At 69.7% G+C, this 56,088-nt stretch carries 54 protein-coding genes and 1 tRNA gene (1 of these 55 only partly in view); 33 read left to right on the plus strand and 22 right to left on the minus strand.

From position 1 onward, the window contains the following. Nucleotides 1-18 precede the first annotated feature (18 nt). The 5 genes from LVY72_RS20170 to pgm all read right to left on the minus strand — a co-directional run bounded on the left by LVY72_RS20170 (nt 19) and on the right by pgm (nt 4,790). Nucleotides 19-483: a pyridoxamine 5'-phosphate oxidase family protein gene (locus LVY72_RS20170; RefSeq protein WP_237825862.1), complete on the minus strand. Its 465-nt coding sequence runs from the start codon at nt 481-483 to the stop codon at nt 19-21. A gap of 105 nt (nt 484-588) precedes the next feature. Further along, nucleotides 589-1,194 (minus strand): hypothetical protein, encoded by a 606-nt coding sequence (locus LVY72_RS20175; RefSeq protein WP_237825863.1) that lies wholly within the window; start codon nt 1,192-1,194, stop codon nt 589-591. A gap of 84 nt (nt 1,195-1,278) precedes the next feature. Then, nucleotides 1,279-1,827, minus strand: a complete 549-nt coding sequence (locus tag LVY72_RS20180; RefSeq protein ID WP_237825864.1) for a hypothetical protein — start codon at nt 1,825-1,827, stop codon at nt 1,279-1,281. Then, nucleotides 1,824-2,921: a serine/threonine-protein kinase gene (locus LVY72_RS20185; RefSeq protein WP_237825866.1), complete on the minus strand. Its 1,098-nt coding sequence runs from the start codon at nt 2,919-2,921 to the stop codon at nt 1,824-1,826. The genes LVY72_RS20180 and LVY72_RS20185 overlap by 4 nt, the downstream gene beginning before the upstream one ends. Before the next feature lie 234 nt (nt 2,922-3,155). Next, nucleotides 3,156-4,790, minus strand: coding sequence for a phosphoglucomutase (alpha-D-glucose-1,6-bisphosphate-dependent) (pgm, locus tag LVY72_RS20190; RefSeq protein ID WP_237825869.1), 1,635 nt, complete (start codon nt 4,788-4,790; stop codon nt 3,156-3,158). A gap of 256 nt (nt 4,791-5,046) precedes the next feature. Between pgm and LVY72_RS20195 the strand changes: the two genes are divergently transcribed. After that, a complete protein-coding gene (locus LVY72_RS20195; RefSeq protein WP_237825870.1) occupies nt 5,047-5,556 on the plus strand; it encodes a DUF4190 domain-containing protein in 510 nt (169 codons plus the stop codon). Nucleotides 5,557-5,621: 65 nt separating this feature from the next. Here the strand turns inward: LVY72_RS20195 and LVY72_RS20200 are convergent, their stop codons facing one another. From LVY72_RS20200 to LVY72_RS20215, 4 genes are all read right to left on the minus strand, one after another. Continuing rightward, a complete protein-coding gene (locus LVY72_RS20200) occupies nt 5,622-7,106 on the minus strand; it encodes a peptide MFS transporter (RefSeq protein ID WP_237825872.1) in 1,485 nt (494 codons plus the stop codon). 136 nt (nt 7,107-7,242) lie between these two features. Further along, nucleotides 7,243-8,625, minus strand: a complete 1,383-nt coding sequence (locus LVY72_RS20205; RefSeq protein WP_237825874.1) for an amidase — start codon at nt 8,623-8,625, stop codon at nt 7,243-7,245. 150 nt (nt 8,626-8,775) lie between these two features. Next, on the minus strand, nt 8,776-10,122 hold the full coding sequence (locus LVY72_RS20210; protein ID WP_237825875.1) for an MFS transporter: 1,347 nt from the start codon (nt 10,120-10,122) through the stop codon (nt 8,776-8,778). 10 nt (nt 10,123-10,132) lie between these two features. Next, complete coding sequence (locus LVY72_RS20215) at nt 10,133-11,839, minus strand: amidohydrolase (RefSeq protein WP_237825876.1); 1,707 nt, start codon at nt 11,837-11,839, stop codon at nt 10,133-10,135. A gap of 260 nt (nt 11,840-12,099) precedes the next feature. On the opposite strand from LVY72_RS20215, the gene LVY72_RS20220 reads away from it, so the two are divergent. Continuing rightward, on the plus strand, nt 12,100-12,999 hold the full coding sequence (locus tag LVY72_RS20220; protein ID WP_237825877.1) for an Lrp/AsnC family transcriptional regulator: 900 nt from the start codon (nt 12,100-12,102) through the stop codon (nt 12,997-12,999). A gap of 15 nt (nt 13,000-13,014) precedes the next feature. Here the strand turns inward: LVY72_RS20220 and LVY72_RS20225 are convergent, their stop codons facing one another. Next, on the minus strand, nt 13,015-13,758 hold the full coding sequence (locus tag LVY72_RS20225) for a Type 1 glutamine amidotransferase-like domain-containing protein (protein WP_237825878.1): 744 nt from the start codon (nt 13,756-13,758) through the stop codon (nt 13,015-13,017). A gap of 120 nt (nt 13,759-13,878) precedes the next feature. Between LVY72_RS20225 and LVY72_RS20230 the strand changes: the two genes are divergently transcribed. The 3 genes from LVY72_RS20230 (at nt 13,879) to LVY72_RS20240 (ending at nt 15,729) form a co-directional block, all read left to right on the plus strand. Then, nucleotides 13,879-14,205 (plus strand): rhodanese-like domain-containing protein, encoded by a 327-nt coding sequence (locus LVY72_RS20230; protein ID WP_237825879.1) that lies wholly within the window; start codon nt 13,879-13,881, stop codon nt 14,203-14,205. A gap of 3 nt (nt 14,206-14,208) precedes the next feature. Continuing rightward, on the plus strand, nt 14,209-15,135 hold the full coding sequence (pheA, locus tag LVY72_RS20235) for a prephenate dehydratase (protein WP_237825882.1): 927 nt from the start codon (nt 14,209-14,211) through the stop codon (nt 15,133-15,135). Between the two features lie 240 nt (nt 15,136-15,375). Further along, on the plus strand, nt 15,376-15,729 hold the full coding sequence (locus LVY72_RS20240) for a hypothetical protein (RefSeq protein WP_237825883.1): 354 nt from the start codon (nt 15,376-15,378) through the stop codon (nt 15,727-15,729). A 29-nt stretch (nt 15,730-15,758) separates the two neighbouring features. Here LVY72_RS20240 and LVY72_RS20245 read toward each other — a convergent pair whose 3' ends face one another. Then, nucleotides 15,759-16,850, minus strand: coding sequence for a diacylglycerol/lipid kinase family protein (locus LVY72_RS20245; RefSeq protein WP_237825884.1), 1,092 nt, complete (start codon nt 16,848-16,850; stop codon nt 15,759-15,761). 137 nt (nt 16,851-16,987) lie between these two features. Here LVY72_RS20245 and serS point away from each other — a divergent pair, with 137 nt between their 5' ends. Then, on the plus strand, nt 16,988-18,274 hold the full coding sequence (serS, locus tag LVY72_RS20250; RefSeq protein WP_237825886.1) for a serine--tRNA ligase: 1,287 nt from the start codon (nt 16,988-16,990) through the stop codon (nt 18,272-18,274). Between the two features lie 164 nt (nt 18,275-18,438). Next, entirely contained in the window at nt 18,439-19,323 is an 885-nt protein-coding gene (locus LVY72_RS20255; protein ID WP_237825888.1) for an HAD family hydrolase, read from the plus strand. A gap of 18 nt (nt 19,324-19,341) precedes the next feature. Here LVY72_RS20255 and LVY72_RS20260 read toward each other — a convergent pair whose 3' ends face one another. The 3 genes from LVY72_RS20260 to LVY72_RS20270 form a co-directional block, all read right to left on the minus strand. Continuing rightward, complete coding sequence (locus tag LVY72_RS20260) at nt 19,342-19,938, minus strand: hypothetical protein (protein WP_237825889.1); 597 nt, start codon at nt 19,936-19,938, stop codon at nt 19,342-19,344. A gap of 36 nt (nt 19,939-19,974) precedes the next feature. Continuing rightward, a complete protein-coding gene (locus LVY72_RS20265; RefSeq protein WP_237825891.1) occupies nt 19,975-20,673 on the minus strand; it encodes a DsbA family protein in 699 nt (232 codons plus the stop codon). Between the two features lie 110 nt (nt 20,674-20,783). Beyond that, nucleotides 20,784-21,275, minus strand: a complete 492-nt coding sequence (locus tag LVY72_RS20270) for an inorganic diphosphatase (protein ID WP_237825893.1) — start codon at nt 21,273-21,275, stop codon at nt 20,784-20,786. Between the two features lie 173 nt (nt 21,276-21,448). Here LVY72_RS20270 and dacB point away from each other — a divergent pair, with 173 nt between their 5' ends. The 19 genes from dacB (at nt 21,449) to LVY72_RS20365 (ending at nt 42,456) form a co-directional block, all read left to right on the plus strand. Next, the gene (gene dacB / locus LVY72_RS20275) at nt 21,449-22,873 is read left to right on the plus strand and encodes a D-alanyl-D-alanine carboxypeptidase/D-alanyl-D-alanine endopeptidase (RefSeq protein WP_237825895.1); all 1,425 of its coding nucleotides are present in this window, start codon (nt 21,449-21,451) and stop codon (nt 22,871-22,873) included. 182 nt (nt 22,874-23,055) lie between these two features. Continuing rightward, a complete protein-coding gene (locus LVY72_RS20280; RefSeq protein ID WP_237825897.1) occupies nt 23,056-24,204 on the plus strand; it encodes an Rv3626c family coenzyme F420 biosynthesis-associated protein in 1,149 nt (382 codons plus the stop codon). Then, on the plus strand, nt 24,201-25,370 hold the full coding sequence (tilS, locus tag LVY72_RS20285) for a tRNA lysidine(34) synthetase TilS (RefSeq protein ID WP_237825902.1): 1,170 nt from the start codon (nt 24,201-24,203) through the stop codon (nt 25,368-25,370). Before LVY72_RS20280 ends, tilS begins: the two co-directional genes overlap by 4 nt. Nucleotides 25,371-25,383: 13 nt before the next feature. Continuing rightward, nucleotides 25,384-25,935, plus strand: coding sequence for a hypoxanthine phosphoribosyltransferase (gene hpt, locus LVY72_RS20290; protein WP_237825903.1), 552 nt, complete (start codon nt 25,384-25,386; stop codon nt 25,933-25,935). A 147-nt stretch (nt 25,936-26,082) separates the two neighbouring features. Continuing rightward, entirely contained in the window at nt 26,083-28,116 is a 2,034-nt protein-coding gene (ftsH, locus tag LVY72_RS20295) for an ATP-dependent zinc metalloprotease FtsH (protein WP_237825911.1), read from the plus strand. 6 nt (nt 28,117-28,122) lie between these two features. Next, a complete protein-coding gene (gene folE / locus LVY72_RS20300) occupies nt 28,123-28,734 on the plus strand; it encodes a GTP cyclohydrolase I FolE (RefSeq protein ID WP_237825913.1) in 612 nt (203 codons plus the stop codon). A gap of 68 nt (nt 28,735-28,802) precedes the next feature. Then, entirely contained in the window at nt 28,803-29,708 is a 906-nt protein-coding gene (gene folP / locus LVY72_RS20305; RefSeq protein ID WP_237825915.1) for a dihydropteroate synthase, read from the plus strand. A gap of 10 nt (nt 29,709-29,718) precedes the next feature. After that, nucleotides 29,719-30,105: a dihydroneopterin aldolase gene (gene folB, locus LVY72_RS20310; protein ID WP_237825919.1), complete on the plus strand. Its 387-nt coding sequence runs from the start codon at nt 29,719-29,721 to the stop codon at nt 30,103-30,105. Beyond that, nucleotides 30,102-30,596 carry a 2-amino-4-hydroxy-6-hydroxymethyldihydropteridine diphosphokinase gene (folK, locus tag LVY72_RS20315; protein WP_237825921.1) on the plus strand — a complete coding sequence of 165 codons (495 nt, stop codon included), beginning with the start codon at nt 30,102-30,104 and terminating at the stop codon, nt 30,594-30,596. The genes folB and folK overlap by 4 nt, the downstream gene beginning before the upstream one ends. Nucleotides 30,597-30,619: 23 nt before the next feature. Continuing rightward, the gene (locus tag LVY72_RS20320; protein ID WP_237825922.1) at nt 30,620-31,126 is read left to right on the plus strand and encodes a DUF3180 domain-containing protein; all 507 of its coding nucleotides are present in this window, start codon (nt 30,620-30,622) and stop codon (nt 31,124-31,126) included. After that, nucleotides 31,119-31,631, plus strand: coding sequence for a PH domain-containing protein (locus tag LVY72_RS20325; protein WP_237825925.1), 513 nt, complete (start codon nt 31,119-31,121; stop codon nt 31,629-31,631). Before LVY72_RS20320 ends, LVY72_RS20325 begins: the two co-directional genes overlap by 8 nt. Before the next feature lie 2 nt (nt 31,632-31,633). After that, nucleotides 31,634-33,190, plus strand: coding sequence for a PH domain-containing protein (locus LVY72_RS20330; RefSeq protein WP_372463741.1), 1,557 nt, complete (start codon nt 31,634-31,636; stop codon nt 33,188-33,190). Next, nucleotides 33,177-34,106 carry a Rossmann-like and DUF2520 domain-containing protein gene (locus LVY72_RS20335; RefSeq protein WP_237825926.1) on the plus strand — a complete coding sequence of 310 codons (930 nt, stop codon included), beginning with the start codon at nt 33,177-33,179 and terminating at the stop codon, nt 34,104-34,106. Before LVY72_RS20330 ends, LVY72_RS20335 begins: the two co-directional genes overlap by 14 nt. Beyond that, on the plus strand, nt 34,103-35,038 hold the full coding sequence (panC, locus tag LVY72_RS20340) for a pantoate--beta-alanine ligase (RefSeq protein ID WP_372463739.1): 936 nt from the start codon (nt 34,103-34,105) through the stop codon (nt 35,036-35,038). The genes LVY72_RS20335 and panC overlap by 4 nt, the downstream gene beginning before the upstream one ends. A 35-nt stretch (nt 35,039-35,073) precedes the next feature. Further along, a complete protein-coding gene (lysS, locus tag LVY72_RS20345) occupies nt 35,074-36,591 on the plus strand; it encodes a lysine--tRNA ligase (RefSeq protein ID WP_308190852.1) in 1,518 nt (505 codons plus the stop codon). Between the two features lie 3 nt (nt 36,592-36,594). Then, on the plus strand, nt 36,595-36,762 hold the full coding sequence (locus LVY72_RS20350) for a hypothetical protein (protein WP_237825928.1): 168 nt from the start codon (nt 36,595-36,597) through the stop codon (nt 36,760-36,762). Nucleotides 36,763-37,081: 319 nt separating this feature from the next. Further along, nucleotides 37,082-37,429 (plus strand): histone-like nucleoid-structuring protein Lsr2, encoded by a 348-nt coding sequence (locus LVY72_RS20355; protein ID WP_237825930.1) that lies wholly within the window; start codon nt 37,082-37,084, stop codon nt 37,427-37,429. A gap of 146 nt (nt 37,430-37,575) precedes the next feature. Then, complete coding sequence (locus tag LVY72_RS20360; protein ID WP_237825932.1) at nt 37,576-40,077, plus strand: ATP-dependent Clp protease ATP-binding subunit; 2,502 nt, start codon at nt 37,576-37,578, stop codon at nt 40,075-40,077. Between the two features lie 174 nt (nt 40,078-40,251). Continuing rightward, complete coding sequence (locus tag LVY72_RS20365; protein WP_237825938.1) at nt 40,252-42,456, plus strand: prolyl oligopeptidase family serine peptidase; 2,205 nt, start codon at nt 40,252-40,254, stop codon at nt 42,454-42,456. A 37-nt stretch (nt 42,457-42,493) separates the two neighbouring features. Here LVY72_RS20365 and LVY72_RS20370 read toward each other — a convergent pair whose 3' ends face one another. Together LVY72_RS20370 and LVY72_RS20375 are read right to left on the minus strand one after the other, a co-directional pair. After that, entirely contained in the window at nt 42,494-43,048 is a 555-nt protein-coding gene (locus tag LVY72_RS20370) for a hypothetical protein (protein ID WP_237825940.1), read from the minus strand. Nucleotides 43,049-43,088: 40 nt separating this feature from the next. After that, nucleotides 43,089-44,084 (minus strand): iron-sulfur binding domain-containing protein, encoded by a 996-nt coding sequence (locus tag LVY72_RS20375; RefSeq protein ID WP_237825942.1) that lies wholly within the window; start codon nt 44,082-44,084, stop codon nt 43,089-43,091. An 85-nt stretch (nt 44,085-44,169) separates the two neighbouring features. On the opposite strand from LVY72_RS20375, the gene LVY72_RS20380 reads away from it, so the two are divergent. Further along, nucleotides 44,170-44,850 carry a hypothetical protein gene (locus tag LVY72_RS20380; protein ID WP_237825944.1) on the plus strand — a complete coding sequence of 227 codons (681 nt, stop codon included), beginning with the start codon at nt 44,170-44,172 and terminating at the stop codon, nt 44,848-44,850. A gap of 9 nt (nt 44,851-44,859) precedes the next feature. On the opposite strand, the gene disA is transcribed toward LVY72_RS20380, so the two are convergent. The 3 genes from disA to LVY72_RS20395 form a co-directional block, all read right to left on the minus strand. Then, the gene (disA, locus tag LVY72_RS20385; RefSeq protein WP_237825952.1) at nt 44,860-45,933 is read right to left on the minus strand and encodes a DNA integrity scanning diadenylate cyclase DisA; all 1,074 of its coding nucleotides are present in this window, start codon (nt 45,931-45,933) and stop codon (nt 44,860-44,862) included. 115 nt (nt 45,934-46,048) lie between these two features. Further along, nucleotides 46,049-47,461, minus strand: coding sequence for a DNA repair protein RadA (radA, locus tag LVY72_RS20390; protein WP_237825954.1), 1,413 nt, complete (start codon nt 47,459-47,461; stop codon nt 46,049-46,051). A gap of 39 nt (nt 47,462-47,500) precedes the next feature. Further along, nucleotides 47,501-48,628, minus strand: a complete 1,128-nt coding sequence (locus LVY72_RS20395; RefSeq protein ID WP_237825957.1) for an FUSC family protein — start codon at nt 48,626-48,628, stop codon at nt 47,501-47,503. A 253-nt stretch (nt 48,629-48,881) separates the two neighbouring features. Between LVY72_RS20395 and pstS the strand changes: the two genes are divergently transcribed. The 4 genes from pstS (at nt 48,882) to pstB (ending at nt 53,013) form a co-directional block, all read left to right on the plus strand. Beyond that, a complete protein-coding gene (gene pstS, locus LVY72_RS20400; protein ID WP_237825959.1) occupies nt 48,882-49,994 on the plus strand; it encodes a phosphate ABC transporter substrate-binding protein PstS in 1,113 nt (370 codons plus the stop codon). Between the two features lie 162 nt (nt 49,995-50,156). After that, on the plus strand, nt 50,157-51,086 hold the full coding sequence (pstC, locus tag LVY72_RS20405) for a phosphate ABC transporter permease subunit PstC (RefSeq protein ID WP_237825961.1): 930 nt from the start codon (nt 50,157-50,159) through the stop codon (nt 51,084-51,086). After that, the gene (gene pstA, locus LVY72_RS20410) at nt 51,086-52,201 is read left to right on the plus strand and encodes a phosphate ABC transporter permease PstA (RefSeq protein WP_237825965.1); all 1,116 of its coding nucleotides are present in this window, start codon (nt 51,086-51,088) and stop codon (nt 52,199-52,201) included. The genes pstC and pstA overlap by 1 nt, the downstream gene beginning before the upstream one ends. A gap of 32 nt (nt 52,202-52,233) precedes the next feature. Further along, nucleotides 52,234-53,013, plus strand: coding sequence for a phosphate ABC transporter ATP-binding protein PstB (gene pstB / locus LVY72_RS20415; protein ID WP_237825967.1), 780 nt, complete (start codon nt 52,234-52,236; stop codon nt 53,011-53,013). Between the two features lie 106 nt (nt 53,014-53,119). Here the strand turns inward: pstB and LVY72_RS20420 are convergent, their stop codons facing one another. From LVY72_RS20420 to LVY72_RS20430, 3 genes are all read right to left on the minus strand, one after another. Then, a complete protein-coding gene (locus tag LVY72_RS20420) occupies nt 53,120-54,133 on the minus strand; it encodes an inorganic phosphate transporter (RefSeq protein WP_237825969.1) in 1,014 nt (337 codons plus the stop codon). Beyond that, the gene (locus LVY72_RS20425; RefSeq protein WP_237825971.1) at nt 54,134-54,751 is read right to left on the minus strand and encodes a DUF47 domain-containing protein; all 618 of its coding nucleotides are present in this window, start codon (nt 54,749-54,751) and stop codon (nt 54,134-54,136) included. 283 nt (nt 54,752-55,034) lie between these two features. Beyond that, a complete protein-coding gene (locus LVY72_RS20430; RefSeq protein ID WP_237825973.1) occupies nt 55,035-55,682 on the minus strand; it encodes a hypothetical protein in 648 nt (215 codons plus the stop codon). A 134-nt stretch (nt 55,683-55,816) separates the two neighbouring features. Here LVY72_RS20430 and LVY72_RS20435 point away from each other — a divergent pair. Beyond that, nucleotides 55,817-55,889 (plus strand) — tRNA-Lys (locus LVY72_RS20435). 191 nt (nt 55,890-56,080) lie between these two features. Further along, nucleotides 56,081-56,088, plus strand: the start of a protein-coding gene (locus tag LVY72_RS20440) for a bifunctional proline dehydrogenase/L-glutamate gamma-semialdehyde dehydrogenase (protein ID WP_237825976.1). It continues 3,442 nt past the right edge of the window; only the first 8 of its 3,450 coding nucleotides appear in the window; the start codon lies at nt 56,081-56,083; its stop codon lies beyond the right edge, outside the window.

Genomic DNA, 56,088 nt, shown 5'->3' on the forward strand with positions numbered 1-56,088 from the left:
AAGACCCCGGCCCCGGGGCTACTCGGTCCGCGGGATCTCGCTGATGGACGGGCTGCGCCGGGCTCCGGGTTGCACGTGGAACCGCCGGCCGGTGACCTCCGCGGGGACGATGGTCACGTAGTGCGTCTTGTCGCCCGCCTGCCACGGGAAAATGGGCAGCTCCACGGTTTCAAGAATGTCTTCAACCGTCCGCGGCCGGTCCGTCGTGCCTTTGGCCACGGCGCTCCATGCCCGATTGGTGTCCGGATCGAACCCGTCCACTTCGAAAACCACCCGGCCGGCCGACAGCGCACCGTCGAGTTTGGTGCCTTCAGCGGTACGGAACACGATGGTTCCGCTGTTCACCGCGTAGTTGACGGGAAAGATTTCGGGATCCCCATCGATGAGCACGCCAAGCCTGCCCACCTCGGCGCTGCGGAATGCCTCCCAGCATTCGTCCGGGGAAAGGTGCTGGATTCCATACCGTGTGTCGTCGGCCGTCATGGGCCCAGTGTAGGCATACAGTGCGCCGGCCGGGCAGGGGCAAGTTGGGAAAACCGTGGAAGACGGCCAACCTTGGCCGGACCTCCCGCAGTTTCAGGTTGTTTCCTAGCGGCAGAAAGTGCGGCTCCACCTCGACCGCAGGCCGGCCAACGTCACCGGGCCGGCAGCCTGTTGCTGCTTCGCCACGCCCAGGACCACATTCTCCACCCGCTGAAGCTCGCCTTCCTTGGCTCCCAGCACGATGACCCATCCGGCAAAGAATGGGATGGCCCACTGCAGCATCTTCAGCTGTTTTTGCGCCTTCGCCAGTTCCTCCGATGATTCCGGCCCTGGCTCGGTGGCACCCGCTGCGCCTTCCTGGGACAACTTGTCGACTTTCTGCCCGACCAGCCCCGCGTACAGGGTCACCGCCGCTCCAATGACGGTGACGATGCTCTTGTACACGGTCAGCCGCATGACACCGTGCTGTTTCCCCAAGCGGTCCGCGTTGCCCAAGGTGAGCGGTACCCCGGACGCGAGGTGGGCCGCGAAGGCCGCAGTCTGCACGGGGGCCCATTTCTTCCAGCCGAGGCTGGACAGGCGGGTCCGTTCCTTCGGGTCGTGGGCCTGTGCGGTGGCGCCGTTGAGGCCCACGACACCCATCAGGCCGCTGCCAAACCATGCCCCGGCAGTCAGATCGTGGACGGATCGTGCGATGAGATTTCCTGACATTGTCATCTCCTGCATGTTGGGACTGTCCAACCTAGTCCCACCGGCGGCATTACGGAAGGCGTCGGGAGCAATCGCGGGGCCGGATCAGCGGCGGTGCTGTTTGGCCCCGGATTTGCCCTTTCCCCGGCCTGGTTTTGCCGCTTTGCCCCTGCCGTTATTGCCTTGCTGGCCCGCTTTGCTCTTGCGGTCCGCCTTTTCGGCTTTGCCCTCCTTGCTTTTCGGCTCGGCCGGGGCAGGCATCGCCGGCTGCACCGGTGCCACCGGCGGATTCTGGGTTGCCGGCACCACCGGGGCGGCCGGTACCGGCGACGCCACAGGGGAGGGGGAAGCAGCCTGCAGGGACGCGTTCAGGTCGGCCCGCAGCCGGTCCACCGCTGTGTCGATGCTCTGATAGCGCGGAAACGATACCTCGCCCTGCCCGGCCGCGCGGTCCAGCTCCTCAGCGAGCCCGTCCAAGGCCTTGAGCGCGGCCCGGTAGTCGCCGCCGGCGGCGGCCGTGCGGATCGCCGCGGCGCGGGACTGCAGGGCGGCGGCAGCGGAATCGGCCAGCTCGGGCTGCGGCACCGAACAGGCGGTCAGGAGGCCGAGCATGAGCATGGCCGCAGCGGCGCGCTGCCCGCCAGGTCTGGTCACGGGACGAGGCTCCGTTCGAGATCGCGCAGGTGGACTTCCAGATCTCCGGTCAGGGCCGGCGACGGCTGCGGCACGGACGGCTCGCCCCGTCCGGTTCCCGGCAGGAGCAGGAGGATAAGCAACGCTGCGGCGGCGGGCAGCAGCAGCGCGGGGACCAGCCACCGGGCATATCTGCGGAAGGGCCCCGGCCGGCCGGGCGGCGCGGGCACGGCCATGGTGTCCGTCGTCGGTTCGCACGTTGCCTCCCGGGCCAGGTCGCGGAGGCTGGCCAGCGCGGCTGCCGCTTCGGCGGCAGCGGGCCGGTCCGCCGGTTCCATCCGGGTCATGGCCTGGATCAGTCCCACCCACTGTGGGCCGAAGGCCGGCGGTACCGTCGGGGACCGATGCAGCCGGGCCACGGCGGACTCGACCGAGCTGCCGGGGAATTCGACCCGTCCGGTGAGGCACTCGAGCAGGACCAGGCCGAGTGAATAGACGTCGCTGGCGGTTCCCAAGGCCTCGCCCTTGGCTTGCTCGGGGCTCAAGTAGGTGGCGGTGCCGATGGTCTTGCCGGTGGCCGTCAGCCGGGTTCCTTCGATCACCCGGGCAATGCCGAAGTCCATGAGCTTGGCCGCCGGCTCACCGGCGCGGTCGGCCGTCAGCGCGATATTCGCGGGTTTGATGTCGCGGTGGATTACGCCGTGCTGGTGGACGTACGCCAGCGCCTCGGCCAGCTGGTTTCCGATCCGGGCCACGTCGGCGGCCGGCAGCGGCCCCTGGCGCAGCCGGCGGCGCAGGTCCGATCCGCCGGCCAGCTCCATCACCGCGAAGGTGCGGGACTCCCCGGCCGGCGAGACGTCCGCCCCGGCGTCGTAAAGGGCCACCAGGCCCGGGTGGTCGAAGGCGGCCAGCAGCTGGATCTCGGCCTGCTGCCGCCGCAGCTCATCGGGCTCGGTAATCTCCGGATGGAAGATCTTGACGGCAACGTCCCGGCCCAGTACTTCGTCCTGGCCTTGGTAGACGGCGGCCGAACCGCCGCGGCCGATCAGCTCCTGGAGCCGGTAACGGCCGCCGATGAGCGTGGGTAGCGCCAGTGCCGAAAATCCTTCTCCCACGGCCACGCTCCTTCCTCGGAAGGAGCCTCCCCCTCCGGCCAGCTCCCAATAATGAAGCACCCTTATGAAAAGATATACAGCAAATCCGCCGGCGGAACCGTCACCCTGCGGCCCGCGGTCTGCTGCCGGCCAGCCGGCCGGTGGTCGGGCGGTACACGCCACGGCCCCGCGCAGCCGGGTGGCTGCGCGGGGCCGCGGCGGGAATGTTTCCCGTGGAACCTGTTGCTGGCAGGGTTACGCGATGACTCCGTCCACCAGCGCCTTCGCCTCGGCCTGGACCTGCTTGAGGTGCTCCTCGCCGCGGAAGGACTCGGCGTAGATCTTGTACACGTCCTCGGTGCCGGACGGACGGGCGGCGAACCAGGCGTTTTCCGTGGTCACCTTCAGCCCGCCGATCGGCGCGCCGTTGCCCGGGGCCTCGGTGAGCTTGGCGGTGATCGGCTCGCCGGCCAGTTCGGTGGCGGTGACATCCGCGGCGGATAGCTTGCCGAGGGCGGCCTTCTGCTCGCGCGTGGCCGCGGCGTCGATCCGGGCGTACGACGGCGCACCGAACTTCGCGGTCAGCTCGCCGTAGAGCTCCGACGGCGACTTGCCGGTGACGGCCTTGATCTCCGAGGCCAGCAGCGCCAGCAGGATGCCGTCCTTGTCCGTGGACCAGGGCTTGCCGTCGCGCCGGACGAAGGATGCGCCGGCGGATTCCTCGCCGCCGAAGACGCCCTCGCCGGAGAGCAGGCCCGGCACGAACCATTTGAAGCCCACCGGGACCTCCACCAGCTGCCGGCCCAGGTCCGCGGCCACCCGGTCGATGATCGAGGAGGAGACCAGCGTCTTGCCCACGGAGGCATTGCCCGGCCACTGCGGGCGGTGGGTGTAGAGGTACTGGATCGCCACGGCCAGGTAGTGGTTGGGGTTCATCAGCCCAGCATCCGGTGTGACGATCCCGTGCCGGTCCGCGTCGGCGTCGTTCCCGGTGGCGATTTCGAACTCGGCCGAGCGGCCGATCAGCGAGGCCATGGCGTAGGGCGAGGAGCAGTCCATCCGGATCTTCTCATCCCAGTCCAGCGTCATGAAGGCCCACTGCGGGTCCACCGTGGAATTGACCACCGTCAGGTCCAGGTTGTGCCGGTCCGCGATCGCGCTCCAGTAGTCCACCGAGGCCCCGCCCATCGGGTCGGCGCCGATCCGCACGTTCGCGTTGCGGATGGCGTCCAGGTCCAGCACCAGCGGCAGGTCGTCCACGTAGTTGCTCAAAAAGTCGTAGGAGCCGATGGCGTCGGAGAACTGGGCCTGCGCCAGGGGCATGCGCCTGACCCCGCGCAGTCCGTTCTCGAGCAGCTCGTTGGCGCGGTTGGCGATCCAGCCGGTCGCGTCCGAATCCGCCGGACCGCCATGCGGCGGGTTGTACTTGAAGCCGCCATCCTGCGGCGGATTGTGGGACGGGGTGACCACAATGCCGTCGCCCTGGGCGTCCGGGTGCGCGGCATTGTGCTTGAGGATGGCATGGCTGACCCCCGGCGTCGGCGTCCAGCCGGTGCGGGCATCCACCCAGACGGTCACGCCGTTGGCCGCAAGCACCTCCAGCGCGGTGTTCTGCGCCGGATCGGAGAGGGCGTGGGTGTCCTTGCCGAGGAAGAGCGGCCCGGCGATGCCCTGGCCGGCCCGGTACTCCACGATGGCCTGGGTGATCGCGGCGATATGGTCCTCGTTGAACGAACCGTTCAGGCTGGTGCCGCGGTGGCCGGAGGTGCCGAAGGCTACCCGCTGGGCGGGGTCGGACAGGTCCGGCTTGACGTCGAAGTACGCGTCCAGTAGGGCCGTCAGGTTAACAAGGTCGCTCGGAAGGGCCAGGGTGCCCGCACGGTTTGCCATGGCTCCAGCATGCCAAAGTTGCCGCCGGTCCGGGGATGATTACCGGGAATTTCCTTCCGGTTACGACGACGGCGTCGGCCGACCGGGCTGCCACGACGGGACACGGGTGCCGGCCGGAGACGCGGCGTGTGCCCGCCGACATTAACGTTTCATCACAGGTGGTCCGCCAGGGGTCCTGCGGGCGGCGCCGTGGACCGGGCCGCGGCCTAGACTGAAGGCAGGCACTCAGCCGGAAAATCAGCGAAGGGAGCAGCAGATGGCAGGCACGGAGCAGGGGAACACCCCGCCGTTCAACGACCCGAAGAATCCGGGCTGGTACACGGATCCGTACGCGAAGAAGCCGGAGCAGCCGGTGCCGCCGTCGAATCCGGACATTCCGCCGGCTCCCTACGGCCAGCAGCCGGGCCCCTTTGGCCAGCAGCCGGGCCCCTTTGGTCAGCAGCCGGGCGTACAGCAGGCCCCGGGCTACGGAAGCTACGGCGGCCCCGGCTACGCCCAGCCCTACTTCGCCCCCGTCCCGCCGGCGCCGAAGGGCCTGAGCATCACCGCGCTGGTCTGCGGCATTGTCTCGGTGCTGACGGCCGGGCTGTTCTTCATCCCGCAGGTCCTGGCCATTGTCTTTGGCCATCTGGCCCTGCGCCGCGAGCCGGGAGGGCGGACCATGGCAATGGCCGGCCTGATCATGGGCTACATCGTGGCCGGGATCTGGATGGTGCTGTTGTTCTTCGTTTCCGTCGGCGCGATGGTGGGCGGCACTGCGCCCTGACGGGAGGGCTTAACCGGCGGCGCCGGGCAGGAAAGACACCTGCCCGGCGCCGCCGTCGTCACGGGTCAGCGGATGCCGCCCATCAGCTTCTTCAGCGACGGCACGGTGGCAGCCAGCGCCGCGCCCAGCACAATCGCGGTGATGCCGATGAAGCCGAAGTACGGGACCTCGTTCTCGGGACTGTAGTACCCGGCGAGGATGCCGGCCAGGGTGGTGCCCAGCGAGATGGACAGCAGGTACAGCGCCACCATCTGGGTCTGGAAGGCCTTCGGCGCCAGCTTGGTGGAGACCGAGCTGCCGGTGGGGGAGAGGAACAGTTCCGCCATGGTGAACAGGAACAGGATGCCGACCATGGCCAGCAGCGGGGTGCTGGCCGGGCCGCCGCCGGAGAGCGGGATGAAGGCCAGGAACGCCAGACCCATCACGGCCAGGCCGAGGGCGAACTTCAGCGGCGAGCTGGGCTGCTTCGGCCCGAGCTTGGTCCACAGCGCGGCGAAGACGCCGGCGAAAACGATGATGAACACCGGATTGATGGACTGGACCCAGCTCGGCGGCATTTCCCAGCCGAGGAAGTGCCGGTCCAGCTGGTGGTCCGAGTACAGCGCGACCACGGTGAACTGCTGCTGGAACAGGGCCCAGAAGGCGGCCGAGGCGATGAACAGCGGGATGAACGCGAACACCCGCTTGCGCTCAAGGCCGGTGACCCGCCGGCTGGAGAGGATGACGGCGAAGTACGCGACGGCCGCGATGATGGCCAGCCAGGCCATGATCGGGGCCAGGTTCTCGGCGGTGACCAGGCCGAACGCGACGGCCAGCACGATGACGACGAGGGCGGCGATGGCCACGGCGGCCACCGTGCGGTACCGGTGGCGCGGCAGCGGGTTGGCCACGTGGTGCGCGGTGTCGGGTAGGTTCCTGCGGGTCAGCGCGTACTGGACCAGGCCGATGGCCATGCCGATGGCGGCCAGGCCGAAGCCATAGTGGAAGCCGAGCTTGACCTGGGCCAGGCCGGTGAGCAGCGGGCCGAACAGGGCGCCGATGTTCACGCCCATGTAGAAGATGGAGAAGCCGGCGTCGCGGCGGTCGTCCTTTTCCCCGTAGAGGGAGCCGACCAGCGAGCTGGCGGTGGCCTTGAGCCCGCCCGAGCCCAGCGCGATCAGGACCAGCCCGATGGCCAGGCCCGCCGCGCCCGGGATCACGGCCAGGGCGATGTGGCCGCACATGATCATGATGGCGGTGTAGAAGAGGACCTTCTCGGCGCCGAGCAGCCGGTCGGCGACCCAGGCACCCAGGATGCTGGAAAGGTACACCCCGCCGCCGTAGGCGCCTACCAGTCCGGTGGCGACGGCCTCGCTGATGCCGAGGCCGCCCTCGGTAGCGGTGTAGTACATGTAGTAGAGCAGGATGCCCTGCATGCCGTAGAAGGAGAAGCGCTCCCAGAGTTCTACGGAGAAGAGGTTGGCCAGCATCCGGGGGTGGCCGAAGAAGGTTTTTTGCGCCTGCTGTGCGCCGGTGGGCGGCTTCAGCACGGGTTCTGAGGATTGGCTCATTCGTTCAATTTTGCCACCGTGATACATGTCATGTCATATTCTTGGTTGCCCGGGGCAATGCATGGTAGGGGTTTCGCCTAGTCAGTGCCGGGTTTCCAAGGCGGTGTCCGCCCGGCCGAAACCGGCCCCCGGCGGGTCAGCGCACGGCCTCCAGCTGGGCGGCCACGGCCAGCAGCTGTGCCTCGGCGCGCGGCCGGCCGATCAGCTGGATGCCCATGGACAGCCCCGCCGCGGTGGTGTGCACCGGCACCACCACGGCGGGCAGCCCGCAGACATTGACCATCGAGCTGTACGGCGAGTACTGGCACTGGCGCATGTAGTCCACCTCGGGGTCCTGCGCGGTGTACCAGCCCACCGGGCGCGGGGTCTGGGCCAGGGCCGGGGTGAGGACCAAATCGTAGCCGGAGTACTGGGCACGGGTGTCCTCGGCGAACCTCGCCAGCACCGCCAGGGCCCCGGCCACGGCGGCGGCCGGCCGCTGCTGGGCCCGGCGGCGCAGCGCGCGGGTGAGCGGCATCAGCTGCGCCTCCCGGCCGGCGGGAATCCGCAGGTTCGCCAGGGCGGACGTCCAGGCCGTGCCGAAGGCCTGCGCGTAGCGGTTGTCGTAGCGGAAGGCCGTGTCGACGACGTCGTGCCCCAATCCGGTAAGCAGCCGGATGCCCTCATCCAGGGCGGTCTGCGCCTCCGGGTCCAGCCGCAGCGGATAGGCGGCGGCGAACGGCGAGACGGTGCTGACGCCGATCCGGAACCTGCCCGCGGCCTGCAGGGCGGCGGCGAGGAAGCCGGGTTCGCCGGGAAAGGCGGCCCGGGCCAGCGGCTCGTCCACCATCGCATCCAGCAGCAGCCCGGCGTCCGCGGCGGTCCGGGCGAGCGGCCCGGCGACCACCAAGGCGGCGGCGTCCTCCCGCGCCGTGCCGGCAGGAACCCGGCCCCGGCCCGGTTTCAGGCCCAGGAGCCCGGTGGCCGCCGCCGGGATCCGGATCGAGCCGCCGCCGTCGGTCCCGGGGGCGAACGGCAGCATCCCGGCCGCCACGGCGGCGGCACTGCCGCCGGAGGAGCCCCCGGGGCTGAGTGCGGTATCCAGTGGGTTGCGCGCCGGGGCGGCGACGCGGTTCTCGCTGTAGGAGGTCAGGCCGAACTCGGGCACCTGGGTCTTGCCGAGGCTGACCGCCCCGGCGTCCTGCAGGACCTGAACCAGCGTGTGGCTGAAGCGGGCCGGGATATGGTCCAGCGCCAGGCTGCCGTGCGTGGTTGCCACCCCGGCGACGTCGGTCAGGTCCTTGAACGCCAGCGGCAGCCCGTGCAGCCGGGGCAGCGCGCGCCCGTGGGCCTGACGGTCGTCGGCCACGCGGGCCTGCGCCAGGGCCAGCTCGGCGGTCACGGCCACGAAGGCGCCGAGCCGGGGATTGAGCTGCTCGATCCGGGCCAAGTAGTGCTCGGTGAGCTCGAGCGCGCCCACCTCGCCGCGGCGGAGCGCATCGCGCTGCTGCAGCGCGGTCAGTTCGTGCGGTTCGGTCATTGCCAGCCATGGCCTCCGGTTATTTTCGGACTTTCCATGCTACGGCGATATCGCAGGTATGGATGCGTGCCCGTCCGTACCTGCACCGCCGGCACAAAAGCGGCTCCGGAACCCTGCCACGGGTTCCGGAGCCGCCGTGCCTGAGCCGCGTCAGACGGTCTGCGGCCTCATGCCGTTCGTGGACTCGGACCCGTCCTCCGGCCGGTCCCCGGGCGGTTCCTCGTCCGTGTACTGCGGGACGAGCGCCAGGCAGATCAGGCTGAGCACGCACATGCCGATCAGCAGCAGGACCGCGGACCAGATGGTGCCGGTGGCCTGGAAGAGCAGCGTGGAGACCAGCGGCGAGAGCCCGCCGAACACGGCGCCGGCCACCTGATAGGACAGCGAGATGCTGGTGTAGCGGGCCTGCGGGCGGAACATCTGCGACAGGACGGCGGCGATCGGCCCGTAGGTGGCGGCCATGGCCAGGCGCATCAGCCCGAAGATCAGGAAGATCGCCAGCCCGGATCCGCTGGAGAGCAGGAAGAACTGCGGTGCGGCCAGCAGCGCCACCAGCACGAGCCCGGCGGCCACCACGGCGCGCCGCCCCACCTTGTCCCCGAGCCAGGCAATGGCCAGGGTCGCGATCAGTTCGACGATCGCGGCCACGCTCAGCGCGTTCAGCACCGTCGTCTCCGACAGGCCCACCGACGGGTCGGTGGCATAGGCGGTGGCGAAGGTGGTCACCAGGTAGTAGCCGCCGACGGCGACCGGCAGCACCCCGATGCCCAGCAGGATCGTCTTCCAGTTCCTCGTGATGGCGTAGCCGATCGGGACCTGCGTGGCGGGTCCCTGCCGGGTGGATTCCTGCTGGAAGACCGGTGATTCCTCGACCTTGAGCCGGACGACGAGTCCGACGATGATCAGGATCGCGGAGGCGAGGAACGGCACCCGCCAGGCCCAGGCTTCCAGGGCGCCTGCACCGAAGGTGGACAGCCAGGCGAACAGCGCGGTGGCCAGCAGTGCCCCGGCGGAGTTGCCCAGTTGGGCAAAGCCGCCGTAGAAGGTCTTGCGGTCCGCCGGCGCGCTCTCGACGGCCATCAGGACCGCGCCGCCCCACTCACCGCCCACGGCGATGCCCTGGATGAACCGCAGCAGGACGAGCATCACCGGCGCCCAGGCGCCGATCTGGGCGTAGCTGGGGAGCAGGCCGATCACGAAGGTCGCCCCGCCCATCATCAGCAGGGTGATCACCAGTGCGGAGCGGCGTCCGAAGCGGTCCCCCACGTGCCCGAAGATGATCCCGCCCACCGGCCGGGCGAAGAAGCCGACGGCGTAGGTGGCAAACGCCGCGGCGATACCGGTGAGTCGGTCCTCGCTGGCGGGGAAGAACACGGTGCCGAACACCAGGCTGGCCGCCGTGGCATAGACATAGAAGTCGTACCACTCGATGGTGGTGCCCACAAAGGCGGCAAGGCCGGCCTTGCGGGCCTTCTTGAGCTGCATTTCTTGTGTCATGACGGGTTCCTTAGTGTACGGCGTTCACGGCAGCCGGGACGGAGGCATTGAGGTACTGGCGCGCGCCGTCCACCCAAGTCTGCAGCACCGGGATTCCGGCGATGGCCTCGGGGTCGACGCCGAGCGGGTCCGCGCCAAGGACCACGAAGTCCGCGCGCTTGCCCTCGCTGATACTGCCCAGCTCATCTTCGAGCCCCAGCACCCGTGCCCCGTTGAGGGTGTGCGCGGCGAGGGCTTCTTCGGCGGTGATGCGCAGGGTGTCAGCCCCGAGCCGGTGCCCGCGCCGGGTGATCCGGGTGACGGCGGCCTGGATGGCCTCCAGCGGTTTCGGGTCGGCCACCGGTGCATCCGAACTGATGGTAACCGCAAGCCCGGTGTCGCGGAATTCGCCCAGCGGGTTGAAGCGCTCCCCGGGGGTGCCGATCGCGTCGGTGACTCCCTCGCCCCAGTTGTAATAGTGCTGCGGCTGGTTCACCGGGTAGACGCCGAGGCGGGCCATGCGGGCGATCTGCTCCGGGGTGGGCAGGCCGCAGTGCTCGATCCGGTGCCGGGCATCCGCATCCGGATGCTGCTTCTGGGCGGCCTCGATGGCGTCCAGCACCATTTCGATGGCGTCCGGGGACTGGGCATGGGTGGCCGTCTGCAGCCCGGCGGCGTGCGCCTTGGCGATCAACGCCGCGTAGTCGGCCGGCTCGTGGTAGAGCTGCCCGGTGCGGCAGGGATCGCCCACGTAGCCGTCCGGGAAGTAGGCGGTCCAGCCGCCCAGGGTCCCGTCCGCGTAGAACTTGAAGCCGGCGAAGCTCAGGTGGGCGTTGCCGAACTGACCGTGCAGGCCCATCACCAGGGCCTCGTCCAGCAGGTGCGAGAGCAGGTACATGCTCACCCGGGTCTTCAGCTCGTCCCGCTCGGCCAGGCGCAGGTACATGTCGAACTCGCGCTTGGAGACCTGGCAGTCGCCGATCGTGGTCACCCCGCCCTCGAGAAACTTCTGCTGTGCGGTGCGCAGCTGGCGCAGGTGCTCCTCCGGCTCGTCCGCCAGGTGGAAGTTCGGCCCGTGGTGGCCCACCTTGACGCCGTCGACCCCGGTGAGGATGTTGCAGGCGGCGTCCGAGAGTTCGCCGGTCAGTTCGCCGTCGGCGTCGCGGAAGAACTCCCCGCCGGCCGGGTTCGGGGTGTCCCGGGTGACCCCGTGCAGTTCGAACGTGTAGGAGTTGACCACGCCGCCGTGGCCGGAGGCGTTCATCAGGTACACCTCGCGGTCGGTGGCCACCTGGTCCAGCTCCTCCTTGCGCGGGTGCCGGGCCTCGGCCAGGTTGCGCTGCTCGTAGCCGAAGCCACGCACCGGCTGGCCCGCCGGCGTCGTCTCCGCCGCGGCGCGGAGCAGTTCGATGATTTCCGGGATGCTGCCGGCCTTGTCCGGACCGCAGTCCACCCAGCTCATCATCTGCCCGTACATCAGCGGGTGCGCGTGCGGGTCGATGAACCCGGGCACGACGACGGCGCCGTCGAGGTCCACGACGTCGCAGGGTCTGCTGCTCAGCTCCGCGGCCCGGGCGCGGCAGTGCTCGAGCGTGCCGACCGAGGCAATCCGGGAGCCGTAGGTGAGGAACGCTTCGGCCGTCGGGCGGCCGGCCTCGACGGTGTGCAGCGTGGCGCCGACGAAGAGCGTCGGGGTGGCGTCCAGGACGGACGCTTCGAGATGGTTCAGCTTGCGCACGGTGATGCTCTATTCCTGTCATCCGTTGGTGGGTGACCTGAGTCACCAGGGAACGATGTGACGACAGTAGGTCCGGCCGGAGCTGGAATCAAACAGAAAAGTCGCCAAATAGTATCCTTGGATGATGTTTTGCGTAGTTATGTACGCATTATGGAACCAAGGAGCGCATGACCGACAAATTTGGCGACTTATCTGACTATTGCCATGCGCCGAAAATTTTTCGTAACGAATCCGCGGAAGAGGCGGAAAGGGAGCCGTGAATGACGCGCATCGACGACAGGATCTACAGCCTGCTCCAAGAGGATGGGCGCCTGAGCTACAGCGAACTCGCCCAGTGCGCCGGAGCTTCCCGCGCCGCCGTCACGGCCAGGCTTGACGGCCTGCTGGCCAGCGGCGACCTGCGCGTCGTCGCCGCGGCCCATCCCCAGTTCCTGGGGCTGCACGCGTTCGCGCACCTGTCCATCCAGACGGCAGGACCCGCCGAACCCGTCATCGGCCAGCTGTGCCGGATGCAGGGAATCGTCTTCGTCTCGGCCACCAGCGGTGCCCACGACATCGTTGTCGAAGCCCGCCTGCCGAACCAGGCCGAGCTCTACGCAGTGGTCGCCAAGGTGCGGGACCTGCCCGATGTGCTGACCGTGAACACGCTCAGCTACGTCGACGTGGTCCGCGGCATCTTTATGCCCCGCCAGGCACTGCCCGAGGGGCTGCGCATCGACCAGTCCGACCTGAAGCTCATGCGGCTGCTGCAGGAGGACGGACGCATGAGCTACCGCGAATTGGCTGGCCGCGTCGGCCTGTCACCCAGCGCCGCGCGGACCCGAGTCAACGCCCTTGTCGCCCAGTCGGTGATCCGCATCGGAGCCGCGCGCAGGCGCCAGGGCGGCGACGGAGCCGTCGCCGCCGGCGTCGGAATCAATGTCGCGGGCGAGGGCACCGAGGTGATCGGCCGGTTCGGGCAGTTGGCCGGCATCGAGTTCCTCGCCCGCACCATCGGACGCTTCGATTTCGTCGCCACCGTGGCCGCGGACTCTGGGGCGGGCCTGCGCCGCGCCATCGAGCACATCAAGGGTTCGGCGGACGTCCGCAAGGTTGAAAGCTGGGTGCACCTGGAGGTTTTCCGGGAACACTACGAATGGCCGATGCCGGAGGTCCGGTAGGAAGGCGGCAGCCCGCTAGCCGAGGAAGCGGGCTTCGATCGGCTCCTCCAGGGCCACCGCCTCCGGGCCGTCCCCGGCATGGACCGTCACGCGCCAGGCCTGCTTGCCCTCCACCTCGGTGACCGCCTCGACCAGGTCGGTGCCCCGGTAGACCAGGCCGACGCCGTCGTCGGTGCAGTGCGTTTCGCCCAGGGTGCCGGCCGCCACCAGTTTCTGCACCAGCGGCCGGCGCTGCGGCTCCGAATCGTAGTGCACGCCGTTGTCGTACGGCAGCAGGGCCAGGCCGTTGGTGACCGCGTGCAGCTCCGGCCCGAAGGAGTCGGTAGTGCCGCCGCGGAACCAGCAGATGGAGCCGGCCGAGACCCCGGCCAGCACCACGCCTGCCTCCCAGACGCGGCGGAAGATGGCATCCAGCCCGTGCACCCGCCACACCGCCAGCAGGTTCGCCACCGAGCCGCCGTTGACCCACACCACGTCCTGCTCCAGCAGGTGCCCCTCCATATTGGCGATGTTGGGCATGCTGAACAGGTTCAGGTGCGCCAGGTCGAATCCGGCCACCCGGGCGGCATCGCTGAGGTCGCTGTTGGCGGCCCGCTGGTCCCCGCCGGCGGTGCCCAGATGGGTGATCCGCGGGGCCCGGCCGGTGACGCCGGAGAGTTCGACGGCGTGGTGGACCAGATGGTTGAATTCCAGCCTGGTCCGGCGGCCTGGCTTGTAGCCACCGGAGGTGGCCAGGATGGTGGGCTGATCGGCGGCCATGGATGTCCTCGGTCATTCATTAAGGTGCACGGGTGATCCCACTATAGGCTGGAGTTGGCGGCGCGGTGCCAGTGGTGCCGGCCGCCCCAGTTGATTGCGCAGTTGCTATTCGGAGGTTCCATGAGCGGCATCGAGAACGTGGGCGTGGACAGGATCGGCCCCGGGGCCACGGTCCTGGATGTCCGCGAGGATTATGAATGGGAGGCCGGGCACATCGACGGTGCCGTGCACATTCCCCTGGACCAGCTGCCCGACCGGCTCGAGGAGCTGGATCCGGACGAGGACCTGTACGTGATCTGCCGGACCGGCGGACGCTCCTACCGGGCCACGGCCTGGCTGGTGGGCCACGGCTACTCGGCGATGAATGTCGCCGGCGGCATGGATGCCTGGCAGGAAGCCGGCCGGGACATGGTTGCCGACAGCGGCAAGCAGCCGACGGTGCTGTAGCCGATGGCTACCATCTATACCTATCTGGGCCCGGAGGGGACCTTCACTGAGGCCGCCCTGCTGCAGGTGGCGGATGCCGTCCAGTCCGTGCGGATTCCGGCCGCCAATGTGAACATCGCGCTGGAGAAGGTCCGCACCGGCGAGGCGGATGCGGCCATGGTGCCGATCGAGAATTCGGTCGAAGGCGGGGTCAGCGCCACGCTGGACGCCATTGCCACCGGCGAGCCGCTGGGCATCATCGGCGAGAAGCTGGTGCCGATCCGCTTCGTGCTGGTCGCCAAGCTGGGGCTGTTGCTGGAGGACATCAAGTCGGTGTCCACCCACTCGCACGCCTGGGCGCAGTGCAAGCAGTGGAGCGACAGGAATATTCCGCACGCGGAATACCTGCCCGGCTCCTCGACGGCCGCCGCGGCGGTGGGCCTGCTGGCCGACAACTGCCCGTACGATGCGGCCATTTGCTCCCCGCTGGTGGCCGAGCAGCGCGGGCTGACCGTGCTGGCAGACGACATCGGCGACGTTGCCGACGCCGTGACGCGCTTTATCCTGGTCAGCAAGCCCGGAGCGTTGCCGGCGCCGACCGGATCGGACAAGACCACCCTGGTGGTCCCGCTGCCGGAGGACCACCCGGGCGCCCTGATGGAGATCCTGGAGCAGTTTGCCACCCGCGGAGTGAACCTGAGCCGGATCGAGTCCCGGCCCACCGGCCAGTACCTGGGTGACTACTTCTTCAGCATCGACGTCGACGGCCACCTGGCCGAGGAGCGGGTGGCGGACGCGGTGCGCGGGCTGCACCGGATCAGCCCGCAACTGCGTTTCCTGGGGTCGTACCCGCGGGCGGACCGCCGTGGCTATTCGGTGCCGCGGCACCATCAGGACAAAGCATTCCGCGAGGCGTATACGTGGGTCGAGGGGATCCTGAAGGGCACCTGATGCCGCGACTGCGCCGCAGCGACTGTACTGGCCCGGGCTACACCCGCGCGCCGTCGACAGGTTCATGGACGGGGAGACCGTGCCGCCAGGCTCCGGCGGAGTGTCCGAATCCGCGGTCCGGTAGTTCCTTGCCGCGTGAGCGGAAGGTGGCCGGCCGGTTTCCGCAGCGGCAGGTGATAAGTAAGCTGATGGTTGTCCATGATGCGAAGCTCACCGAAAGCTTTAAGGAAAGGCGGGGCCATGACTGAAAAGATCGATCCGGACGCAGGCGAGGGATCGGGCCGCTACGGGGACGACAGCAGGCACGACGACGCCTTCGAGGAGGCTCTGACCCAGACCGCCCGGGAGGAGCGCGTCGGGGATGCCGGAGACCTGGCCAACGACCTGCGCCTGGCCGAGGAGCAGGAGCTGATCCAGGAGCAGTCCCACGGCAGGTTTCCCACCGACGAGGGCGGCCGCTACCGCGAGGAAGGCGCCGAGACCATCGGCCTGGCCGGGGCTGCCGCCTCCCTCGACGTCGCGGACGAGGAACTGGCCGGCACTGTCGAGGCGGACGCCAGCGACGACCAGTACCACGCCGGCGACGAGCAGTAAGGCAGCGCGGGCACGGGAGGATCCTGCGCTCAGTCGCTGAACGAGTTGGCGCCGGGGTTGTCCCGCAGGGCCAGCGGGTCCACACGGACGGACAGCGACGCCGGCTGCACCTGCACGGTCAACGCGGTGACCAGCCCGGACAGGTCCCCGTCCAGTTGGGTGTTCATGGGCTCCGGTGCGGTGATCCGGATCTTCCGGGCCCGGATGTAGTCGATCACCGGGATCGGGGCGCGGTGCTTGAGCACGGTCTTCGCACCGATCCAGAGCCAGCCGAAAACGCTGCGCGGGCTGAGCACCACGATGTCCAGTTCGCCGTCGTCCACCAGGGCGTCGGGCACGAAATGGATGCCGGCGGGCATCCGCCCGCAGTTGGCGAACAGGACGCTGCGGATCCGGCGGTGCTCGGCCGGGCCGTCGTCCAGGCTGATCACGACCCGCTGGCGCTTGCCCGGCAGGTGCCGGACCCCGGCCTCGGAATAGGCCATCCAGCCGATCCGCTTCTTCAGCTCGTCCCGGGTGGCCGCGAGCACTTCGGCGTCCAGGCCGATGCCTGCCATGACCAGGAAGGTGTCGTGCGTGACCGTGCCGGTGTGCCGGTTCTCCAGTGTGATGGTCGCCGTGTCGATGCGCCGGGCCTCGCCGTGGAGCGCGGTGTGGATGCTGGTGTCCAGATCGTTCGGGTCCATGCCCAGGTTCCGGGCCAGCAGGTTTCCGGTGCCCAGCGGCACCAGCCCCACGGGCACCTCCCCGCCGGCCAGTTCCGAGGCCACCACCCGCAAGGTGCCGTCCCCGCCGCCGGCGAGCACGACGTCGGCCCCGGCGGCCAGGGCACGCCGGGTCTGCGAGTGGCCCGGGTCCTCCAGTGTGGTTTCCAGCACCAGCAGGTCGTCCCAGCCCGCCTCGGCACAGGCGGCGGCAATCTTGCGCCGCGCGGTTTCGGCGTCGTTCTTGATCGGGTTGAGCACCAGGGCCACGCGCTGGATGCCGGCACTGCGCGGCGGCGGCAGGGTCCCGGTCTGCTCCGGGCGCGGTCGGGGAATACGGCGGACACTGAGCCAGCTCAAGAGCACCGCCGCCGCCACGATTGCGACAGCCAGGCCAACCACCCACTGAGTGTCCATAATGGTCCTTAGAATATCCGCACTCCGTCCGGCCCCCGGCCGAACCCGTTTGCCGTTGCGATTTTTGTATAGCGTCCAACGGCCTCCCGTCTGCTCGCTCCGCTCGCAGCGGGTCCCTCGGCCGTTAGACTTGGCTGGTGATCGATGTAAATGAACTCCGCGCCAATCCCGAGATTTTCCGTGCGTCCCAGCGGTCCCGGGGGGCGGACGAGTCCCTGATCGACTCGGTGGTTGCCGCGGACACCGCCCGCCGCGACGCGATCAACCGCTACGAATCCCTGCGCGCCGAACAGAACGCCTTCGGCAAGAAGGTGGCCCAGGCCAAGGGCGACGAGAAGCAGGCGCTGCTGGCCGAGGTCAAGGAGCTTGCCGTCAAGGTCAAGGCCGCGCAGGCCGCCTCCGACGCGGCCCAGGCGGAGCAGGACGCGCTGCTGCGCAGCATCCCGAACCTGATCGTGGAGGGCGTGCCGGCGGGCGGCGAGGAGGACTTCTCCGTCGTCAAGACCGTGGGCAAGCCGCGGGACTTCGGCCCGGACGGATTCGAGCCGCGCGACCACCTGGCCATAGGCGAGCTGATCGGCGCCGTGGACATGGAGCGCGGTGCCAAGGTCTCCGGCTCCCGCTTCTACTTCCTCAAGGGGGTTGGGGCCCGGCTGGAGATCGCGCTGATGAACATGGCGCTGGACCAGGCCGTGGCCAACGGCTTCGTGCCGATGATCACCCCCACGCTGGTGCGGCCGGAGACCATGCAGGGCACCGGCTTCGACGTGGCGCACGACGACGAGATCTACCGGCTCGAGCGGGACAACCTGTACCTGACCGGCACCTCGGAGGTGGCGCTGGCCGGCTATCACGCGGACGAGATCCTGGACCTGTCCGGCGGCCCGATGCGTTACGCCGGCTGGAGCTCCTGCTACCGCCGCGAGGCCGGGGCGGCGGGCAAGGACACCCGCGGCATTATCCGGGTGCACCAGTTCAACAAGCTGGAAATGTTCATCTACTGCTCTGTGGAGGAAGCCGCCGCCGAACACGAGCGGCTGCTGTCCTGGGAAGAGGAGATGCTGGCCAAGGTCGAGCTGCCCTACCGGGTGATCGACACCGCGGCCGGGGATCTAGGCATGAGCGCGGCCCGCAAGTTCGACTGCGAGGCCTGGGTGCCCACGCAGAACGCCTACCGCGAGCTGACTTCGACGTCGAACTGCACCACGTTCCAGGCCCGCCGGCTCAATATCCGCGAACGCCAGTTCGGCCCGGAGGGAGAGAAGCAGGGCACCCGGGCGGTGGCCACGCTGAACGGGACGCTGGCCACCACGCGCTGGATCGTGGCCATCCTGGAGCACCACCAGAATGCCGACGGCTCGGTCACCGTCCCCGCGGCGCTGCGCCCGTACCTAGGCGGCCTGGAAGTCCTCCCCGTCCTCTAACCCACCCCACCCCACCCTTCCGATCGACTCGACAGATAGCGCCCTGAAAAGGGCGCTAAGTGGCAAGTCGATCGGGAGGGGGGTGGGGCGGGTTCACCGTGAGTTCACGCAGGTTTGTGACCGGAATCCTACCGCGCCGTCCGGCGGTCTGGTTCACTGGTGAAATGACAACCACAGCTGAAAATGCAGCCGCTGGCACCGAGGACCAGCGCAAGATGACGATGACAGACCGTGCTTCCCTGAACGGTTCGCGCAAACTGCGCAAGCTGGTCGCGCTGGATGTCGACGGAACCCTGGTCAATCATGACGGCCATATGAGCCCCGCGGTGCGCGAGGCCGCCCGCGCGGTGGTGGAGGCCGGGCACCAGGTCGTGGTCGCCACCGGCCGCTCCCTGAACGCGACCCTGCCGGTGATCGAACTGATCGGCCTGACCAGCGGCTATGCCGTCTGTTCCAATGGCGGGGTGACGCTGCGGATCGACGCGACGTTGGCGGACGGCTATGAGGTGGTGGACCGGGTGACCTTCAGCCCCGGCCCGGCGCTGCGCGCGCTGCGCACCAAACTGCCCACGGCCAAGTTCGCCCTCGAGGACGAGGAAGGCAGGTTCCTGTCCACCGAGCGCTTCCAGGACGGGACTTTCGGCATCGAGGCCGAAGGCGTGGACTTCGAGACGTTGGCGGACGCCACCGCGGTCCGCGTGGTGGTCTCCAGCGCGGACAACACCCCGGACGAATTCGCCCACGCGATCGACAGCGCCGGGCTGCACGGGGTGACCTACTCGGTGGGCTGGAGCGCCTGGCTGGACATTGCCGCCAACGGCGTGACCAAGGCCAGCGCACTGGAACTGCTGCGCCGCGAACTGGGCGTGGACCCTGCCGACACCGTGGCGATGGGGGACGGGCGCAACGACATCGAGATGCTGGACTGGGCCGCCCGCGGCGTCGCCATGGGACAGGCGCCGGCGGAGGTCGCCGCCGTCGCCCAGGAGATCACCGGCACCGTGGAGCAGGACGGCGCGGCCGCCGTACTGCGCAGCCTGCTGCCCTGACCGCTCCGGCGGCCGGGCTCAGGCGCCGGACGCCAGGGCCAGCAGCCGGGCGGCCGCCGGCCGGCAGGCCCACTCCTCGTTCCAGCGCGAGCGGACGACCGCCTTGCTGACCGCCTGGGCGCTGATACCCAGTTCCTGCGCCACCAGTTTCTGCTGCCCGCGGGCGCCGGGCGTGAGCAGATCCAGGACCTTCCACTCCGCCGGGCTGCGGCCGGCCACAATGCCGCCGAGCAGCCGCAGCACGGCCTCGGCCTCGGCGGCCGGCCCGCGGTCCGCTCCCTCCACCGCCAGCGGCACCCGCCCGGCGGCCGTGCGGGCCCGGTCCACGGCCCGGCGCGCATACACCAGGCCCGGCCCGCCGGCAGCGCCCACGGCCTCCGGCAGCGGCGGATGCACCGCGCCGGCGCCGATCCCCACATTCCAGCGGCGGCTGCGGAGCGCACCCAGCGCGGCCTGCACGGCGGTGTCCGGATCGGGGACGACGCCGATGACTTCGTCCGCGACCGAGCGTTGGAAGCCGATCAGCGCCGGCAGATGGCGCAGTGTCCTGACCAGCCCGGGCACCTGGTCCGCGGCCGGCCGGGGGCCGCGCCCGTTGATGGTGAGCACATACATGCACCCAGTATTGCCGCTCCGGTTCCGCCGGAGCGGCTACTTCGCGTGGGACCGGACGGCGGCCTGCTCGACAAGGTCGTGGAATTGCTCCAGCGAGTCCGCCACCAGCGGCTTGCCGTCGAGGAAGAACGTCGGGGCACCGGTGATCCCCAGGGCCAGGCCGTCGGCCTTGTCCGCCTCGATGCGCGCGGCGGTGGCCGGGTCCGCGACGGCGCGGTCGAACGCGGCCAGGTCCAGGCCCAGCTCCTTGGCGTAGCCGCGGAAGACGCCGCTCTTGTCCTCGGCGGAGCCGGCCCAGTCCTCCTGGGCGCCGAACATCTTCCGGTACATGGGTTTGTAGGCGCCCTGCTGGGCCGCGGCCTCCACGGCCAGCGCGGCGTTCATCGAATTGCGGTGGGCCGTCAGCGGGAAGTAGCGCTCGATGATGGTCAGGTGGTCCCCATGATCCTTGCGCAGCTGCTCGACGTAGGGCTGCACGGCGAGGCAGGCCGCGCATTCGAAGTCCACGAACTCGACCAGCTGCGCCTTCTCGTCCGGCGCCTGCCAGAGGACGCGGCTGTTGGCGCGGACCAGCTGGCCTGCATCCTGCGGGGTGCCGGCCACGGCGTTGCGGGCGGCGGCGAAACCCAGGATGCCGGCCAGGACCACCAGCCCCAGCAGGATCCAGACGGCGGCGCGTGCCTTGCTGGGTTGTTTGGTCGGTACGGGCGGTTCGCTGGTGGTGCTGGGGTTCAAAAGTCCTACTAACGGGGTGGATCAGGTGGCGCTAAGGCAGTCCGCGGGCCGGGCAGGATGGCCTGCCCGGCCCGCGGCGGGAGGAGGAGCAGTCGGCTGGCGACGCGGTGCTATGCCCCGCCCTCGGCCGCGAAGCGCTTGATCGAGGCTTCCAGTTCCGCCTCGGCCGCGGCGCGGTCCGACCAGCCTTCGGCCTTGACCCACTTGCCCGGCTCCAGGTCCTTGTACCGGGTGAAGAAGTGCTCGATCTCCTTGACCAGGAACTCCGGGACGTCGGCAAGTTCCTGGATGTTGTCGAAGCGCTTGTCCGTAGGCACGCACAGCACCTTGGCGTCGCCGCCGCCGTCGTCGGTCATGTTGAAGACCGCAATCGGACGGGCCTCGACCAGCACACCCGGCAGCAGGTCGAAATCCTGCAGCAGCAGCATGGCGTCCAGCGGATCCCCGTCCTCGCCCAAGGTGTCCTCGAAGTAGCCGTAGTGCGTGGGGTACTGCATGGACGTGAACAGGACACGGTCCAGGCGCAGGCGGTGCGTTTCATGGTCGATTTCGTATTTGACGCGCGATCCCCGGGGGATTTCGATGGTCACATCGTGCTTCATGGCATGCTCCTAGACGGCGGTGGCAGTTCCTGGCGCGGCCGGGAGGCCGTAATGGATCGGGCCCACACCCCGCGCCGGTTTACCCTTAACGATATAGGCCCTGCGTCCCCGGCCCGGCATCCACGCCCGCCCGGGCGTTCATGATCGGGGCGCATCATCAACGGGAGGACAGCATGAACCGTGGCTTCCGCGCGCTCACTTCCGTGTTGCTCGCCGCCGTCTATGCCGCCGTCGCCGTGCCCGTGGGCGTGAACCTGGCCCAGGCGGACTGGAGCCCGGCCGCCAAGCCCGCCGCGGCGCACCCGGCACAGCAGGTGCCCACCCGGCTTTCCGGGCCCGAGGGCATTGGCATCCTGAAGGATTCGGCGCCGATGCCGGAACCAAAGATCCTGGCCGGCGTGCTGGACAACGCGCTGGCGTTCGACGGCGCCGGGAGCTTCACGGGCACGGTCGCCGATGCGGCCACCGGCCAGATGCTCTACAACCGGTCCGGTCAGGAACCGCGCATCCCGGCGTCGAACATGAAGCTGCTCACGGCGGCCGCGGCCCTGTCCGTGCTGGGGCCGGAGGAGACTTTCACCACATCGGTGCTGCGCGGCAGCAAGCCGGGCATCCTGGTGCTGCGCGGCGGCGGGGACAGCCTGCTCACTGCCGGGAAATCGGGCACCCAGGCCACGCCGTCGGGCGGCTTCGCCCACGCCGGGCTGGCCACCCTCGCAGCCGCGGCGGCCAAGCAGCTGAAGGCGGAGGATTTCCGCGGCCCGCTCACGGTCGTGGTGGACGATACCGCCTATGCCGGACCGGTGATCAGCCCGGGCTGGGATCCTGCCGACGTGGCCTCCGGCCAGGTCGGTCCGGTCTATCCGCTGGCCATGTATGCCGGGCGCACCTCGGCCGGCGGCAGCGTGTATGCGGCGGACCCGGCGCTGGCGGCCGGCCAGGCCTTCCGGAACGCGCTGGCCAAGGAAACGGCGGGCAGCGGCATCACTGTGACCGGCGGCGTCGCGCGCGGCACCGCCCCGGCCAAGGCGTCCGAAGTGGCCCGGGTACAGTCCGCGCCGGTGGCGGACCAGATCGACTACATGCTGCAGGAATCGGACAACTACGTGGCCGAGGTGCTGGCCCGCAACACCGCGCTGGCCAGCGGCAAGCCCGGCTCGTTCGGCGGTGGTACCGAGGCCGTCCGGGAAGCGGTGGCCCGGCTCGGCGTGCCTACCGGCGGGATGCTGATCACCGATGCCAGCGGGCTGTCCATGCGCAACCAGGTCTCCACCGTGCAGTTGGCCGCCGTCGTCGCCTCGATCACCAACGGGGCCAATACCTCCCTGCGCGCCGGGCTGGCCGGCCTGCCCATCGCCGGGCTGAGCGGCACCCTGGACGGCCGGTACACGGTGGAAAACCAGGCCGGGGCCGGGCTGGTCCGGGCCAAGACGGGCACACTCAACGAGGTCACCTCGCTGACCGGCTACGTGGTGACCGCGGAGAACCGGCTGCTGGTGTTCTCGTTCGTCGCCAACGGCCTGGACAATTCGACGGCGCAGGCCCGCGCCGCCGCGGACCGCGCGGCGACCGCGCTGGCCGGCTGCGGCTGCCGCTGACCGGCGGGCCGGACATGCCCGCCCGCTTTTGCCCGGTCCCAAGCGGGCAGCTTGCGAACCTGCACACTGCAGGATGCGCCTGGCTGGACAGATTCATCCCGGCCCGACGGCGGGAAAGTGCTATGCGCGCTGAGCGAACGGCCCGTGACCGCAGGCACCGACATGTGATCTGATGTGAACTGATGGACACTACAAACAGCCCAGCAAACGGTCCAGCCACCCCGCCCCCGCTGATCAACTGGGAACTGGCGGCCACCACCGCAGCCCGGCTGACTCCGGCCGGCCCCAAGCTCTCCGGCGCCCAGATCCAGGCCGCCGTCGACAACCTGCGCCGGCTCGCAGACGTCTCGGTGGAGCACGTGCACCGGATCACCGGCCTGTCCGCGGCCCAGGACCTGCGCGACTCCCAGGTGCTGATCGTGGACCGCGCCGCCTGGGCCAAGGCCAACGCACGCAGCTTCGAGATCATGCTGCAGCCGGCCCTGAAGGCGCTGGCCGAGAAGCGCCCGGACCAGCTCAAGAGCGCCGCGACGGCGCTGGGCAGCACGCTGACCGGGACCCAGATGGGCGCCATCCTCTCCTTCCTTGCCAGCAAGGTGCTCGGCCAGTACGATCCGTTCGCGGCGCTGCTGCCCGGCGGCCCGGCGGGCGGCCGGCTGCTGCTGGTGGCGCCGAACATCATCGCCATCGAGCAGGAACTGAACGTGGTGCCGGAGGACTTCCGGCTCTGGGTCTGCCTGCACGAGCAGACGCACCGGGTGCAGTTTGCCGCCGCGCCTTGGCTGCGCGAGCACATGCTCGAACAGATCAGCGAACTTTCCACCAGCATTGCCGCGAAGGCGGACACCCTCGGCGAACGCCTGCAGCAGGCCCTCAAGGTGCTGGCCTCCAGCGCCAAGCAGGTGGCCGGGGGCCAGGAACCGGCCGGCGACAGCACCGCGGGCAGCCTGCTCGAGCTGTTCCGCGGTCCGGAGGAGAAGGCGGTCTTCTCACACCTGACGGCGGTGATGAGCCTGCTCGAGGGCCATGCCAACGTGGTCATGGATGCCATCGACGCCTCCGTGGTGCCCACTGTCAAGACCATCCGGCAGCGCTTCAACGCGCGCAGCAAGACCCGCAGTGCGCTGGAGAACTGGGTGCGCAAGCTGATGGGCCTGGACGCCAAGGCACGCCAGTACACCGACGGCGCCAAGTTCGTCCGCGCGGTGGTGGACCAGATCGGCATGGAGGGCTTCAACAAGGTCTGGGAACGCGCCGGGAACCTGCCGACCGAGGAGGAGATCCACCAGCCCGACCTGTGGATCAGCCGCATGGACCTGTCCCGGGCATGAGCCCGGAGGACCCGGATACCGGCGGCCGCACCGGCAGTCGCGACATGCGGCGGCTGCGCAAGCGGCGGCTGCACCCCCTGGCGGGTACCGCCCGCAACCAGGTGCGCGCCGCACTGGAACTGCTGCCGGACCAGCCAGACCTGGGTCCTGTGTCCGGCGCCGCGTCCGAGCCCGACGGGCCGCCGCTGCTGCTGGTGGCCTGCAGCGGCGGACCGGATTCCCTTGCACTGGCCGCGGTGGCGGCCTTCTTCGGCCGCCTGCGCCGGGACGGCACGCGGGCGTACCGGGTCGGCGCCGTCGTCGTCGACCACGGGCTGCAGGACGGCAGCGGGGCCGTCGCCGAACGGGCCGCCGGGCAGCTGCGGCAGCTGGGCCTGGCTCCGGTGCAGGTGCGCCGCGTGCAGGTCCGGGCCTCCGGGATGGGGCCGGAGGCCGCGGCGCGGACCGCCCGCTATGCCGCCCTGGAGGAGGCCGCCGCCGAGCTCGGTGCCGTGGCGGTACTGCTCGGGCACACCCTCGACGACCAGGCCGAACAGGTACTGCTGGGGCTGGGCCGCGGCTCCGGCACGCGCTCGCTGGCGGGCATGCCGGCCCGGCGCGGGATCTTCCTGCGCCCGTTCCTGGGCCTGCGCCGGGCGGACACCGAGGAACTGTGCCGGGTCGAAGGCCTGGAGCCGTGGCACGACCCGACGAACGCGGATCCGGCCTTCCTGCGCTCGCGGGTACGCAGCCAGGTGCTGCCGTTCCTGGAAGAGCAGCTGGGGCCGGGGGTGGCCCACGCGCTGTGGCGCTCGGCGCGGATCCTGCGGGCGGACGCCGACTATCTGGACAGCCTGGCCCGGACCGAATATGCCCGGCTGCGGTGCCCGGCCGGCGGGGGAATCGAACTGGACCGCGCCGGGCTGGCGGAGCTTCCGGCGGCGATGCGGCACCGGGTGATTGCGCTGGCCACGGCCGAAATGGGCGGGGAGAACCCCAGCTACGAGCGGCTGCTGGCGGCCGAGGCGCTGTTGAAGCGGCAGGGCTCGGCCGGGCCGGTGCAATTGGCCGGCAAGGTCAGCGTCTACCGCCGTTCCCGCGGGCATCCGGTTCCCCAAGACGGTCGCGGCTATGGCAATCTAGTTTTTAGAACAACCGGCAGGCAGGCCGGCAACCCAGATGACTAAACGGGAGCAATTGGTGGAAACCAGCGACGTCCAGGCGGACCTCAAGCACGTTCTGTACACCAAGGAGCAGATCCAGCAGCGGGTGGCGGAACTGGCTGCGGAAATCGACAAGGACTACGAGGGCCGCGAGGTGCTCCTCGTGGGCGTGCTCAAGGGTGCCGTGATGATCATGGCGGATCTGGCCCGCGCGCTGCGCAGCCACCTGAAGATGGACTGGATGGCGGTTTCCTCCTACGGCTCGGGCACCCAGTCCTCCGGCGTGGTCCGGATCCTGAAGGATCTGGAGACGGACCTGATGGGCAAGCACGTGCTCATCGTCGAGGACATCATCGACTCCGGGCTGACCCTGTCCTGGCTGAAGACGAACCTGATCTCGCGCGGTCCGGCCTCGGTGGAGATCTGCACGCTGTTGCGCAAGCCGGCCGCGGCCAAGGTGGACATCGACGTCAAGTACGTCGGCTACGACATCCCCAACGAGTTCGTGGTCGGCTACGGCCTGGACTTCGCGGAGAAGTACCGCAACCTGGACTTCGTGGGCACGCTGGCGCCGCACGTCTACGAATAAACCGGGAGGCTTGCTTGTTCGCCGTGCGGGAACTAATCTTTCCCGCCGTGCGTGATCCATTCCGGACGGTGTATAGCTGTGTATAGCGGACCCATCAGCACCACGCGCTAACAAGCAGGAGGACGGGGCGCCAAGCCCCCAACACGCATGAAATTGAAGAACATTTTCAAGGGACCGATCTTTTGGATTGTGCTGGTCCTGGCAATCCTGCTGATCGCCGTGCCCAACCTGGCCGGGCCGCAGTCCACCCGCGTGGACACGAGCGTCGGCCTGCAGTTGCTGCGTGAAAACAAGGCGCAGGAAGCGCGGATCAGCGACGGCGCGCAGAGCGTGGAGCTGACCCTCCGGGATGACTACGTGGTTGACGGCTCGAACAAGGGCAAGAACGTTACGTTCTTCTACAGCCAGCCGCGCGGGCCGGAAGTGGTCCAGGCGGTCAGCACCTCCAAGGTGGACGCCTACACGGACCAGCCGGTGGAGAACAACTGGTTCACCAGCTTCATCAGCCTGGTCCTGCCCATCCTGATCATCGGCCTGATCTTCTGGTTCCTGCTCTCGCGCATGCAGGGCGGCGGCTCGAAGGTGATGCAGTTCGGCAAGTCCAAGGCCAAGCTGATTTCCAAGGACATGCCGCAGGTGACCTTCGCGGACGTGGCCGGCGTGGACGAGGCCGTGGAGGAACTGCACGAAATCAAGGAATTCCTGCAGGAACCGGGCAAGTTCCAGGCCGTCGGGGCCAAGATCCCCAAGGGTGTGCTGCTCTACGGCCCGCCCGGCACCGGCAAGACCCTGCTGGCCCGCGCCGTCGCCGGCGAGGCCGGGGTGCCCTTCTTCTCCATCTCCGGTTCGGACTTCGTCGAGATGTTCGTCGGCGTGGGCGCCTCCCGCGTGCGCGACCTGTTCGAGCAGGCCAAGACCAATTCGCCGGCCATCATCTTCGTGGACGAGATCGACGCCGTCGGCCGGCACCGCGGCGCCGGCGTCGGCGGCGGCAACGACGAGCGCGAGCAGACGCTGAACCAGCTGCTGGTCGAGATGGACGGCTTCGATGTGAAGACCAACGTCATCCTGATCGCCGCCACGAACCGCCCGGACGTGCTGGACCCGGCGCTGCTGCGCCCGGGCCGCTTCGACCGCCAGGTGGCGGTGGAGGCCCCGGACCTGGCCGGCCGCGAGCGGATCCTGCAGGTCCACGCCGCCGGCAAGCCGATGGCCCCGGGCGTGGACCTGAGGTCGCTGGCCAAGCGCGCCCCGGGTTTCACCGGCGCGGACCTGGCCAACGTGCTCAACGAGGCCGCCCTGCTCACCGCGCGCTCCAATGCCCAGCTGATCGACGACCGTGCGCTGGACGAGGCGATCGACCGCGTGATGGCCGGACCGCAGAAGCGTTCGCGCGTGATGCGGGAGCACGAGCGCAAGATCACTGCCTACCATGAGGGTGGGCATGCCCTGGTCGCCGCCGCGCTGCGCAACACCGCGCCGGTCACCAAGGTCACCATCCTGCCGCGCGGCCGGGCCCTGGGCTACACCATGGTGGTTCCCGAGGATGACAAGTACTCGGTGACCCGCAACGAACTGCTGGACCAGCTGGCCTATGCCATGGGCGGCCGCGTGGCCGAGGAGATTGTCTTCCACGATCCGTCCACCGGCGCCTCGAACGACATCGAAAAGGCCACCGGCACCGCCCGGAAGATGATCACCCAGTACGGCATGAGCGAACGCGTGGGCGCGGTGAAGCTGGGCCAGGGCGGCGGCGAGCCGTTCCTGGGCCGGGATATGTCCCATGAGCGCAACTACTCGGACCATGTCGCCTTCGTGGTGGATGAGGAGGTCCGCCGGCTGATCGACAACGCCCACGACGAGGCCTACGCGATCCTGACCGAGAACCGGGACGTGCTGGACCGGCTGGCACTGGCGCTGCTCGAGCGCGAAACCTTGAACCAGGCCGAGATCGCCGACATTTTCCAGGACCTGCGCAAGCGCGACGAGCGCCACGTCTGGCTCTCCAAGGAGACCCGTCCGGTCCAGGACCTGCCCCCGGTGATGTCCCCGAAGGAACGCGCCGAGGCGGCCGCCCGCGCCAATTCCCGGCGCGGCGAGGAAGGCCACGGGTCCGTCATCGTCGACCCGGTCAAGGGCGCCGAGCTGCCCGGCGAGGCTGGACCGGGGTCGGACGGCTAGGATCCTATGGTGACCGCATACGATGATGAGATCGCCGAGTTGGAGATCGACGGCACCGTCGACCAGGACCGGATCGAGAAGGCCGTCCGGGAAATCCTGATTGCCGTGGGCGAGGACCCGGACCGCGACGGGCTGCTGGAGACGCCCCGGCGGGTGGCCAAGGCCTATGCCGAGATGTTCGCCGGCCTGCACCAGGACCCCGCTGACGTACTCGGGGTGACCTTCGACATCGACCACGAAGAGCTGGTCCTGGTCCGGGACATCCCCTTCTACTCCACCTGCGAACACCATCTGGTGCCGTTCCACGGCCTGGCCCACATTGGCTATATTCCCTCCGCGGAAGGTAGGGTGACGGGGCTGAGCAAGCTGGCCCGGCTGGTGGAAATCTACGCGCGCCGGCCCCAGGTGCAGGAGCGGCTGACCACGCAGATCGTCGAGGCGCTCGAGGAGCACCTGCGGCCGCGCGGGGCGATCGTGGTCATCGAGTGCGAGCACCTGTGCATGTCCATGCGCGGGGTGCGCAAGCCCGGGGCCAAGACCGTCACCTCCGCGGTGCGCGGCCAGCTGCGCCAGCAGGCCACCCGGGCCGAGGCAATGAGCCTGATCCTCGGCCGGTAGGCCGCGGATCCGGGGTCGGCACCAGGCCAGACCGGAATAGGAAGAACAGGAAGCGGTAACAGACATTGATGGATTCACTTGCGGCGGTTCCGGGCACCGGGCCGGCGACCTCCCCGCTGCCCGCGCTGCGCAAGGTACGTGCGCCCAAGAAGTTCTCGGACCTGCCCACGGACCGCGCGGTGGTCATGGCCATCCTCAACGTTACGCCGGATTCCTTCAGCGACGGCGGCGAGCACACCGACCGTGAGTCCGCGATCGCCTACGGCCTCAAGCTGCACTACGGCGGGGCGGACGTCATTGACGTCGGCGGTGAATCCACCCGGCCCGGGCACACCCCGGTCAGCCCGGCCGAGGAGCAGGCGCGCATCCTGCCCGTGATCGAAGCCCTGGTCAAGGCCGGCGCCCTGGTGAGTGTCGACACGATGCACGTCGACACCGCCCGCGCGGCGCTGGATGCCGGCGCCGGCATCATCAACGACGTCTCCGGGCTGAACTTCGAGCCGGGCATGCCGGAACTGGTGGCCGAGCGCAAGGTCCCCTACATCCTCATGCACAGCCGCGGGTCGGCCAGCAACCAGGACCCGAACGCCCGGTACCACGACGTCGTGGCCGAGGTGGTGGCCGAGCTGACCGAGCTGCGGGACCGCTTCGTGGCCGCCGGCGTGGCCCCCGAACAGATCATCCTGGATCCGGGGCTGGGCTTTTCCAAGAAGGGCGAGCACAACTGGGCGCTGCTGCGGGCGCTGCCGCAGCTGGCCGGGCTGGGCCACAAGGTGCTGGTGGCCGCCTCGCGCAAGCGGTTCCTGGGCAGCCTGCTCAGCGCCGACGGCGCCGCGGCGGCGCCCAAGGAGCGCGACGACGCGACGCTGGCCGTCACCGCGCTGGCTGCCGTCAACGGTGCCTGGGGCGTGCGCGTGCACGACGCCGGAGCCAACCTCGACGCGGTCAAGGTCGCCGCGGCCTGGGCCAGGTAGGCCGGTGCCAATGGGTGCCAGTACCGCCGCACGCCCCGACATCATCAAGCTCAGCGGCATTTCCGCCGTCGGCTACCACGGGGTCTTCGAGCATGAACGCCGCGACGGCCAGCAGTTCATCGTCGACGTCGCGCTGCATACGGACACCCGCGCGGCGGCCGCCACGGACGAGCTGGAGCGCACCGCCAACTACGGCGCGCTGGCCAACCAGGTCCGCGACATCATCGCCGGGGACCCGGTGAACCTGATCGAGACCCTGGCCGAGCGGATCGCCGCCGGCGTGCTCGGGGCCTTTGCCGTCAGCGCCGTGGAAGTGACGGTGCACAAGCCGCAGGCGCCGATCGAGGTGCCCTTCGGCGACGTGACCGTCAGCATCTACCGGGAGCAGGACCGGTGAGCGTCCGGGCGGTGCTGGCCCTGGGCAGCAACCTGGGCGAACGCAGCGACACCCTGTCGCTGGCGGTGGCGGACCTGGTGGACACCCCGCAGGTGCGGCTGCGCGAGGTTTCCCCGGTGGTGCAGACCAAACCGGTGGGCGGGCCCGCGGACCAGCCGGACTACCTGAACATGGTGATCGAGGTCGAGACGGACCTGGCCCCGTTCGAGCTGCTGGCACACTGCCAGGCGGTGGAGAACAAGCACCACCGGGCGCGCGATGTCCGCTGGGGTCCGCGCACGCTGGACATCGACATCATCACCTACGGGGACCTGGTCCTGGACGATGAGCGGCTGACCATTCCGCACCCGCGGGCGGCCGAGCGTGCCTTCGTGCTGCAGCCGTGGGCGTGGATGGATTCGTCGGCCACACTCAACGGGGTCCCGGTGGGACAGCTGGCCGCCGCGGCCGCGGACCTGGACGGCCTCCAACCTTTCGGGCCCGGGGACTGAACGGCCGGGATGGGCGCCGCGCGATGAGAACCGTCAAATACAGCTGGCTCGGGCTGATCATCCTCAGCAGCGCCGTCATCGGCTGGCTGGCGAACCTGCTCGCCCTGCGTGCCTCGCTGCCGGTGCCCGTGCTGCACCTGAGTTCGCTGGCCACGATGGCGGCCGTCGCGGTGTTCACGCTGGTGCTGGGCCTGCGGGTGCGGCGCTGGCGCAACGGCCGGCGGGACCGCGAGCTGAACCCGGTACTGGCCGCCCGCACGCTGGTGCTGGCCCAGGCCTGCGCCTACGCCGGCGGGCTGATCATCGGCTGGCATGCCGGCATCCTGGTGGACCAGCTGGCGCTGCTGGCCTACCGGCCCGGCGGCGCGGTGCTCTGGCAGGTGCTGGTAATGATCGGGGCCGGGCTGGTGATGGTCGTCGTCGGCCTGGTGGTCGAGCGTTTCTGCAAGCTGCCGCCGGACGAACCGGATGCCCTCAAGGACCTGAAGAAGGAGGGCCCGGAAACGGCGGGCGAGGGGGAGTATGCCTAAGGAGCCGATCGATCCGGCCGGAATTGCCTGGTCCCGGGTCTCACCTAAATACATCACCGTGCGCCTGATCGGCTGGGCAGCGGCGACGCTGGTGGGCACCGCGGTGCTCAGCGTGCCGCTGGTGCTGACGCTGAGCGGGATCTGGCCGGCCTTCCCGCTCTGGCTGGCCTGGCTGCTGCCGGCCCTGGAGCTGGCCGTGGCGCTCTGGCGCGGCGCGCTGATCCCGCGCCAGACCAGGGCCATCGGCTATGCCGAACGGGACGATGACCTGCTGATCCGCGGTGGTATCTTCTTCCAGCGGGTGATGGTCGTCCCGTACGGCAGGATGCAGTACGTGGACGTTGCCGTCGGGCCGCTGGAGCGCGCGTTCGGACTGGCCTCGATCAAGCTGCACACCGCCTCGCCGGCCACCATCGCGGCCCTGCCCGGGCTGCCGGAGGCCGAGGCTGCCCGGCTGCGCGAACAGCTCTCGGCGCGCGGACAGGCAAGGCTGGCCGGGCTGTGAGCATTCCGGAGCCGCTGTCCGGCACGGGTGCCGGGCCCGACGGCGCGTCCGGAACGCTGGCACCGGATCCGGCCGGCACCTGGCACCGCGTGCATCCGGTCTCGCCGTTCGTCCGCGGCTGGATCGCGCTGGCCGCCATTGCCTATTTCTTCGGCCGGGACTGGTTCGAGGGCTTCTTCCGCGGGGAACCGGTCTGGGCCGTCGCGGACGGCCGGCTCGGCTGGACCGCCGCCGCCCTGGGCGTGGTGCTGGTGCTGCTGGTGGGCGGCTACGTGCTGTCCTGGTGGTTCACCCGCTACCAGATCACCGGCGACCACGTCCGGGTCAATTCGGGCATCCTGTTCCGCCAGCACCGGCAGGCGCGCCTGGACCGGGTCCAGGCCATCGACATCGTCCAGCCGCTGCTGGCACGCATCTTCGCCCTGGCCGAACTGAAATTCGAGGTGGCCGACGCCGGCGAGTCCGCGGTGCGCCTGGCCTACCTGCCGCTGGCCGACGCCCAGCGGCTGCGGGCGGCCATTCTCGCGCACGCCGCCGGCATCCGGCTCGACCCGGCGAAGCCCGAGGAGGCCCCCGAGGCGCCCGAGCAGCAGGTCCTGGCCGTGCCCGGCGGCCGGGTGGCCGGCGCCGCGCTGCTCTCGGGCACCACCGTGTTCCTGGTCCTGGCCGTGGCCGCCGCGGCGGTACTGGCCTGGCTGGCCGACACCCCGGCGGCCATGGCGGTGCTGCTGCCGACCCTGTTCGGCACCGCCGCGGGCTACTGGGGCTTCTTCAGCACCGCATACAATTTCCGCGCCGCCATTTCCCCGGACGGGATCCGGCTGCGCTACGGGCTGCTGGAAACCCGGGCCCAGACCGTCCCGCCCGGACGGGTGCAGGCGGTTTCGGTCTCGCAGCCGCCGCTGTGGCGGGCCAAGGGCTGGTACCGGATGCGCGTGAACGTGGCCGGCTACGGAGCCGGCGGCGAGAACGCCGCCGCCCGGACCACGCTGCTGCCGGTGGGCACCCGCCAGGACGTGATGCAGATCCTGGCCTTGGTGCTGCCGGACCCGGGCACGCCGGACCCGCTGGCGGTCTTCGGCGCAGGGCTGGCGGGCAGCGGCAGCGGCGCCGGCTTCCGCACCTCGCCGCGCCGGGCGCGCTGGCTCTCGCCGCTGAGTTTCCGGCGCAACGGCTATGCCGCCACCGGGACGGCGCTGCTGGCCCGCTCGGGCGCCCTGTGGCGGGAACTGGCCGTGGTGCCGCACGAACGGACCCAGTCCATCGCGCTGCACCAGGGACCGCTGGCCCGCCGGCTGGGACTGGCGGACCTGCGCCTGCACACGACCGTGGGGCCGGTGGACCCGCGGGTGCGGCAGCTGGACACGGCGGCGGCCCGCCTGCTCTTCGACGAACAGGCCGCCCGCGCCGCGGCGGCGCGGCGGATCGCGGTGCCCGAGCGCTGGCTCGAGCAGCGGCCCGGCAGCGGACCCGCAACGGACACCGGCCCCGCGATCGCCGTGAACGACGCGCAAGACGAAAAAGACGAGCAACTGGAGCAGGACCATGGCAGAGGCTAAGCCCGGACGGCTGGGGATCGGCGTCGTCGGCGCCGGCAAGGTCGGTGCCGTCCTGGGTGCGGCGCTGCGCGCCGCCGGGCACGCCGTCGTGGGCGTCTCCGCGGTCTCTGCCGCCAGCCGGGAACGGGCGGAGAACCTGCTGCCGGGCGTGCCGGTGCTGGCGATTCCCGAGGTCATCGAGCGCGCCGAGCTGGTCCTGCTGGCGGTGCCCGACGACGCCCTGCCGGAGCTGGTGGCCGGCCTGGCCGGCACCGGCGCCTGGCAGCCGGGACAGCTGGTGGTGCACACCAGCGGCCGCCACGGCACCGGCGTGCTGGCGCCGGCCCGGGCGATGGGGGCGATCCCGCTGGCCATCCACCCGGCGATGACCTTCACCGGCCTGAGCCTGGACCTGACCCGGCTCACCGACTGCGCCTTCGGCGTCACCGCCGACCGCCCGGTCCTGCCGATCGCCCAGGCCCTGGTGGTGGAGATGGGCGCCGAACCGGTAGTCATCCAGGAGCGGGACCGCCCGCTCTACCACGCCGCGCTCGCGCACGCCTCCAACCACCTGGTGACCATTGCGGCCCAGTCCGCGCAGCTGCTGGCGGCGGCCGGGGCCGAACAGCCGGACCGGCTGCTCGGGCCGCTGATGCGGGCCTCGCTGGAGAACGCGCTGGCCTCCGGGGAAGCGGCGCTGACCGGCCCGGTGGCCCGCGGCGACACCGGCACCGTGCGGGTGCACCGGGAGGCCCTGATGCACTACGAGGTGGAGACCGGGGCCACCGACATCCGGCAGGCCTACGAAGAGCTGGCCCGCGCCACGGCCAAGCGTGCGCTGGCCCGCGGCCTGCTCAAGGACGGCCAAGCCACCGACATCCTGGACATCCTTTCGCCCCGGACCACACCCCTCAACGATCAGGAGGACCCCCAGTGAGCACGCGCCCGCGGCTTGTCACCACCCAGGCGGAGCTGAAGGAAGCCAGCACCGAGCTGCTCGGCGCCGCGGCCGAAAGGCACCGGTCCGGCCGGGCCAGCCAGGCGCTGGTGCCCACCATGGGCGCTCTGCACAGCGGCCACGCGGCCCTGGTGGACGCGGCGCGGGGCGCCAACGACGTCGTTGTGGTCTCGATTTTCGTCAATCCGCTGCAGTTCGGCGAGGCCGCCGACCTGCAGCGCTACCCGCGCACGCTCGAGGCGGACCTTGACCTGCTGGCTTCGGCCGGCGCGGACATTGTGTTCGCGCCCGCGGTCCAGGAGGTCTATCCGGACGGCGAACCGCTGGTGCGGATCTCCGCGGGCCGGCTCGGGGAGACGCTCGAAGGCGCCTCCCGGCCGGGGCACTTCGACGGCGCGCTGACCGTGGTCGCCAAGCTGCTGCACTACGCGCTGCCGGCGCTGCCGGCCGACTTCCGCGCCTACTTCGGCCAGAAGGATGCGCAGCAGCTGGCCCTGGTGCGGCGGATGGTGGCTGACTTGGACTTCCCGGTGGAAATCGTGGGGGTGCCGATTGTCCGGGACGCGGACGGCCTGGCACTCTCCAGCCGCAACCGCTTCCTGTCCCCGGCCGAGCGCGAGGCGGCCCTGGTGCTCTCGCGCAGCCTGCACTACCTGAAGGGGCAGGCGGACCGGCACGAGCCGCTGGACCTCAACGGTGCGCTGGCCATGATCGGCTCGGTGCCGCTGGTGGAGCTGGACTACCTGGAAGTGGTGGATCCGGCCAGCCTGGCGCCGCTGGCGTTCAACTGCCAGGACACGCCCTTCACCGGGGAGGCGCTGGCCCTGGCGGCGGCCCGGGTGGGGCCGGTGCGGCTGATCGACAACGTCCGGCTCGGCGCCGGCCAGGGTCCGGGAGCCGAACCGCGATAGGAAGCACGGCCGCGGTAACGGTAACCTTAACTACCGTGACCCGTGAACACCACCCCGCCCCCGCCCATCCCGTCGAGGCAGCAGATGCCTCCGAGCAGACGCGCGTCCGCATGGAAAAGCGCGCCAAGCTGCTCGAGCGCGGCATGGAACCCTACCCGGTCGGGGTGGAGCGCACGCACACGCTGGCCGAGATCCGGGAAAAGTACGGCCATCTCGAGGCGGACGAAACCACCGGCGACATCGTCGGGGTGACCGGCCGTGTGGTGTTCGTCCGCAACACCGGCAAGCTGTGCTTCGCGACCCTGCAGGAAGGCAACGGGACGCGGCTGCAGGCCATGCTCAGCCTGGCCAACGTGGGCGAGGACGCGCTGGCGGACTGGAAGGCGCTGGTGGACCTGGGCGACCACGTCTTCATCCACGGCGAGGTGATCAGTTCCAAGCGCGGCGAGCTTTCCGTCATGGCCGACTCCTGGTCCATGGCCTCCAAGGCCCTGCGCCCGCTGCCGGTGCTGCACGCCGGGCTGAACGAGGAAACCCGCGTGCGCCAGCGCTACGTGGACCTGATCACCCGCGGCGAGGCCCGGCAGATGGTCTACACCCGTGCCGCCGTGGTCCGCTCGATCCGCGAGACCCTGCACGGCCACGGCTACGTGGAGGTGGAGACCCCGATACTGCAGCTGGTCCACGGTGGCGCCGCGGCCCGCCCGTTCCACACCCACCTGAACGCCTTCGACCAGGACATGACGCTGCGCATCGCCACCGAGCTGTACCTCAAGCGCGCCGTCGTCGGCGGGATCGACCGGGTCTTCGAGATCGGGCGCATTTTCCGCAACGAGGGCGTGGACTCCACGCACAGCCCCGAATTCACCACGCTGGAAAGCTACGAGGCCTACGCCGACCAGTTCGTGATGGCCGAGCGGATGCAGGAAATGATCCTCAACGCCGCGGACGCGGTGGGCACGCGCGTGATCGAGACCGACAAGGGCACCATCGACCTGAATGGGGAATGGCGCTGGCTGGGCGTGTACCCCGGACTGTCCGAAGCGGTGGGGGTCGAAATCACGCCGGAAACCAGCGGCCACGTGCTGCGCGACATCGCGGCCAAGCACGGGGTCAAGGTGGAGCCGCAGTGGGACACGCAGAAGATCGTCATCGAGCTTTTCGGCGAGATCGTGGAGCCGACGCTGCTGCAGCCGACCTTCGTCTACGACTACCCGCCGGCGGCCCAGCCGCTGGCCCGGCACCACCGCGACCGGCCCGGACTGATCGAGGCCTGGGACCTGATCATCGGCGGCATGGAACGCGGCACCGCGTTCTCCGAGCTGATCGACCCGGTCATCCAGCGCGAGCGGCTGGTGGAACAGTCGCGCAAGGCCGCCTCCGGCGACCACGAGGCGATGCAGCTGGACGAGGACTTCCTGCGCGCCCTCGAATACGGTGCGCCGCCGATGGGCGGCATCGGCCTGGGCATCGACCGGCTGGTCATGCTTTTCACCCAGGCGGGAATCCGGGAGACCATCCTGTTCCCGCTGCTGAAGCCTGAATTGGGATAGTTGATGGAATACCTGTGGGTGCTGGCCCCCTCGGCCTGCGTTGGATTGTTGTTCTACTTCGTCATGAAGGCGCTCTTTAATGCCGACCGCAAGGAACGCCAGGCATTGGCCGAGGCCGAGCGCGAGGCGGATGCCGGAACCGCCGCCAATCGCGACAATTCCGGACAATAGCCGGAATTGCCGCCCGGGGGCTGTTTCCGGCCGGAATAGATTGCCGGATTATGGGCGCCGGTGTCCCTCAGGGGCACCGGCGCCTTGCCCTGCCCGGGGGGACATTGTACGGACCGTCGAAAGCCAATCGGCCGGTGTCCGATAGCGTCCGCGGCGTTATGCTGAAAATGTCCGGATCCGATTAATTCCGCGGCCGGAATCCGTTAGGCATTCATCCTAACAATCACACTGGACATGTTGCCTGCTAAAGCCCCATGGGACATAATCGGACTGGCCCTGGGGAGGCCATTAATTCAGGACCATACATAAGGAGCCGAGAGTGGCGCAGGAATACGTGCTTGTTAAGACTGACGACCTGGATGGTGGAAAGGCCGACGAAACCGTCCACTTCAGCCTCGACTCGAAAAACTATGTCATTGACCTGACCACGGCGAATGCCCAGGCGCTGCGCGATGCCCTCAAGCCCTTTGTGGCGAAGGCCCGCGAGGAGGCGCCCCGCCGGGAGGCGGCCGGCCGCGGCGCCAAAGGCAGGACCCCGGCGGCGGTCCGCAGCCACGATGCCTCGGCGGTGCGCAGCTGGGCGCGGGAGCACGGCTACCAGGTCAGCGACCGCGGCCGGGTGCAGTCGAACATCCTGGAGGCCTACCGCCAGGCCGTCGGCAGCTGACCGCCGGCACCGGCGGCAGGAGGCGGGCACTTCGGTGCCCGCCTCCTGCCGTGTCCGGCCGCGATTTTCCCCCTAGGGCGAACAGGCCCCACATTCACTTGCCGGGCACGTAGCATCAAAGTACGCAGTAGCTAGGAGTGTGCGAGATGTTTGAGAGATTTACCGACCGTGCCCGTCGCGTTGTCGTGCTGGCTCAAGAAGAAGCCCGCATGCTCAACCACAACTACATTGGTACCGAACACATCCTCCTGGGTTTGATCCACGAGGGGGAGGGTGTCGCGGCAAAGGCGCTGGAATTTCTCGGTGTCACGCTCAACGGCGTCCGTGAGCAGGTGCAGGAAATCATCGGCCAGGGCCAGCAGGCCCCGAGCGGCCACATCCCGTTCACTCCGCGTGCCAAGAAGGTGCTCGAGCTGTCCCTGCGCGAGGCGCTGCAGCTGGGCCACAACTACATCGGTACCGAGCACATCCTGCTGGGCCTGATCCGCGAAGGCGAAGGCGTGGCCACCCAGGTGCTCGTCAAGCTGGGGGCCGACCTGAACCGCGTCCGCCAGCAGGTCATCCAGCTGCTCTCGGGCTACCAGGGCAAGGAGCCGGTGTCCTCCGGCAGCCAGCAGCAGGAGGGCACGCCGGCAGGTTCGGTGGTGCTGGACCAGTTCGGCCGCAACCTGACCCAGGCCGCCCGCGAGGGCAAGCTGGACCCGGTGATCGGGCGCGAGCACGAGATGGAACGCGTTATGCAGGTCCTCTCCCGCCGTACTAAAAACAACCCAGTGCTCATCGGCGAGCCCGGCGTCGGCAAGACCGCCGTGGTGGAGGGGCTGGCGCAGTCCATCGTGCGCGGCGACGTCCCGGAGACCATCAAGGACAAGCAGCTCTACACCCTGGACCTCGGGTCCCTGGTGGCCGGTTCGCGCTACCGCGGTGACTTCGAGGAACGGCTGAAGAAGGTGCTGAAGGAGATCCGCACGCGCGGGGACATCATCCTCTTCATCGACGAAATCCACACCCTGGTGGGTGCCGGCGCCGCCGAGGGCGCCATTGACGCCGCATCCATCCTCAAGCCCATGCTGGCCCGCGGCGAACTGCAGACCATCGGGGCCACCACGCTGGACGAGTACCGCAAGCACATCGAAAAGGATGCCGCGCTGGAGCGGCGCTTCCAGCCGATCCAGGTCCAGGAGCCCTCGGTCGAGCATGCGGTGCAGATCCTGCGCGGCCTGCGGGACCGGTACGAGGCCCACCACCGCGTCTCCATCACGGACGGCGCGCTGGAGGCCGCCGCGAACCTGGCGCACCGCTACATTTCGGACCGCTTCCTGCCGGACAAGGCGATCGACCTGATCGACGAGGCCGGCGCCCGGCTGCGCATCCGCCGGATGACCGCTCCGCCGGAGCTGAAGGACATCGACGAGCGGATTGCCGAGCTGAAGAAGCGCAAGGAATCGGCCATCGACGCCCAGGACTTCGAGGGCGCCGCCGCGCTGCGCGACCGGGAGAGCAAGCTGCAGGACGAGCGTGCCGCCAAGGAACGCGCCTGGAAGTCCGGTGACCTGGACGATATCGCCGAGGTGGACGAGGACCTGATCGCCGAGGTGCTGGCCAACTCCACCGGCATCCCGGTCTTCAAGCTGACCGAGGAAGAGTCCTCGCGGCTGCTGCACATGGAAGACGAGCTGCACAAGCGTGTGGTCGGCCAGGACCAGGCGATCAAGGCAATCTCCCAGGCCATCCGCCGCACCCGTGCCGGGCTGAAGGACCCGAAGCGTCCGGGCGGTTCGTTCATCTTCGCCGGCCCCACCGGCGTCGGCAAGACCGAACTGGCCAAGGCGCTGGCCGAGTTCCTCTTCGGCGAGGAAGACGCGCTGATCACCCTGGACATGTCCGAGTACTCGGAGAAGCACACGGTTTCGCGCCTCTTCGGTGCCCCTCCGGGCTACGTCGGCTACGAAGAGGGCGGCCAGCTGACCGAGAAGGTCCGCCGCCGGCCGTTCTCGGTGGTGCTCTTCGACGAGGTGGAAAAGGCCCACGCGGACCTGTTCAACTCGCTGCTGCAGATCCTGGAAGACGGGCGCCTGACCGACAGCCAGGGCCGGGTGGTGGACTTCAAGAACACCGTCATCATCATGACCACCAACCTCGGCACCCGGGACATCTCCAAGGGCGTCATGACCGGCTTCCAGTCCGGCACCGACACCAGGACCGGTTACGAGCGGATGCGTTCCCGGGTCCAGGACGAGCTCAAGCAGCACTTCCGGCCCGAGTTCCTCAACCGTGTTGACGACATCGTGGTCTTCCCGCAGCTGTCCGAGTCGGAGATCGTGGAGATCGTGGACCTGTTCATCACCCGGCTGCAGAAGCGGCTGAGCGAGAAGTCCATGACCATCGAGCTGAGCTCGGCGGCGAAGTCCCTGCTGGCCCACCGCGGCTACGATCCGACCATGGGGGCCCGGCCGCTGCGCCGGACCATCCAGCGGGAGATCGAGGACCAGCTCTCGGAGAAGATCCTCTTCGGCGAGGTCCATCCCGGCGAGACGATCCACGTGGACGTCGACGGCGAGGGGGATGCCGCCAAGTTCACCTTCACCAGCACGGGGACGCCGAAATCCCTGGAGAAGGCAACGGATACCCCGGCGCTGTCCCAGTAACCGTCCCGCACCTGCGCGAACGAACAGGCCGGGGCCCGGATTTCCGGGTTCCCGGCCTGTTTTCTTGTCCCGGACCGCCGGCCGCCGGCGGTCCGGCACGAAAATCCGGGCGGAAACCGGCCGGATCCGCCGCTGCCCCTGACGCCGCGGGCCGCCGCTGGCTAGGATGTCCGCATGACTTCTGAAACAGTTCTTTCCGAACCCTCGAGCGTGGACGACGCCGGGCAGGCAGCGCAGCCTGCCGAGGCGGTCCGGCCGGCGACTCCGTTCCACAGCCTGGACCATTACATCGCCCTGCCCCGGCTGAGCACGCTGGCCCTGAGCGCGGACGGCAACCGGCTCGTCACCGCCGTCGGCACGCTGTCGGCCAAAGGCACCGAATACACCACCGCGCTGTGGGAACTCGATCCTGCCGGGCAGCGGCCGGCCCGGCGGATCACCCGCAGCGCCAAGGGCGAGGCGGGCGCCGCCTTCCTGCGCAACGGCGACCTGCTGTTCACCTCGGCGCGGCCGGATCCGGACATGTCCGACGCCGACGCCGGCAACGGCCCGGTCGCGGCGCTGTGGAAGATTCCCGCCGCCGGCGGGGAAGGCCGCGTGGTGCTCTCCCGGCCCGGCGGCATTGCCGCCGTGCAGGCCGCCAGGGATGCGGACACCGTGACGGTGACGGCCCCGGTGCTGGCCGGCTCGGCCGACGAGGACGACGACGCCGCGCGGCGCAAGGCGCGCCAGGAACGCAAGGTGGGGGCGATCCTGCATTCGGGCTACCCGGTCCGGTTCTGGGACCAGGACCTGGGTCCGGGGCAGGCCCGGCACTTCGTGCTCGAACCCGCCGGGCCGGGCGCCGGCGGCCTGGACCCGTCGGCGGCCGCGGAGGCTGCCGACGCCGATCCGGGGCTGCCCGGCACCATCGACGCCGAGCCCGCGCTGAAGCTGCTTAACATCACCCCCGATGCCGGCGCGGCCCTGCTGGAGGCCGGTTCGGCGCTGAGCCCGGACGGCCGCACGCTGCTGACCGGATACCGCAGGCCGCTGGCGCGCGGCGATTCGCGCAGCGTGCTCGCCGCGGTGGATACCGCCACCGGCGCGCGGCGGATCCTGCTGGACAGCGAGGACGCCGAATACCAGCCGGGCCCGGTCAGCCCGGACAACCGCCGCGCCGTCGTCGTGCGCGAACTGATCTCCGGACCCGACCGCATCCCGGACGTGACGCTGGGCCTGGTCTCGCTGTCCGACGGCGGCTTCGTCCCGCTGGCGGCGGACTGGGACCGCTGGCCGCACCCGGCCGGCTGGCTGCCGGACGGCTCGGCCGTGGTGGTGACCGCCGACGAGGACGGCCGCACCCCGGTATTCCTGATCGACACCGCCTCCGGTACCGTGCGCCGGGTGACCGGCGACGACGCGGCCTACACCGACGTCGTCGTCAGCCCGGACGGCCGGTACGCCTACGCGCTGCGCAGCAGCTACCGGTTCCCGCCCGAACCGGTGCGGATCGACCTGGCCAGCGGCGGCATCCTGCCGCTGCCCTCCCCGGCGGCCCGGCCCCAGCTGCCCGGACGGCTGGAGGAGGTGGAGACGACGGTGACGGCCAACGGAACCAGTACCCGGGTGCGCGGCTGGCTGGCCCTGCCCGCCGATGCCTCGGCACAGCGGCCGGCGCCGCTGCTGCTGTGGGTGCACGGCGGTCCGCTCAGCTCCTGGAACGCGTGGAGCTGGCGCTGGTGCCCGTGGATCCTGGTGGCCTGCGGCTATGCCGTGCTGCTGCCGGATCCGGCGCTGTCCACCGGGTACGGCAAGGAATTCGTGCGCCGCGGCTGGGGCCGGTGGGGGCAGGAGCCGTTCACCGACCTGATGGCCATCACGGACGAGGCGGAGCGGCGCCCGGACATCGATTCCTCGCGCACTGCCGCCATGGGCGGGTCCTTCGGCGGCTACATGGCCAACTGGATCGCCGGGCACACGGACCGCTTCCGCGCCATCGTCACCCACGCCAGCCTCTGGGCGCTGGACCAGTTCGGACCCACCACGGATGTGTCCACCTACTGGGAAAAGGAGATGACCGCCGAGCGGGCCGAGGCCAACTCGCCGCACCGGCACGTGGAAGAGATCCGCACCCCGATGCTGGTCATCCACGGGGACAAGGACTACCGCGTGCCGGTCGGCGAGGGGCTGCGGCTGTGGTACGAACTGCTCTCGCGCTCCGGCCTGCCCGCGGACGAGAACGGGGACACGGTGCACCGCTTCCTGTACTTCCCGGACGAGAACCACTGGGTCCTCAGCCCCCAGCACGCCCGCGTCTGGTACTCCGTGGTGGAAAACTTCCTGGCCCGGCACGTGCTCGGCCAGGAAACCGGGCTCCCGGCCGAACTCGGCCTCTGAGCCGGGGCCTGGGCCGGCAGCGGCAGGCTCCGGGCGGTCAGCGGCCGGATTCCGGGGCGAGGGGGTGCAGGCCCGCGGTGTCCAGGACCAGGGCCAGCTGCGGCTCCGCGCCCGGACACTGCGGGCCGTTGGGATAGACCAGGCGGGCCTCCGCGGCCAGCGGCTCGAGCCGGCGCCGGGAACCGTCCCGGCCGATGACCACGGCGCGGACCTCGACGGCGCCGGCGGCCAGGGCGGGCAGCGCGGCGAACCCGGTGAGCGTCCCGTCGGGGCGGGCCGTGGCCGAGCAGGCCTGGTCCGGATCCGCGGAGCCGCCGGATGCCGGCGGGCAGTCCCCGCCGGAGGTGGTGCTGCCCGGCACCAGCTCCGGATCGGCTGCCGTGCAGCTGCCCTGCTGGCAGACTTCCAGCCGGACGCCGCGGACCGCGGCGGCGGTGTCCGCCGCGACCGTGAGCGACAGGCCGCGCAGGGCGGCGATCTCGGTGCAGGCCAGGCCGCTGCCGGCCGGCTGTCCGCAGGCCGCCAGCCAGAGGACCGCGGCTGCGGCCAGCTGCAGCCGGGCCGGCCGCCGGCCAAAAACGGGCAGGTTCATGATGCGCCCATCGTAGCGGTTGGGGCGCCCGGGCCCAGGCTCAGGCCGGCAGGGCCACGCCGCCGGCCGAGGCCTCGGCGAGCCCGTCCGCCAGCAGCCCGTCCAGGCAGCGGGCCAGCTGCTCGTCGCTCGCGTTCAGGGCCTGCAGTCGGCGCAGTTCGGCGCCCAGTCCGCCGGGGTGTTCCGGCTGCCCGGCCGCCACCAGGTCCACGGAGCCGAGCAGCAGTTCGGGCAGGACCGGCCCGGTCGCGTGGCGCAGCACGGCCATCATGGCCCCGCGCACCTGGCGGTCCGTCCCGGCCCAGGCCTGGCCCTTGGGCACATAGCGCGGCTCCGGCCGCCCGGCGGCCACCCAGGCGCAGGCATCCAGCACCGGGCACTGTCCGCACTTGGGCGACCGCGCGGTGCACACCAGCGCGCCGAGCTCCATCACCCCGGCATTCCAGGTCCTGGCCCCGGCGGGGTCCGGCATCAGGGCCTGCGCACGCCGCATTTCCCCGGCCGTGAGCGACGGCGCCGGCAGCGCCTCGCCGCCGACCAGCCGCGCATGCACCCGGCGGACGTTGGTGTCCACCACGGTTTCGGGGGCATCGAAGGCGAAGGACGCAATCGCAGCCGCGGTGTAGGTGCCCACCCCCGGCAGCTTGAGCAGCTCCGCGTAGCTGCCGGGCACTGCCCCGGCGTGGCCGGCCACGATGGCGGTGGCGGCAGCGTGCAGCCGCAGCGCCCGCCGGGGGTAGCCAAGGCGGCCCCAGGCACGCACCGCTTCACCGCTGGGCGCGGCGGCCAGCGCCGCAGGTTCCGGCCAGCGCTCGAGCCACTGCTCCCAGACCGGCAGCACCCGGGACACGGGAGTCTGCTGCAGCATGAATTCGCTGACCATGATGCCCCAGGGGCTGCAGTCCGGCTCGCGCCAGGGCAGTCGGCGGGCATTGGCTTCGAACCAGCCGGCGATCCGGTGGTGCAGCAGTCCGGCGTCGGCGACCGGGACGGCGCTCTGGGGCGCAGCGGATTCCGTCAGGGTGGTTTTCGGCATGTGGCTCCTAGCTTGTGACCACCAATACTGTACTGCCCGGCGTGGTGCGCCGGGTCCGAAGTGCATCGCTCCTTAGCCTTAAGGAATGGCAGCAAACGGTGGCGGGACGGCAGGCGGCGGCAAGCCCTCGTCCGGGCGTCCCCCGGCCGGTGGCGCCGGGCCGGCTGCGGCCCGGCGCGGTCCCAGCCCCGCAGTGTACCGGCGGCGCCGGATCGCCGTGCTGGTGCTCGCGGTCCTGGTCCTGGTGCTGCTCACCGGCGTGGGCTACTGGGTGGCGGGCCTTTTCGGCGGGAGCGGGCGGGCCGCTGCCGAACCGGACGCCGGCGCCGGGCAGGCCACGGCGCAGGTTTCGCCCAGCGCGTCGGCCCAGGCGGCGGAGCCGGCCTGCGGGGACTCCGAGGTGGTGCTGCGCGCGTCCACGGACCAGCCGGCCTATGACTCGGGCAGCAACCCGACGCTGATCATGGAGGTGGCCAACGAGGGCGATTTCCCCTGCGAACTCAATGTGGGCACCGACGCGATGGATTTCGTGATCACCAGCGGCGAGGACAGGATCTTTTCCTCCAAGGACTGCGAGGCGGACCCGTCCGCGCTGATGATGACCATTCAGCCTGGCAAGAGCGAGCGGGCCCAGTTCACCTGGCAGCGCAACCGCACCGCCCCGGGGTGCACGCTGGTGGAGGCCAATCCGCAGCCGGGAACCTACGTGCTGGTGACCAAGCTGGATGACCGGACCAGCAACAAGGCCATCTTCGAACTCCGCTGACGGCCCGGGTCACATGAACCGGTCGAGCAGGCTGGTTTCGGCGATCCGGGAGAGCCCTTCGCGCACGGTGCGGGCGCGCTGTTCACCGATCCCGTCCACCGCCATCAGGTCGTCGATATTGGCGGCCATCAGTTGCTGCAGCCCGCCGAAGTGGCCGACGAGCCGGTCCGCCACCGCCCGCGGCACCGACTTGATGCCGGAGAGCAGCCGGTAGCCCAGCGGCTGGACGACCGCGTCGAGGGAGTCGATCCCGGGCCGGAAGCCGACCACGCTGGCGATGCGGCCCAGGTCGATCAGGTCCGTGGAGCTGAAGTCGCGCAGCTGCTCCAGCGCCGGGTCCACTTCCACGCCGCCCTTGATGCCCGCGTAGTCGCGCAGCACCATTTCGCTGTCCGGGCCCAGCCCCGAGGTCAGCTCGTCCAGCTGGAGGGAAAGCAGCCGTCCGTCCACGCCGAGTTCGAGCACGTACTGGGAGATTTCCTCGGAGATGCGCCGGACCATCTCCTGCCGCTGCAGCGTGACCGCGACGTCGCGGACCGTCACCATGGCCTCGATCTCCAGGGCGGAGAGCGAGCTGGTGACCTGGTCCAGCCGTGCCCGGTAGCGTTCGAGCGTGGCCAGGGCCTGGTTGGCGCGGGCCAGCACCGGTTCGGAGCCCTCCAGCACGTGGCGGATGCCGGCGACGTAGAGGGCGATGATCTGCATGGACTGGCTGACGGAGATGACCGGCAGCCCGGTCTGGATGGCCACCCGCTCGGCGGTCCGGTGGCGGGTGCCCGATTCCTGGGTCGGGATCGACGGATCCGGGACCAGCTGGACCGCCGCCTTGATAATGTGCGAGGCCTCGCTGTCGCAGACAATGGCCCCGTCCATCTTGGCCAGCTCGCGCAGCCGGGTGGGGGAGAAATCGATGCCGATGTCGAACCCGCCGCTGCACATGGCCTCGACCTGCCTGTCGTAGCCGAGCACGATCAGGGCGCCGGTCCGGCCGCGCAGGATCCGCTCCAGGCCGTCGCGCAGGGCGGTGCCCGGGGCCACGCGCGCCAAGGTAGCCTTCAGGGCGTCCTCGGGGCTTTTGACCATGGAGTGGTTCCTTCGGGCAGGTGGGCACGGTTCAGGGCCGTGCCCGGTCGGGAACAGCTAATAGGCAGGATACTATTGCAGCCCGGTTTGCCTTAAACCGGCGGTCCCGGCCGCCTCAGCCGGCGCTGCGCAGTTCGGGGCCGGACCGGGCCGAGCCGGCGCCGAAGAGGATGTCCAGGGCCTCGGCGACGGTCTGGACCTCCCTGACCCGGAAGCCCGGCGGTATCTGCCCCACCCCGTTGGGCGATGCCGGTACGACGGCGTACTGGAAGCCGAGGCGTTCGGCCTCCAGGATCCGGCGGTTGATCCCGGGCACCGGGCGGACTTCCCCGGCCAGGCCGACCTCGCCGAAGGCGATCATCCGCGCCTGCAGCGGCTTGTTGTTCTTGGCCGAGGCGATGGCCAGCACGGTGGCCAGGTCCGTGGCCGGCTCGCTCAGCTTCACCCCGCCCACCGTTGCCACGTAGCTGTCGTCCTTGTGCAGGGACATGGCGGCGCGGCGCTGCAGCACCGCCATCATCATGGCCACGCGCGAGGAATCCAGCCCGCTGGTGGCGCGGCGCGGCTGCGCATTGGAGGTCTCGGCCAGCAGCGCCTGGACTTCGGCAACCAGCGGCCGGCGCCCCTCGAGGGTCACGGTGATGCAGGTGCCGGAGACCGGGTGCTTGGTCGGGGAAATGAACAGCCCGCTCGGATCCGTCAGTCCCTCGATCCCGCCCTCGGTCAGGTCGAAGCAGCCGACCTCGTCGGTGGGCCCGTAGCGGTTCTTCACGGCCCGCACCAGGCGCAGCCGGGAGTGGCGTTCGCCGTCGAACTGGCAGACCACGTCCACCAGATGTTCCAGCAGCCGGGGCCCGGCGATCGAGCCGTCCTTGGTCACGTGGCCGACCAGCACCGTGGCCATGTTGCGGCTCTTCGCGGCGTTGATCAGCGACGCGGCGACTTCCCGCACCTGGGTGACGCCGCCGGCCGCGCCCTCCACCGCCGAACTGCTCAGGGTCTGCACCGAGTCCACCACCAGCAGTGCCGGGTCCACCTGCTCGATGTGCCCGAGCGCGATGCCCAGGTCCGTTTCCGCGGTCAGGTAAAGCAGATCCGCCACGGCCCCGATCCGCTCCGCGCGCAGCTTCACCTGGGCCGCCGATTCCTCCCCGGTCACGTAGAGCACGTCCCGGCCCGCGGCGGCCACCTTGGCGGCGACATCCAGCAGCAGGGTCGACTTCCCCACCCCCGGTTCGCCGGCGAGCAGGATGACGGCGCCGGGCACCAGGCCGCCGCCGAGCACCCGGTCCAGTTCGTCCACGCCGGTGGCCTGGAAGGCCGCCGTCGTCGCATCCACCTCGGCGATCCGCTGCGCTGGCTTGGCCACGGTGGCCGCCGCCGTCGTCCGCGCCGCGACCTGGCCGGTCTCCTCGACGGTTCCCCAGGCCTGGCATTCGCCGCAGCGTCCCACCCACTTGACGGTGGTCCAGCCGCATTCTGCGCAGCGGTAGGCGGGAGCCTTGGTACGGGCGGTCTTGGAACTCATGGATTCAGGCTAGCCGAGCCTTCGGACAGTTTGGCCCGGCTACAGCCGGGGCAGGTAGTCGGCAGCCTCGTCGTGGGACACCCCGGTCGCCTCGAGCAGGTCCACGACCAGCGGCCGGAACACCAGCACCAGTCCCTCGCCCTCCAGGCCCCGGACGCCCATGGACTGTGGGTGCAGGCGCGTGGCCACATCCGCGAACTCGTTCCGCGCATTGCGCAGCCGGCGCTCCCGCGCACCCTCGTCCGGATCCGAGAGCCCGGAGGCGAGGACCTCGACGGCGTCGGCCGTCTCCTGCAGCAAGGTGGCCAGCGAATCGATGGCCTCGTCGGACATGGCCGCATGGTTGATCACCGAGGTCAGCCGGCGCGAGAACACCCGGCTGTTGCGCATGGCCAGGTCGATCGAATCGGCCGCCCGGTGCAGGTCCACCACTTCCTCGTGGTGCCGGCGGTAGGCCGGCGCGATCCGGGCCACCTCACGCGCACTGGTGAAGCTGCTGCGGACGTCGTCGATCAGCGACTGCGAGCCGCGCGCGCGGACCAGCGCATGCCAGGCGGCGGTCGCATCGCTCCGGCTCAGCGCGGTGGAGCAGCTGCGCAGCACCGCCGTCAGCTCCGCGAGCAGCTGCTGCATCTTGGTCCGGGGCTCGGTGCGCGGATCGCCCGGGACCAGCACAGTGACCAGCAGGGCGAAGCTGCCGCCGACGACGGCGTCGAGGCTGCGGGTGAACGGACCGCCCGCCGGCGCCGGCAGCAGCACCACGAGGAGGGACTGCAGGGCCAGCTGCGTGGTGAAGATGCTGCCGCTGTCCAGGAAGCGCGCCAGCAGCACCGAGACGAACATGACGACGGCGGCCTGCCAGAGTCCGGCGCCGAGCACGTGCAGGAGCAGGTCGCCCACGGCGATGCCCAGAGTGCAGCCGGCAGCGACCTCCAGCACCTTGCGGACGCGCGGGCCCTTGGCGAAGCCCAAGGCGATCAGTGCCGAGGTGGCCGCGAAGATCGGTCCGTGGTGCCCCAGCAGACGCTCGGCCACGGCGTAGGCCGCCACCGCGCAGAACACGATCCGCAAGGCCGGCCCAATGGAATTGCGGCTGCGCCGCAGGCCGACACGCAGCCGCTTGCGCGCAAAGGAGCGGGCTGCGGGGAGGCGGCTGCCGACGGTCATGGCTTTAGTCTAGGGAGTGGGGCCGGGCCTTCCGGGTGACTGTGGCGTACCGCGCGCCATAGTATGGCAAGTATCACAAATGCAACAATGACGCCCCGGTTGTCGCACAGGGATCACCCTTTGTTAATCTTTCGTTCACTTTCCCCGGCCATTCTCGTTACCCGTGCTGCCTAACTTCGTTACGGTACGAAGTCAGCACAGCACTGGAGTGCGTTCGTCCAACTCGTTCGCCAAATTGAAAGGCACCTTACAAGTGAAGGCTATTCGCTTCGGCCGCGCAGCGGCAGTTCTTTCCATCGCAGCGCTGGCGCTGACGGCCTGTGGTTCCGACAACGCCACCGGCGGTTCGGCCGGCGGTTCGACGACCCCGGCTGGTTCCGGCGTCTCCGGCACCCTCTCCGGCGTCGGCGCTTCCTCCCAGGATTCCGCGATGCAGGCCTGGATCGCCGGTTTCGGCAAGAAGGAATCCGGCGCCACCGTGCAGTACTCCCCGGATGGCTCCGGCGCCGGCCGCAAGGCCCTGCTGGCCGGCGGTGCGCAGTTCGCCGGCTCCGACGCCCACCTGAGCGACGAGGAATTCACCGCCGCCAAGGAGGTCTGCGGACCCAACGGTGCCGTCGACGTCCCGGTCTACGTGTCCCCGATTGCCATCGCCTTCAACCTCAAGGGTGTGAAGGAAATCAACATGGACGCGGACACCATTGCCAAGGTCTTCCGCGGCGAGATCACCAAGTGGAACGACGAGGCGATCGCCAAGCAGAACGAGGGCGCCACCCTGCCCGACACCGCGATCACCGTGGTCCACCGTGCGGACGAGTCCGGCACCACCGAGAACTTCACCGAGTACCTGCACGCGGTCGCGCCCAAGGTCTGGACCGAAGAGGCCGACCAGGCCTGGCCGTCCTCGCTCTCCGGCGAGAACGCCCAGGGCACCTCCGGCGTCGTCTCCACCACCACCAAGACCGACGGCGCGATCACCTACGCCGACGCGTCCGCGATCGGCGACCTGGGCACCGTCAAGGTCAAGGTTGGCGACAAGTACGTGGCGCACAGCGCCGAGGCTGCCGCCAAGGCCGTTGACCAGGCGACCCCGGTCGAGGGCCGCGACAACGGGGACGTGTCCCTGAACCTCAAGCGCGACACCACCGAAGCCGGCGCCTACCCGGTGGTCCTGGTGTCCTACCACATCTACTGCACCAGCTACAAGGACCAGGCCACTGCGGACCTGGTCAAGGCGTTCGGCAGCTACGTGATCAGCGAGGATGGCCAGAAGGCCGCCCAGGATGCCGCAGGCAGCGCGCCGATCTCGGACTCCCTGCGCGAGAAGGCCCAGAGCGCCATTGACTCGATCAAGGTTGCTTCCTAGCCATAACCAGCATGGATTGGCCCCGCGCCGTCGGAACATCGACGCGCGGGGCGAACCCATGTCAGGGCCGGCTCCCTGACAGGGAACCGAGCCGGCCGCCGGAACGGCCAAAAACCGATCCGGCACTGAAGAACTACCGTGAAATAGCCCGAAGGGTGTGTTGTGTCCAATACTCTGACTGAAGGCGGCGCCAAAGGCCGGGCAGGGGACAAAGTATTCTCCGGCCTGACGCTGTTCGCCGGCTGCCTGATCCTCGTCGTCCTATTCGCGGTAGCAGCCTTCCTGATCCTGCAGGCCATGCCGACCTTCGCCGCCGACCCGGCCAAGATTACCGGCGGCGAAGGATTCTGGGTCTACATCTGGCCGATCGTGATCGGCACCCTGATCGCGGCGGTGATCGCGCTGCTGATCGCCACCCCGGTGGGCATCGGCGTGGCGCTGTTCATCTCCCACTTCGCCCCGCGCAAGATGGCGCAGGGCCTGGGCTACGTGGTGGACCTGCTGGCCGCCATCCCGTCCGTGGTCTACGGCGCCTGGGGCATTGCCGTGCTGGCGCCGGCCCTCGTGCCCGTATACGGCTGGCTGGCCGAGAACGCCGGCTGGATCCCCATTTTCCAGGGCCCGGCCAGCCAGACCGGCAAGACCATGCTCACCGCCGGCATCGTGCTCTCGGTCATGATCCTGCCCATCATCACCTCGCTCAGCCGCGAAATCTTCCTGCAGACCCCCAAGCTGCACGAGGAAGCCGCACTAGCCATGGGCGCCACGCGCTGGGAAATGATCCGGATGGCGGTCTTCCCCTTCGCCCGCGCCGGCGTCATCAGCGCCGTCATGCTGGGCCTGGGCCGGGCGCTGGGTGAAACCATGGCCGTGGCGCTGGTGCTTTCCAGCGGCGCCCTGATCCCCAGCCTGATCAAGAGCGGCAACCAGACGATCGCCGCGGAAATCGCCCTGAACTTCCCGGAGGCCTTCGGCCTGCGCCTGTCGGAGCTGATCGCCGCAGGCCTGATCCTGTTCGTCATCACGCTGGCCGTCAACATGATCGCGCGCTGGATCATCAGCCGCCACAAGGAATTCTCGGGAGCGAACTAATGCCGCAGCTGACTACCACATCTCCGGCCCCGGTCAAGCGCAACAGCCTCACCAAGAACCAGTTGCCCGGCTGGGCCAACTGGGCCGTCCTGGCCGGATCGCTGATCCTGGGCGCCGCGCTGTCCACCCTGATCGGCTTCAACGTCATCGCCTGGGCGCTGATCTCCGCGGCCCTCTTCGTGATCGCCGGCTACTTCGTGACACTGTCCGTGGAGGGCGGACGCAAGGCCAAGGACCGCTTCGTCACGAACATCATCGTCGCGGCCTTCATCGTGGCACTGCTGCCGCTGGTGTCGGTGATCTGGACGGTCCTGGCCAAGGGCATCCCCGGCCTGTCGATGGGCTTCCTGACCACCTCGATGAACGGCATGACCGGAGCGGTGGACAACGCGTCGGTCCAGAACGGCACCGAAGTGCTCGGCGGCGCCTACCACGCGATCGTCGGCACCGTCCTGATTACGCTGTGGGCCACGATCATTTCGGTGCCGATCGGCCTGCTGGCCGCCGTCTACCTGGTCGAGTACAGCAAGGGCGGCGCGCTGTCCCGCGCGATCACCTTCTTCGTGGACGTCATGACCGGCATCCCGTCCATCGTGGCCGGCCTGTTCGCCGCCGCGTTCTTCGGCCTGATGTTCGGCCCGGGCACCCGCACCGGCTTCATCGCCGCAGTCGCCCTGACCGTGCTGATGATCCCGGTGGTGATCCGCTCCACCGAGGAAATGCTCAAGATCGTGCCCAACGAACTGCGCGAAGCTGCCTACGCCCTGGGCGTGCGCAAGTGGCGCACCATCATCAAGGTGGTGGTGCCGACGGCGATCTCCGGCATCGCCTCCGGCGTCACCCTGGCCATCGCCCGCGTGATCGGCGAAACGGCACCGATCCTGGTCACCGCCGGCTTCGTCAACAGCATCAACTGGAATGTCTTCAGCGGCTGGATGGCCACGCTGCCGACGTTCATCTACCGGCAGCTGATGAACCCGACCTCCCCGACCAACGTCGATCCCAGCGCCCAGCGGGCCTGGGCGGCGGCGCTGATCCTGATCGTCTTCGTGATGCTGCTCAACCTCATCGCGCGGCTGATCGCCCGCATCTTCGCCCCCAAGACCGGCCGCTAAGCCTGACCCGGAAGATTTAGAGAAGGAACCCCATGTCCAAGCGCATCGACGTCAATGACCTGAACGTCTACTACGGAAACTTCCTGGCCGTGGAAGGCGTCAACATCAACATCGAGCCGAAGTCCGTCACGGCCTTCATCGGCCCCTCCGGCTGCGGCAAGTCCACCTTCCTGCGCACCTTGAACCGCATGCACGAGGTCCTGCCCGGGGCCCGGGTGGAGGGCGAGGTGCTGCTGGATGGCGAGAACCTGTACGGGCAGGGGGTGGATCCGGTGACGGTGCGCAGCCAGATTGGCATGGTCTTCCAGCGTCCGAACCCGTTCCCCACGATGTCCATCCGTGACAACGTGCTGGCCGGCGTGAAGCTGAACAACAAGCGCATGAGCAAGTCCGACGCGGACGCACTGGTGGAGAAGTCCCTGACCGGGGCCAACCTCTGGAACGAGGTCAAGGACCGGCTGGACAAGCCCGGCTCCGGGCTCTCCGGCGGCCAGCAGCAGCGCCTGTGCATCGCCCGCGCCATCGCGGTCAAGCCCGAGGTCATCCTGATGGACGAGCCCTGTTCGGCGCTGGACCCGATCTCCACGCTGGCGATCGAGGATCTGATCGAGGAGCTCAAGAACGAGTACACGGTGGTCATCGTGACCCACAACATGCAGCAGGCCGCCCGTGTCTCGGATAAGACCGCGTTCTTCAACATCGCCGGGACGGGCAAGCCGGGCAAGCTGATCGAATACAACGAAACCGGCCTGATCTTCTCCAATCCGCAGGAAAAGGCCACCGAGGACTACGTCTCCGGCCGCTTCGGATAGCGTGCAGGGCGGGCCCTTTCGTGTCGGCTGCGCCGCCACGCAGGGACCCGGCCGCCCTGCACTTACGGGCCCGGCGGCATCGCCGCCGGGCCCGCGGTGTTAAGGGTTACAGCAGGGGATGCAGGGCCAGGTACAGGATGGCCCCGCCCAGCGCGGTGGCAAAGGCCGTGAACACCCAGATGCGCAGCACCCGCAGGACCACACCCCAGCGCACCGTGGCGAAGCGCTGGTTGGCGCCGGCGCCGAGGATGGCAGCCGTAATGGTGTGCGTGCTGGACAGCGGCATATGCAGGGCCATGGCGCCCACGAACAGCATGGCCGACCCGACGGCCTGGGCATTCGCCCCGCGCATCGGGTCGATCCGGACCATCCGCGAGCCCAGGGTGTGGGCGATCCGCCAGCCGCCGCAGAGGGTGCCGGCCGCCAGCAGCGCGGCGGCGAAGAGCTGGACCCAGAACGGCACGCCGGCCATGCCCCCGGCCAGCCCGGCGGCGCCGAGGGCCAGCAGCACCACGGACACGGTCCGCTGCCCGTCCTGCATTCCGATGCCGAGCGAGAACGTGCCCGCGAGCACGGCCTGGAGCATCCGGGTGTTCCGGTTTACTTCCCGGGGCGTCCTGAAGCGCACCGTCCAGGTGACCACGTACACCGACAGCCAGGCCAGCACGAAGGCCAGCACGGGGGAGAGCAGCAGCGGCAGCAGCACCAGCCGCCACAGCACACCGCCGTCCGGAACCGGGCCGCCGCTGCCGAGGAAGGCGGAGGCCGCCCCCGCGCCCAGCAGCCCGCCCACCAGGGCATGGGTGGACGATGAGGGCATCCGGCGCCACCAGGTGTAGACGTCCCAGCCGCAGGCGCTCAGGGTGCCGGCCAGCAGGACGCCCAGCCCTGCCGGGCCTTGGGGCAGCCGGAACAGGGATTCGCTGACCAGCAGGGCCAGGCCCGTGGAGAGCAGCACTCCGATGAAGCTGAAGATGGCCGCGAGGACGACGGCGACGTTCGCGGTGAGCGCCCGGTTGCGCACCGCGGTGGCCACCGAGTTGGAGACATCGTGGAACCCGTTGAGGAAGGCGAAGCAGCCGGCGACCAGGACCACCAGCACGAGCAGGAACAGCTCCACCTAGGATTCCTTGACCAGGATCTGGCCGACGTAGTTGGCCACGCGGCGCAGGTCCTTGGTGGCATCGACCATCTGGTTGGCCACGCCCAGGTGCCGCATGTACACGGCAGGCTTGTGGTCGCGCATCAGTTCGCTGGTCCAGATACGGTGGGTCCGTTCCGCCCGCTTGGCCAGCTGGAGCATTTCGACGCAGTACTCATCCAGGTCTTCGAGGGACTCCAGCCTGGCCATCGCATCGCGGGTGAGCTCGGTCTGGCGGTTGATCACCTCCAGCTGCTCCGCGGCCCGGCTGGACAGGTGCGTGAGGCTGTTGAGCAGGATCATGTCGGCGGCGCCGTCGACTTTCTCGCCACCTTCGACCAGGTGGCGGGAGATCTGGAACAGGTCTTCGCGCGGGAGTGGATTGATGAAGCTGGTCCTGACGTGGGTCATCAGGGCGAAATGCAGGTTTGACAGGTTGCCGTCGGCCTCGTGCAGCTGCTCCACCAGGCGGGCCCGGTCTTCGGCGGCGGCGCCGAGGATTTCGGAAAGGGTGCCGACGCCGGTGTGGAATTCGGCCGCCATCCGGGTCAGCAGTTCCAGGGCTTTGTTCTCACGGGGGAACAGGCGTCGCTTCACTGAATAAAGCCTAGTGCCTCCGGCCGGGCAAGAATAATGGTGCCGAACCGGGAGCGCCTCTCGGCGAAAGGCCGCTCGAAGCGGCTATTTGTTGGAGCCCGGGGCTTCCACGGTCCGACACCACTTTCAGTCTTCTACGCCTCCAAGACGATGTCAACCGGCGTGGAATTCCACGAAAAACCTTGGCAAACAGGCTGGAATTGCCGTCCGGACAGGGCTAGCATGCCCCGCGGGCGGCGGGTCCGGGACGGGGGAACCGGACCGGTACCGGTCCGGTTCGGGCTCAGTCCAGCTGGCCCCGGCGCCAGGCTTCGGCGGCGGCCTCGAGGTCTTCGGCCGTCTTGGTCAGCAGATGGGAACTGCGCGTGAGCTTGGTGCCGTGCTTCTCGCTCGAGGCATCTGCGGCGTCCGCATGGTGGGTCTGGCCCAGGGCCACGACGCGGCAGAACGCCGCCGAACGCTCCAGCGCGACGTCGAAGTCGCCGTCGAACGCGCCGGACAGGATGGCGTCCGCCATCGCCTTGACCTCGTCCGCCCCGGGGGGCTCGGCGACGCCCGCCACCACCTTGGATACCGGCGCGGCTTCCTTGCCCGCCTTGAAGAAGGCCGCCATCTTGTCCGGATTCTGCTGGGTGGCCGCGCGCAGGGCGTACAGCCGCCACAGGACACCGGGCAGGGAACGGGGCGGGCTCTCCGCCCAGATCTCCGCGATGGCCTCCAGGCCCTGCTGGTCGGCCAGCTTCACGAGCCGTTTGGTGACCTCGGGGTCGTCCGATTCACGGCCGCGGTGCACCAGCGCCTGGGCGGCCAGATGGGCCGCCTCGGACACCCGTGCCGGATCCGCCCCGCCGGTGAAAATTTCGAAATCCAGCGGGGCGAACGGCTTGGGCTTGTGCTGCCGCGGAGCCGGGGTTCCATTATTTCCGCTCATGCCTCGACCATACTCCTGCGCCTTTGACCCGGTCGAGGGAGCCAAAAGGTCCCGGGGCCGGCCGGGCGTGCGCTACAGTATTAACCGGCCCAATGGGATGCAGGCGCAGAACGCCTGTGCCCGGAACGGCCGGCGGGCCTTTAGCTCAGTTGGTAGAGCATCGGACTTTTAATCCGCGGGTCGCGGGTTCGATCCCCGCAGGGCCCACCGCGCAGGTGCCCGTGGCCGGACGATATGTCCGGCCACGGGCACTTTTTCATTGCCGCCGGTTCCGCCGTCCATCCGGAGCCGGCCCCCTTTATCTCTGGCGGTTGGCGTCAGATACTGAGGTGAACCGGGTCCCGGCGCGCAAGGCGGGTCCCGGATGGTCCGTGCGACAGATCCCCAAGGAGGCAGCCGTGGAAAC

It is taken from the genome of Arthrobacter hankyongi (assembly GCF_022012395.1).
In the GTDB taxonomy this organism is placed as follows: domain Bacteria; phylum Actinomycetota; class Actinomycetes; order Actinomycetales; family Micrococcaceae; genus Crystallibacter; species Crystallibacter hankyongi.

What these genes read in the sequence shown, in the direction of transcription:
- LVY72_RS20170 (WP_237825862.1), bottom strand. Translation starts at nt 483, where the DNA reads ATGACGGCCGACGACACACGGTATGGAATCCAGCACCTTTCCCCGGAC.
- LVY72_RS20175 (WP_237825863.1), bottom strand. Translation starts at nt 1,194, where the DNA reads ATGTCAGGAAATCTCATCGCACGATCCGTCCACGATCTGACTGCCGGG.
- pgm (WP_237825869.1), bottom strand. Translation starts at nt 4,790, where the DNA reads ATGGCAAACCGTGCGGGCACCCTGGCCCTTCCGAGCGACCTTGTTAAC.
- LVY72_RS20195 (WP_237825870.1), top strand. Translation starts at nt 5,047, where the DNA reads ATGGCAGGCACGGAGCAGGGGAACACCCCGCCGTTCAACGACCCGAAG.
- LVY72_RS20200 (WP_237825872.1), bottom strand. Translation starts at nt 7,106, where the DNA reads ATGAGCCAATCCTCAGAACCCGTGCTGAAGCCGCCCACCGGCGCACAG.
- LVY72_RS20205 (WP_237825874.1), bottom strand. Translation starts at nt 8,625, where the DNA reads ATGACCGAACCGCACGAACTGACCGCGCTGCAGCAGCGCGATGCGCTC.
- LVY72_RS20210 (WP_237825875.1), bottom strand. Translation starts at nt 10,122, where the DNA reads ATGACACAAGAAATGCAGCTCAAGAAGGCCCGCAAGGCCGGCCTTGCC.
- LVY72_RS20220 (WP_237825877.1), top strand. Translation starts at nt 12,100, where the DNA reads ATGACGCGCATCGACGACAGGATCTACAGCCTGCTCCAAGAGGATGGG.
- LVY72_RS20225 (WP_237825878.1), bottom strand. Translation starts at nt 13,758, where the DNA reads ATGGCCGCCGATCAGCCCACCATCCTGGCCACCTCCGGTGGCTACAAG.
- LVY72_RS20230 (WP_237825879.1), top strand. Translation starts at nt 13,879, where the DNA reads ATGAGCGGCATCGAGAACGTGGGCGTGGACAGGATCGGCCCCGGGGCC.
- pheA (WP_237825882.1), top strand. Translation starts at nt 14,209, where the DNA reads ATGGCTACCATCTATACCTATCTGGGCCCGGAGGGGACCTTCACTGAG.
- LVY72_RS20240 (WP_237825883.1), top strand. Translation starts at nt 15,376, where the DNA reads ATGACTGAAAAGATCGATCCGGACGCAGGCGAGGGATCGGGCCGCTAC.
- LVY72_RS20245 (WP_237825884.1), bottom strand. Translation starts at nt 16,850, where the DNA reads ATGGACACTCAGTGGGTGGTTGGCCTGGCTGTCGCAATCGTGGCGGCG.
- LVY72_RS20255 (WP_237825888.1), top strand. Translation starts at nt 18,439, where the DNA reads ATGACAACCACAGCTGAAAATGCAGCCGCTGGCACCGAGGACCAGCGC.
- LVY72_RS20260 (WP_237825889.1), bottom strand. Translation starts at nt 19,938, where the DNA reads ATGTATGTGCTCACCATCAACGGGCGCGGCCCCCGGCCGGCCGCGGAC.
- LVY72_RS20270 (WP_237825893.1), bottom strand. Translation starts at nt 21,275, where the DNA reads ATGAAGCACGATGTGACCATCGAAATCCCCCGGGGATCGCGCGTCAAA.
- dacB (WP_237825895.1), top strand. Translation starts at nt 21,449, where the DNA reads ATGAACCGTGGCTTCCGCGCGCTCACTTCCGTGTTGCTCGCCGCCGTC.
- LVY72_RS20280 (WP_237825897.1), top strand. Translation starts at nt 23,056, where the DNA reads ATGGACACTACAAACAGCCCAGCAAACGGTCCAGCCACCCCGCCCCCG.
- tilS (WP_237825902.1), top strand. Translation starts at nt 24,201, where the DNA reads ATGAGCCCGGAGGACCCGGATACCGGCGGCCGCACCGGCAGTCGCGAC.
- ftsH (WP_237825911.1), top strand. Translation starts at nt 26,083, where the DNA reads ATGAAATTGAAGAACATTTTCAAGGGACCGATCTTTTGGATTGTGCTG.
- folE (WP_237825913.1), top strand. Translation starts at nt 28,123, where the DNA reads ATGGTGACCGCATACGATGATGAGATCGCCGAGTTGGAGATCGACGGC.
- folP (WP_237825915.1), top strand. Translation starts at nt 28,803, where the DNA reads ATGGATTCACTTGCGGCGGTTCCGGGCACCGGGCCGGCGACCTCCCCG.
- folB (WP_237825919.1), top strand. Translation starts at nt 29,719, where the DNA reads ATGGGTGCCAGTACCGCCGCACGCCCCGACATCATCAAGCTCAGCGGC.
- LVY72_RS20320 (WP_237825922.1), top strand. Translation starts at nt 30,620, where the DNA reads ATGAGAACCGTCAAATACAGCTGGCTCGGGCTGATCATCCTCAGCAGC.
- LVY72_RS20325 (WP_237825925.1), top strand. Translation starts at nt 31,119, where the DNA reads ATGCCTAAGGAGCCGATCGATCCGGCCGGAATTGCCTGGTCCCGGGTC.
- LVY72_RS20335 (WP_237825926.1), top strand. Translation starts at nt 33,177, where the DNA reads ATGGCAGAGGCTAAGCCCGGACGGCTGGGGATCGGCGTCGTCGGCGCC.
- LVY72_RS20350 (WP_237825928.1), top strand. Translation starts at nt 36,595, where the DNA reads ATGGAATACCTGTGGGTGCTGGCCCCCTCGGCCTGCGTTGGATTGTTG.
- LVY72_RS20360 (WP_237825932.1), top strand. Translation starts at nt 37,576, where the DNA reads ATGTTTGAGAGATTTACCGACCGTGCCCGTCGCGTTGTCGTGCTGGCT.
- LVY72_RS20365 (WP_237825938.1), top strand. Translation starts at nt 40,252, where the DNA reads ATGACTTCTGAAACAGTTCTTTCCGAACCCTCGAGCGTGGACGACGCC.
- LVY72_RS20370 (WP_237825940.1), bottom strand. Translation starts at nt 43,048, where the DNA reads ATGAACCTGCCCGTTTTTGGCCGGCGGCCGGCCCGGCTGCAGCTGGCC.
- LVY72_RS20375 (WP_237825942.1), bottom strand. Translation starts at nt 44,084, where the DNA reads ATGCCGAAAACCACCCTGACGGAATCCGCTGCGCCCCAGAGCGCCGTC.
- LVY72_RS20380 (WP_237825944.1), top strand. Translation starts at nt 44,170, where the DNA reads ATGGCAGCAAACGGTGGCGGGACGGCAGGCGGCGGCAAGCCCTCGTCC.
- disA (WP_237825952.1), bottom strand. Translation starts at nt 45,933, where the DNA reads ATGGTCAAAAGCCCCGAGGACGCCCTGAAGGCTACCTTGGCGCGCGTG.
- radA (WP_237825954.1), bottom strand. Translation starts at nt 47,461, where the DNA reads ATGAGTTCCAAGACCGCCCGTACCAAGGCTCCCGCCTACCGCTGCGCA.
- LVY72_RS20395 (WP_237825957.1), bottom strand. Translation starts at nt 48,628, where the DNA reads ATGACCGTCGGCAGCCGCCTCCCCGCAGCCCGCTCCTTTGCGCGCAAG.
- pstA (WP_237825965.1), top strand. Translation starts at nt 51,086, where the DNA reads ATGCCGCAGCTGACTACCACATCTCCGGCCCCGGTCAAGCGCAACAGC.
- pstB (WP_237825967.1), top strand. Translation starts at nt 52,234, where the DNA reads ATGTCCAAGCGCATCGACGTCAATGACCTGAACGTCTACTACGGAAAC.
- LVY72_RS20430 (WP_237825973.1), bottom strand. Translation starts at nt 55,682, where the DNA reads ATGAGCGGAAATAATGGAACCCCGGCTCCGCGGCAGCACAAGCCCAAG.